Raw genomic sequence first — 57671 nt, forward strand, 5'->3', positions numbered from 1 at the left:
TTCACCTGCGCACGGATGCCATACTGTTTGCCATGCACACTGAAGCACTTACGGCGGCTCATGAAGATAGACCAGCAGAGACGCGACATATCACCCTGCGTCATGCTCACCTCCGGATTGGTGTAGTCGCGGATGTCCTCCTGTCCGACGGTATAGACGGAGTGGGCACGCTTCGGGGCTTTCGTGTAGTAGACGGTGAACTGGGCGATATGGCGCTCGCCGATGACCGTTACCGTTCCTGCGAGTTCATTGTCCATTAGCGTGGACTTGGGCTTCAGACGGACAATGTTGTCGGCGCACTGGTTGCCGACGAGCTTGTCAGTGGAGATGTCCACGAGCTTGATGTTCTCAGGCATGATGAGATGGGTGGTAACCTGGTCATTGACGTAGATGACCGTCTTCTGAAGATTGCGCTCGAAGATACGTGCGTCATCCTCCGTGAGGCGGTGGATGTAGCGGATGCGGACAGTGTCGTTTTTCTCTTTTTTCTCTTTTTTCTCTTTCTTCTCACTGTTAGTGAGGCCGTCAGCTTTAATGGTTGTAACGGTACTTTCTGCGTAGGTGGGCAGGATGGCGACAGCCATCAGTGCCATGATAATAATCTTTTTCATTCGTTCTGTGTGTTTATAAGGTAGACAATGGTGTTGTACTTGATTTTGGCTTTGTTCTTGCGGATGTTCTTCGACACGGCAGAGCTGGCAGACTGGTACATGTTCTGCAGGGCTTGCAGAGCGATAATCTCCGGGGACACGCCGCCGGTGCCGTTCACGTCGAACTGGATGTTCTGAGCGGCGATATTGGAGCCTGCGTCCTTCATCATCTCACGGAACGTGGACTCGGGAACGTAGAAGCCCTCCATGCCGTCGTTGTCAAAGACGCTGAGATTGACCTTAATGAACTTGTTGCCGACGAGAATGCTGGTGATGTTGGCCATGACACGCTGCTGTCCGAAGCCCGTGACGATGCCGTAGAGGTAGGAACCCTTTTTGAGGCGAATGCCCTTGACGGTTACATCATCGAGGAGCTTGAAACGAAGTCTTGTGCCCTCACGTGCCTTGGTGGTCTTGTCAATCATCGCCTTGATAAGCGGCTCGTCGATATTCTCGGTGCTGGCTACGGTATTGAATTTCTCGCTGTTGTCCTCCTTAACCTTCTCGACGACCTCGGTCTTCTCTTCCTTCTTGTTTGATTTCTTTCGGGAGTTTCCGGTGAGTGCTTCGATCATCGCTTGTTGCTGTCGTCTTTCCTCGGCTTCCTCTTCCTTGTCGCGCTGTTCCTGCTCGGCATAGTAGCGGCGCTGGCGGTCCATGCTGCGGTTCTGGATGCGCTCCAGCTCACGGGCATAGTCGTTGAGGTCGTCCTGTTGGGTGCGTCCGCTGCCATAGCTGCTGCCGTAACTGTTGCTGCTATAGCCGTTGATGCGGTTCATGTTGGCCTGCTGACGCTCGCGGAGGTCCTGCTCGGCTTTCATCTGACGGAGACGCTCGGCATTGATGGCATTGATATCTTGCCGCTCCTTGTCGTTGTAGCCGCTGCCGGTGGTGTCCTTCTGCTCATAGTCATCACCGATGCCATCGACGGCGGTAAAGGCTCCACCCTCGGCAAAGTGCTTGTTCATCGCCGTCATCTTGTTGTCCATGCCCTCAGCACGGGCGTCTGGGATGCTCATGTTGATGGAGTCGGTGACTACGTTCCCGGCAGTCTTGCCGTTGCCCTTGAAGGTCTCCATGCCGAAGTAGATGAGCCCCAACAGGGGCAGGAAGATGACCAGAGGGAAAATGTACTTGGGTTGTCTGAGGTTCAGACGCTTGAGTTTCTGTAAGTTCATATCATATGTTTTTTATTGTTTTGTGTTTATTGCTTATTGTCGAGGTACTTTACCACGAGTTCGAGCTGGCGGTACTTCACCATGATGTCCACGGAGTCCTTATGGCTCTTGACGGGCAGACGGACGAGGGAGTCGAGGTCGTGCTTGAGTTGCTGGCCTTTGTTGGTGAGTTCCACGGTCTGGTCCACCTGCATGGACTTCAGACGCTGGATGCGGCGGATGCCGTCGAAGGCGGGCTTCACGTCAGACAGACCGCTCATCATGTCGGACTCGTTGTAGGTGGAGGTAAGGGTGAGCCACGTGCCGACAATCAGTGAGAGCATGAGCATACTGATGGTGATGACGGACACTCTCTTCTTGTGCTTGTCCGCCCATTGGTTGGCTTTGGCTATCTTGTCCTTGAGCTTGAACTTGTCGGTCAGTGACTTGATGCCTTCCGCTATCTTGGCGTCTTTCTTTGCTTTGGTGCGTTTAAAAATCTTCATGGTACAAAAAATTATTTTTTATTTAATTGTACCGATCTACTCCCTTTTAGGTGGTGAGTATCTTCGGTTTAATAATCCAAATCTTTGTTCTCGAGTGTTCTCCAGTTGGTGATGAGCAGTCCGTGGGGATTGTTCTGTGTCCTTGGCACGTTCTCTATCTCGCCCACGGTGATGATGGAGCGCTTGAGGTCACGGCTGCGACGCTTGATGAGCTGTGTGCCGAAGTACTTGAACTTCTTGTCGTGCTCGTTGAACTGGATGGAGTCGCATTTGATGGTGCAGACGGCACTGCTCGATATGATATCAGAGTAGAAGCCGTTTTCTTCCATGGCCTGTTTCTGTTTCATTGCCGTACCGTCTGCCATGTAGAGCGCCTTGCCCAGAGTCCACTTGATGTAGTCGTCATCGGGCGGAAGGTTGAAGAAGTACTGGTGGAAGAGCTGGATATGTGCCTTGGCTTCCATCACGAAGTTGGCTTCCTGCAGACTGCGCTCGGCAAGGAATGGAATATCCCCATCGAGGATGTATATCTGGCTGCGCTCCTCACTGACAAGCTTCGAGCTCTGATAGACAGTGAAGATGCAAATGGCAGTGCAAGCCGTCAATGTGAGGATGACGGTTGCAAGTGCCAGCTTGGTTTTCTGTTCTAAGGATTGTATCAACATAACGCTTGTTTTAATTAGTAATGAGTAATTAGCAATGAGTAATTTAAGGTGAGTAATTAGCAATGAGCAATCGAGTTACAGTATTGCCTTTAGAAAGGTTAGGAGCTGGAGCAGCCCGCTCAGCTGCAAACTGCTAACTGCTCATTGCTAATTGCTCATTAATTAGTTATTGCTTTCCGCCCCTCCGGGTCTGTAGTTGGAGTCGGACTTGCCCACATTGTTTATACTGCGGGCGGAGTCGGCACCACGACTGTAGGATGTTCCCAATCCAGTCTGAACCATGATGGTACGGGCAGTCTGGCTGAAGCCGCTGCCACCGTCACTGTGAGACTGCTGGGCGGCACCGATGATGGAGGCCGTTCCCGTTGCAGCGGCCGCACCTGCGGCTACTGTTGTGCTTGCAGCACCCATAGCATAGCTTGCGCCACCAAAGACAAGGGTCTGTGCCATACTGCCGGAAGCTGTTCCTGCGCTGGAGCTGATACCACCGGGGATGAGCCACGAGGCCACTTCGGGCACGAAGCGGAGGACATAAGCGCCCACGAGCATGCCCATAGCATACATACAGTTAGATCCGATGCCCTGCAACCCCAAGGCTCCTATCTGCTGCCATGAGTTCACTGTTCCTCTCAATAGGGTATCGTAGGCCTTGATGTCTTCCATGAGGTTGTACATCAGTATGAAATCGATGTAGTAGAGGCAGAAGTACACGACAAAGCCCCATAGGGAAAGCGACAGGTACTTGCCTATCCATTGGGCCCAGGCGTTGCTCCATGGCGGTACTATGCTAAGGGCAAACATGATCGGGGCAAAGGTGGCGAGGATGGTCATGAAGATACGCTGGGCAACGAGCATGCCGTAGTAGGACATCTGGAAGATGAGCTCGCCGACGAAGCGTATCACGTCGTTGATCCACTCGCTGACCTTGGTCTCGGCGGCAACAGCGGCACGCTGGGCGTAGTTGTTGATGGTGGTACCGAGGTTCTCCATGTTATAAATGAGCTTATCCCACCAGTGGGCATCCTCACCGATTTCCTGCACCTGCTTAGCGGTCTCGATACTGTCCTGGACCTGACGGAGGCGTTTGAGGTAGTCGTCTTGCTTCTGGGCGACCTTAAGCTCCAGTGCCGCCACTTCCCGGTTCTTGCTCTGTGCCATCTGACGGGTCACATCCTCCAGACCCTTGCCAGGCATCCTGAGTGACGTGCAGATATAGCTGCTGTAGGTGATACACAGGGATAGGCCGATGATACGGGCGAGTTTCATCACGTCCATGCCGCGGCGGCCGAGCATCATCATCCAGCACTCGTAGGAGCCCATGCAGAGGGCAAGCAACAGGCCGAGCATCTTGGCAAAGCTGATGGCACTGCCAAGGACGGCGGACTTGGGAAAGGTCTCCATGGCCGTCAGCAGTCGCATCAGACTGTCGTCGATGGCAGGGAGACCCATCGTCAGCAGCTGGTTGATGAACATTGAGGATAATTGTAAGTCTATCATAGTACTTTACTTGATTAATTCTGCATAATTCCTTGATTTTTACCTTTTTATTTTTTTTCTCTCAGTAGTATTGCTGTGCCATCCCGACAAGGTGTGCCACACGGGAGACAATCTGCTCCATCTGCTTCTTGTACTCTATGTAGGCTTCCTGACGTTTGGAGTTTTCAAGCTCATTGCCAATGCCTTGCTTGTGGGTGTAGGCGATGGACTGGCAGATCATGTCGTTCTGACGCTGGAGCTCGCTGACCTGTGGAGCCATCTTGCCCTTGCTCTTCGTAAGGCAGTAGGTGAGCCCCTCAGTGATGGATTTCTGCATACGTGTAAAGTCGTCCTTGAAGGAGTGATAGACAAGGTCGACGTTGCGGTCGGCGGCACGGAACACTTCCTCGTCGTGCATCTCCTTGACTTTTTCACGTTCTTCCTCGACTTTCTTGATTTTTTCCTTCTGCGTCTCCTCCTGCGCTACACGGCGGGGCATGACGGTCTTGACGTTGGACTTGTGCTCCTTGAAGCGGACACGGTAGCCGGACTTGAAGCCCGACCACTTCCAGTAGGTCTCGGCACCGGAGTATTTCTTGTGGAGGAAGTAGTAGTACCAGTCGGGGGCGAAGTCCCAGGGACCGGTCTCCATGCTCCGCCACTGTTTCTCCTTCTGTGAATCGTGTACTTTCTTTTGCGCATAAGCGCTCCCGCTTCCCACAAAGAGGAAAGCGAGAGCTGTACACATTATAAAGATTATGGAAGAATGACTGTGTTTCATGGTATAGGATGTTTGATGGTTTGTTCGTTTGATATTGGGAATTGGAATCCTGTTCTTTTATGGGTTGGCTCAAGCCCCGTACCACTTGTCTATGACTTTTTTCGCTATCTCGTCCTTGACCTCGCTGTTGAGGATGTCCCAGATGTAGTCGTAGTGGAAGCCTCCCATGACTACAATACTGCACCAGAGGTTGGCCGAGTCGATGATGCCGAGCATATTGGAGATGTAGCCGTGGAGGGTGTTGATAAGCTCCAGTTTCTCGTCCATGCTGGCACGCATGAGGTTCAATCCGCTGGCGGTAAGGGTGGCGTACATGGTCTTGATGTTCTTGATCTCCCTCGCGCAGGCAAAGTTGGCCTCGGTATAGTACCATGCCACAGCCGGTTTCTTGAAGGTGTACTTGACAGTGTTCTTCGTGAACTTGGTGTACTGGTCGATGAGACGGTAGAGGTCGGTGCCGGTGGAGGCGAGTGCCGCACCGAGGATAACGTAGCTGTAGGCGTTGTTGAGCTTGGAGTTCAATGTCATGCGCACGTCGTTGAACTTCGTCGCTCCCTTGGTGACGAGGCTCTGCTCACCATAGCTTACGGCCACCTTCTCCAGTGCCTTCTCCTCTTCTTTCTTGATGAGCATGTGCAGCGAGATCAAGGCCTCGATGGTAGGCTGGTCATTGGGGTAGTCGAAAGCATGGGCTTTCGAGGGGTAGAGGATGGCGACGGCCAGGATGCAGATTATAAAGGTATGGGACTTCATAGCTTTCATGTTCCAAGGTTATTCCAATCGTTGATAATGCCGTCCACCATGTTGCTTGCCTGATAGACGGAGGCCCAGCTCTCAGGGTCGATGGCAAAGAACACCTCGCCCCAGGTGCCGAACTGGCACATCATCACCATCACGTCCATCTTATACTTCATCTCCAACAGTCGGGAGTAGATCTTATTGGCCAGTGTCAGACGGGTGTAGCGGTCCATGAAGTTGTAGCCGTCGCCCTGACCCATGTTGTAGCGTCCGCCGCCGTTGGGTATCTTCTGGCGGATGATGGGATTGTCGGGCAATTTTATCTTGCCGTTGTTCACCACGTCGATGAAGTCATGGATAAGTCCTTCAGTCTCAATGACAATGTCGGCGAGCTCGTTCAGGCAGAGGACGTAGTTCTTCACGGGGTTCGAGGCGATGTACTTCGTCACCGTGGGCACGGACGTGAGGATGTCGGCACTAAGAAGAAAAATTTCCTTGTAGTAGGCTGTCTCCTCGCCGAAGCCGCGGACATTGGTCATCGTCAGGTGGTAGAGTTCCTTGATGCCTTCCATGGTGGCGGTGTACTGCAAGATCTTTTTCTGCTTGTCGGAGATGGTGTCCAGACGCTCGTTATGCTTGTCCTCGATGGCTTTCTGTGCGGCGGCGTTGGCGGAGACCTGCGCGATGGTCTTGGTATCTATGACAAGGCGCCATCCGGCAAAGGCATGACTTGCACTGAAGAGCAGAAAGGCTGCGGTCAGAGCACAGCATTTCTTGTATCTTCTGTCTGTCTTGTTCTTTTGCCTTTTGAACGTCTTGCTCGTTTTCAGTCTGATTTGTCCCATAGTGGCATGATTTTCTGTTGTTTGTTCACTTTGACCGCGAAGTCAAGGTACTTTTTGATTCCGAGTTTCTTGCGGTCTTCCTCGATTTTCGTGATGGCGGTCTGTATGTCACCGTAGTGGCGCTCATAGACTTTCAGGGCTTCTTTCTCGGCGCGCTCGGTGGTGTAGGCCCAGTAGCACTCGGGCGGTTCCTCCACGCCATAGACGTCGGAGTACTGGCCACGGCAGATCCACACTTCCTTAAAGTAGCTGCGGCCGTCGTGGTTGTTGAGGGCGTTGACGGTGAAGATCTGCTGTTTCTGCACCTGCGTCAGTCCGAGGATAGCACTGATGGCATCGTAACGGTCCTTGAACTTGCTCTGGTCGAGGAGGATTTTCACGTCAGAGTTGTTGATGATGGCTTCCTTGACGATGGGACTGTCGATGACATCGTTGAGCTCTTGGGTCACCACTCCGGCGATGCCGTGGAACTTTCTCACGGTCTTGTAGAGATACTTGATGTACTCTGCCATGGTAGGTGAGGAGATGGCTTTCCACGCTTCCTCGATGATGAGGGCCTTGCGGCCTTTCTTGATGCGCATCTTCTGAAGGAACACGTCCATGATGATGAGCACGACGATGGGGAACAGCACAGGGTCGTCCTTGATCTTGTCGATCTCGAAGACGATGAATTTCTCGTCAAAGAGACTGGCATCAACGTCGTTGTTCAGCGTGTGCTCGAGCTCACCGCCTTTGTAGAACTGTTCTAAGATGGCTGCGAAGTTGTCGATGTCGAACGTGATGCTCTTCTCCCTCATGATCTGGGGGATGCGCTCGATGGCAAACTCGTAGTAGCTGTTGAAGCTGAGGTTGTCGACGTGCATCTTTCTGCGCTGTTTCTCCATGCGGTCGATGCGCTGCTCGATGGTGACGAGGTAGTTGCCCTCGATGAGTTGCGGCATGAGGCGCATGAGCTGGCGGTTGGCGGCAACCTTCTCGCCGTCGGTTGCGGCCTTGTCGTTGATGAGGTCGTGGAGTTTGTTCACCTTCCGCTGGATTCGTGCGTAGGCTTCCTTTTCCTCAGCAGTATGTAGATGACCGTCATCGGCCATACGACTGCCATCAGCAGTATGGATAGGACCGTATTCAGTATCCTGTCCGCCAAAGGCAGATGGATCTTCGAATGTTTCGGAGGTGGGCATGTCTGTTTCATAGTCATACTCTGTATGTTTGTATTTTTCTTCGAGTTCCTTGCTGTGCTTCTCGTAGGTGCCGTTCTTCTTGTCCTCAAGGAGCAGACGCTTGCGGAGGTGGTCGCGCTCTGCGTCGGTGAACTCCTTGAACGGGGTGAAGTACGACACGTAGTACTCGACTATGGTCTGGTTGATGATCATGTCCGGTTCATCCGACATTTCGAGTGATACTATGATATAATAAAAAAGGAAACCACCGTTTATTGTATATTTAAATCATCACAAATAAGTATACAATGATAAACAGCAGTTTCCTATATCATGGATTTGGCCTTTACAACCATATCTGCACGAGAGTCAGCTACAAAGGTAATACAATTATTTTTAATGTGGAGTCAAAGGAACGATTAAAATGTTGCCCGAAGTGTGGATGCCGTCACCTTGTCAAGAACGGTTTCCGTTACCGTGACTTTATAGGGCTTCCCATAGGAGGCAAGAAGACCATATTCCGTATGAAGGTTCAGCGCTACAAGTGCAAGGACGAGGACTGTGATTATGACCAGCAGGAGCCAATAACGTTTACAACGGGCAGCCAAACCTACACACACCGCTTTGCCACATATGTAGTCTGCCTGCTGAAGTCAATGACAATCCGTGCGGTATCAGACTTGCTAATGGTAGGTTGGGACACCATAAAGGACATACACATGCGATTTTTGGAGAGGCGCTACCTGCCAATTTCCCTCAAGGGCGTAAAGAACATCGGCATAGACGAGTTCGCCGTCAAGAAGGGGCACGTATACAAGACCATTGTCGTTGACCTCGATACCGGCAGGATAATCTATGTGGCCAACGGCAAGGATGCCGCCTGCCTTGACAAGTTCTGGAAGATGGTCAAGAGGCAACATGTGACCATAGAGCATGTGGCTACCGATCTTTCAGGTGCGTTCATTAAGGCTGTCAGTGAAAATTGTCCTGACGCACAGCATATCTTCGACCATTTCCATGTTCAGAAGCTTATGAACGAGAAAGTTGACGATACAAGACGTACTGTCTGCCGGACGGAAAAGGACGTAAACAAGCGTAAGGTAATAATGGGGGTGAGACTGTTACTGTTGAAAAATGGCAAGGACGTTATGGACAAGTATTACAAAACCAGGCTTGACAATGCCCTTGCCATGAACGAACCTCTATCGAAAGCATACTATTTGAAGGAAGGGCTGAGGGAAATATGGATGCAGATAAGCAAGAAAGCTGCTGAGGCAGTGCTTGAAGACTGGTGCAGACAGGCAAGGGAGAGCAAAGTACCGCAAATGATACAAATGGCAAATACCGTTAGGGGATTCAGAACGGGAATACTCGCCTGGTATGACTGCCATATCTCAACTGCTAAAGTAGAGGGTACGAACAACAAAATCAAAGTATTGAAAAGAACTGCATATGGATTCAGAGATGACAAATATTTTGATTTGAGGCTATATGCACTTCATGATTGCCGTATCACTCGAAATGTCGGATGAACCTCATGTCCTCTATCTTCGTGGGAGCCTCGCTGCCCTTAAAGATGAGGAATATGAGCGACTTGAGGAAGTTCTTCTTCTCTCCGAAGTTCTGGGCGTACTCGGTGTCCGTAATCTTGAACGGGTTCATCGAGATGGGCTTCTCCTTAGAGTAAGAGATGTAAGTACCTTTGAAATATCGACATATACCCTCGTAGCTGTCGCCGGTATCTACCATCACAACGTCGGTATTCTGCTCCAGGAGCTGTCGCACGACGCTGTTCATGTGGAAGTGTTTTCGGGTTTCGTAAATAACTGTAATACAGATAGAAACATAACGCTTCCAAAATTGAACGGTACAAAAAAGTGCAATAGCGAAAATTGGGAAATTGAAGAGTTTTGCAGAGCAAAACCAGCCTTCAAGAGTGGACAAGATTTAATAATTTGTTAAGATTATTTAACCTTTAATTTTGAGGCAATTTTGCCGTTTGCCAAGTCTGGCTGACTACAGTTGCTCATTTTGGGGCTTAGACGATAACTCGAAAATCGACTAAAACCAGAGTTCTTGTACCGTCATTGTATCTCGGATGCACTAAGTAACTGTGTGACAAGGTCGGTTAATGATTCAAAGTCAACTTAGGACACGGAATTTTGATTTTCAATCGTGCCCATGTTTTTGTGCCGCCAGGCAGATAATCTTTGGTACGAGTTGATTCAAAAAGGTAGGGAAAAGAAAGGATGAGGTAACACTTTGAGGCAAAAAGGGGATTTCTTAGGCAGATTTTATTCTTTTTCTTCAAAAAAGTTTGGCTATTTCAAATTAAAGCAGTACCTTTGCACCACCAGAACCCGCCAAGCCTCTCAACGATGCTCAAATGTGCGGGTCGTTTTATTTTTATACAATGAGCAACAGAATCCCATTCCAGAAGCCGTACACTAGTGCGCACGACCTTGTCTGTCTCTTGCAGTCAAGAGGATTGACAGTTACAGATACTGCCAAGGCTGAGAGTTATCTCGAATATATTGGCTATTACCGTCTGTCAGCCTATATGTATCCTTTGCTACAGATGCCGAAGGAGCAACATCGCTATAAACCGAGTGCAACGTTTAGCCAAGTGATGATGCTCTATCGTTTCGACAAGAAACTTCGACTGCTTATCTTCAATGAGATAGAAAAGATTGAGGTTGCAGTGCGAAGCGCAATCGTCAATATCGGCAGTGCCATGACGGGCAATCCGTTCTGGATGACTGATTGCAGCAATTTCATTGATGCAGGGAAGTTCCGCCGTACAATGGACTTGATTGATGCCGAGCTTCATCGCTCACGCGAAGATTTCATTGTTCATTTCAAACAGACCTATTCTGATGCGTACCCTCCAGCCTGGATATTGGCAGAAGTGCTTCCCTTCGGAGTTATCACCAATATCTTCAGCAACATCAAGGTCGCCCGAATCAAGAAAAGCATTGCTCGGAGATTTGGTTTGCAGGTAGCACCTTTTGAGTCGTGGCTTACCATTGTTACTCTAACCCGCAACTCATGTTGCCATCATGCCCGTGTGTGGAACAAGCAAAACACCATACGTCCAATGCTTCCAAATCGAATGGCTGGCAGCTGGATAACTCTGTCCACTGATACACTCCGCATCTACTTTGACCTTTGCATTATCAAGTATTTCCTAAACATCATTTCGCCAAACAACGATATGAAGGCCAAGATTGATGTGCTGCTGTCCGCTTTTCCATCCATTGACACTAATGCAATGGGCTTTCCGCGTGGTTGGGAGAATGAGCCGCTATGGAATTAGTCTTTGTAGTATAAATCTGGATGTGCTGAAAGCAATGGCAAGATATAGAAGATACATATATATAATAGGTATAGCAGTGCTGGCCATTATGGGCTGCACAGGCGATAACAATGACAGTAAGAAATATGCCCGGCAACCTAAAGATACCGTCCACACCGCAGAGAAGGCGATGGCTGTTTTCGAATACGACCCTGTGCGGGCGCTGGAGATTGTGGACTCAGCGGTCATCGTGGGAAACCTGCCCGACTGGTGGGCAGACTTCTACAGGGCGCGAATCTACAGCAGTACGCAGGTACCGGAACTGCTCGATTCGATGCTTCATGGGGTCAAAGGGGCGGCGGGCGACACGGCACGCGTCATTGCCGAGCGACTGCTCTGTCACGACTCCATCAAGGTAAGTCTGGCCCGTCAGCAAGACGTGCTGGAAGTTCTGGCCTATACCGCCCGCCAGCAGAATGACACGTTGGGCTGGCTGCAGCGTTCGCGCGAGTTGGTGGAGGTGTGCCACGGACAGGGGGCCGAGACCGAGGCTCTGCGCAACGAGGCAGAGGTGGGTGCCGCTCTCTGCTTTCTGGGAAAGGAGACCGAGGGCATGGCGCGGATTGACAGTGTGATAGCCCTACTGGACGTGAAGAAGTTCAACGAGCTCGATGCCATGCTCATTGTGCTGAAGCGCAAGGTGATGGTGCTGGCCGAGAGGGGGCATTATGCCGAGATGTTGCCGCCGGCCTGCCAGATGCTGGAGCGACTCAGCGACTACGAGCAGCACTCCGACCGCTATCACGACAGCAGCTACCGTGAGCCTAAGGACTCCACCGACAGGCAGGACTATATTGAGTTCTACCGCTCGAAGGCGCAGAAGTATATCGCCGCTGCCTACGCCGCCATCAGCGAGAGCGGCAGCATGGAAGAGTTCTTCCGCCAGTTGGAGGCCATCGTGCGCGACGCTGCTGCCCGCGAGCACCGCGCCCGCTACCAGGCCATAGAACAGCAGTGTGAGACGGAGCGGCAGCGGGCAGAGGCGCGTCGCAACGCATTGATAGCATGGAGCACGGGCATCATCAGTCTGCTGGCCATTTGCTTAGCCCTGTTCGCCCTCTACAAGCACCGTGAGACGCGGCGCAAGAACCGTGCGCTGGTGCGGCAGATTGACGAGGCGATGGCGTATAAAGAAAGGTATGAGGCTCTTTTATCGCCTCAGATTCTGGACACACCAAAGGGTGGAAACGCAGAAGATACTACTGACACCGACCTCTTCGCCCAGATTCACGACACCATCGTCCGCGAGCAGCTTTACCTCAACCCCACCTGCGACCGCCAGATGCTCATCGACCGTTTCGGGCTTTCGAAGGAGCGCATTGGTGCCGCCTTTGTCAAGGGCAGCAGCCATCCATCGCTGTCGGCCTATATCAACGACCTGCGGTTGGAACATGCCTACAAGTTGCTGCTTGACCAACCTGGTCTTGACCTTGGGCAGGTGGCGCAGCAGAGTGGTTTCAGCAGCCGGAAGTATTTTGGCGACCGCTTCAAGTCGCGCTACGGCATGACTCCTTCCGAGTTCAGGGCTGCCCGGCAATGATGGTCTGACAGCAAGTCATTATATGCCAGAAATTGTCTTCGGACGTCAGAAATGGTCTTTCTGACGTCCGAATTTGTCTGAAACCACGTCCGAATCTGTCTGTGCCCTTGCGGGCGCAGGCATTTTTGTGTACCTTACGCGCCGTAATAACAACAAAAAGGTACGCTTATGCACACATCAACACTCATCCTTCTGCTCACGGGCATCATCGCGATGCTCGTCGCGCTCGTCGGTTTCCTTTGCTGGCGCATGGCCCGTAAGAACGACGAACTGCGCCACAAGAACAACGTCATCGTCAGCGAGGTGGAGCGCAACCAGCGCCTCATCGACCGTGCCGTCAGCCTCGGCCTCAATCGTGCCGCCCTGCTGTAACCGAGGGAATAAGACAGAAAATCTTTAACATATAAACACCATGATGAAAAGAAAATACAACAGACCAACGATGAGAGTTGTCACCTTGCAGCAGCAACAGCATTTGCTCAGTGGCAGCAGTGGGATAAACGGAGAGATTTCCGGGTATCAGAAGTCGAGTGGCGGCTTTAGTCAAGATGATGACTTAACAGAATAATAACTATAACGAATACGACAACGCAATATGAACAAGAGGAAACTATTTCAATGGGCTGTGCTCGGCTACATGATGCTGACTGGGATGACGGCTTGCTCGAGCGACGATGATACTACGGACATACCCGACGACGGTGTGAAGGTGCGCCGCATTACCATTACCCAAACCGACGATGCGGCAGCGCGGCAGATGCTAACCCGATCCACGCTTGTTGAAAGTGATGGTCTTACCGCCTCATGGACAGCAGGCGACGGACTGACGTACTGCAACTTGAGTAGAACGAACCCTATGAATTATGAGATATACACTGGCCCACTAACCGCTGCCTCCACCGCCTCCACCTCGCAGTTCACTGGCAACGTGACGTGTAATGCCGGCGACTACCTCGCTGTGGTCTATCCCGCCGCGACTTTTGTGACGAACGAGAGCTACACCATTTCGCTCTCTGGGCAGGACGGCACATTAGGGACTCTGGCTACGAACTACCACTACGTTTATGGCAAAGCCTACGTCACATCTGTCACCGACAACACAGCCAATGCCACGATGGAGAAGATGAAGAGCCTGCTCACGGTGTGCAAGTTCTCGTTCGTCGATAAGACCACTGGTGCTGCCATTCCCATCAAGACGCTCGCCATCAGTTATGGTGGCAGCGGCTCTGATGCCCGCACTTATCCGCAGACGGCCACGGTGACGCTAAACAGCAACGGCATCTTGGAGCAGTCAGCAGTCCACGCTGCGGGAACAGCATCCACTTCTTCCCTTCTTGTGGACTGTTCCGTGGCTTTCTCCCTTCCTTCGGAGGGGTTGGGGGAGGTTTTTGTCGCCCTACTGCCAACCAGCGGCCAACGCACCTTCAACTTCACCGTCGCCAACAGTAGCGGCACCTATACTGGCACCGCCAAGGCTACGCTCGTCGAGGGCGAATACATCGTGGCCACGGGCCTGAAGCTAACCAAGAATAACTAAAAGACCAACAATATGAAAACAAAACATTTCATTCAGCAGATGGCCGTGACACTCATGATGCTTATGGCCGGTACCTCGCCCACATGGGCGTGGTGGAGCTATGACGAAACCCATGATGACCCAGGAGGCGGCACCTACACCTTCCGTTCCCAGCTATGGGGCTCCAAATTCGACTTCAACGCGGCAAGATATTTCGAGACGCACATGAGTTTCGACATGAATAGCCACTGTTATTATTGGATGTTCGAGTTTATGGCCGTACCTGGGACGAAGCACATTGGCTTTCCTGAGTATCATTACAATGTATCTCTGGTGACAAGCGACAACGTGGTGCATAAGGTGGCCGAATGGAAAAAAGAGGACAACGGAACGAGTATCTCAGACTACAAGGCCACCGACACCACCTGGGGAACTGTCCAGATAGAGAGAATTTCCAAGCTTTCGTTCCCTAATGACGGAAAACTGGTGCTTCAGTTCTTCCCCACAGACCGTTGCTTCGCCGACGGTGTCAAGCGCATTAGGATACAATACAGCTACGCGGCATACGACCCGGCCAACCACATGGACATCGATGAAGGTGACACCCAGTTTGAAAAAGATCTCAACACCCAGCTGGCTGACAACGAGCCGCTGCCCAAGCTGACGATAGACTGGGGCGACGACTACACGCTGACCTATCGGGCAAGCGGCGCCGTGAAATATATGTCTGTCCAACAGAAGTACCTGACAAACAGATATTTTGTTGGTGACCCGGAGAGCGATGCCAAACTTGCCAACGCCACCCTGAATCTCGATGATTTCACGGTTACAAGCAACCATGCCGGGGCGTCAGACATCCTGATTACCACTCCTGTCAGACTCTACGGTTATAATTGCGGTGCCTATTTCTATCCGGTAACGGTTAACTATACCCGAATGGCCGAGATTGACCCTGACGGCAGCTCTAACTACAGCTTCAACCTCACACGACCTGAGGAAGAGGTCATCATCGATCCCTTCACACGTCCCCTCACCGTCAACGTTCAGTTCAACAAGTGGCAAAAGCAAAACAAAGTCACCTGGACACGCAACGAGCAGGCCCGAGGCACTACTCGCAACAGATGGATTTACCGCCCCTGCCGCACCGATGGCAAGTGGTATGTCATCCGCTACGAGGACGGACAGGAGGCCACCGAGTACACTGTTGTCGGCGAAATGAATGGTGATGCAACAGACCTGAAAGTAGTAGATACCAATATCGACTACGACAAACTGTACAATTACCGCGTCATCTTCCTGCCCGACATATTGTCAGCCAAATACAAAGACCAACTGGCCAGCGGCATGCTGGCGGCGCAGGGGCGGCTTATTGCCAACTTCTGGATAGAGCAACAGGTGAACACCAAGCTCGAAATGCCCATCACACTGGATCAAGACCGCAGCTACGACGGAGCCGTGCGCCTCGTCTGGGAATACTGCATACAGCCAACGGGTCAGAACTGGACCATCGAGTATAGTCCTGCGGGCGCGAATGCCTGGCGCGTGCTGGACAACAGCATGATGGTCGACCCGGATAAATCTACGGCGAGCTTCGATGCCGAAGGCTCAGTGTGCGACATGATGGACTACCGCGTGAAGACCACCTATATGGATCGCGACTTCTATAGTAACGTTAAATCCTGCAACCTGCCTGCAGGCAGCTACATCAGCGAGGTGAAGGCCTCGACGGGCACGGAGGAGAAGACCGTCATCGTGAAGTGGAAGGTGGCACGGGCCGACGTGACCAACGACATCTACTTCCGTGTGCTGCGCCGTGCCATCGGCACTGAGGAGTGGACCGTGCTGACCGACGAGGTACACGGCACCGCCTCGGAGTACACCTACACCGACGACCGTCCGCTGGCCGGTTCCTACTATGAATACTCCGTGCAGGCCTACGGTGCGAAGTGCGACGAGCAGTTAGTGCAGACCGACGAGGTCATCACCCCCGGCTTCTCGCAGGCCCGCGGCACCATCACCGGCCACATCAGCTACGGCACGGGTACCGCCGTGGCCGGAGCACGGGTGAACCTCATCAAGTCTTCTGCCGACACCGATGCCGACCAGCCGCAGTACCTCTCGCGCTACATTCAGGGCGTGGGCAAGGGCCTGCAGTGGACGGCTGCCGACAAGGAGAAATACGCCAAGGTGCTCAACGGCGACGGTGCCTTCACCATCCAGTTCTGGGCACGGCCACTTGGCGTAAGCGCTGGCGGCACAGAAAAACAAACCATCCTGCGGCTGGGCAACAGATGGGAATTGGGCGTGAGGAGCGACGATGGCGAGAACTTCTACCTAAACCGTGTTGTTCAAAGCGGCACAACCAACTACTCACACCACTTCAACAAGAGGCTACCCTTCAGCAGCACCGACTTCACCCACGTCACCGCCGTCTATGACCACGGCATGCTAACCTGCTATGTGGGCACCGACACGCTGCTGACCTATACGTTGGATGACACTGGGCGTAAGGACTGGGGCAACAACAACGGCCCCACGCTTGCTGTGGGCGGCATTTCAAGCCTGTATACAGACATGAACCTCCAGCCCTTCACCGGCTACATCGACGACATCCGCCTGTGGAACCGCGCCCTCAGCAAAGACGAGATTGAGGCCAACTACACCCGCATCCTTGGCGGCACGGAGAACGGCCTGATACTCTACTGGCCGCTCGACGAGGGCATCAACGTGAAGAGCTACGCCTTCGACATCAGCCGTCAGGACGGCATCTACCAGCTGAACCACCCCGAGGTGGGCGTCAATGCGCAGCCGTCGGCCAGTGTGCCGCAGCGGCTGGGTCTCTACGGCGTGACCGACAAGGAGGGCGATTATATTATAAAAGGTATACCCTTCCAGCAGGGCGGCACCAACTACAAGCTGGCCCCTGAGCTGGGCATCCATGAGTTCTCGCCCGCCGTGCGCTCCATGTTCGTCAGTCCGACGAGCCTCACGGCCAACAACATCGATTTCGAGGACGTGTCCAGCTTCCCCATGGAGGGCCACATCTACTATGCAGGCACGAACATCCCCGCCGAGGGCATACAAATCTATGTAGACGGCGACTTGCAGTCGGAGGATGGTAAGATTGTGCAGACCGATGCCGACGGCCTTTACCGCGTGTCGGTGCCCATAGGCCAGCACTTCGTTGAAGCCAAGCTCGACGGCCACACGATGGTCAGCGGCGGACGCTTCCCTACTGAGGGCCGCTTCAACTTCGACCGTGCCATGACCTACGACTTTGCCGACTCTACGCTGGTCAACTTCGTGGGCCGTGTGGCTGGCGGCACACGGGCCGACACACTGGCCGTGGGCTTCGGAGCCACGAAGAACAACATCGGCCAGGCCAAGATTACGCTGAAGCTGAGCAACGAGTCGTTCTTGTTCAATACCGATGCCACGCAAAGCCGCACCTGGGCCAGCGACACCACGGCCATACAGAGCACGGCACAGACGGAAACAGGGGACGATGCGAAGTACATCGTCATCGAGACCGACCCGCAGACGGGTGAGTTCTCGGCCCTGCTGCCCCCACTGAAGTACATCGTGAAGAGCATTGAGATTCCCAAGAATGAGGATCTTGAGTTCACCTCCCTGCCGCAGATAGACCTGACCAACGTGCGCAAGGAGATGACCGACTCGCTGAAAGTGCTGACCGAACAGGGCGACAGCGTGTGGAACTACTATAAGTATAACACCAAGATGGTGCAGACCTACTTTGCCAAGCCTGAGGTGGCCCTGTGGCAAGTGAAGGGCGACGGAGCCTTCGGCGAACAGGAACTGAAGGACTATGCCGTGAGCACCACCGAGACCATCGACATCACCGACATCTGGACCCGCGAGGCCGACGGCACGGTGAAGTACACCTACGACTTCCCCGTCTTTGCCCGCAAGAAGCAGTACACGTTCGGGCTCTTCGGCTATGAGGCCTATACCAACAAGGACAGCGGCACAGCCGTCACCGACACCATTCCGCTGAACGGACAGGTGCTGACCATCGCCAACGAGATGAGCGACGAGCAGAGCGTGGTGGCTCGTGTGATAGACCCCACCATGACCGACCTGAAGGCTGGCGACATCTACCAGCTGAAGCGCAATCAGGTGCGCTTGGACAGTCTGGGCCGCAATGAAATCACCTTCACCACCGGCGCGCCCAACGTGACGGCACCCTACACTCGCCAGTTCAGCCTGTCGTTCGAGCGCAACAACCGCACCTACGTAGGCCCCTCGCTGAACGGCATTGTGCTGGGCGAGCTGACCAACGGCAACAACTTCGTGACCGACGGCCCCGAACAGGTGCAGATGGTGCTGCGCGACCCGCCAGGCTCAAAGAGTAAGGCCACCTGGAAGACAGGCACCGTTTATACAAAGACAGACAGTGAGACCAAAGGAGTATATGCCGATGAGACCTTGTCGTTCGACCTCATCTGGGGCGCTGACCTTGACGTTGCTGTCGGTTTGGGTGTTGCCATCATCTCAGGCAGCAAAGCAAAGACAACAGCCGTCGTAGGCGAAAAGGGTTCTGTGGCCTGGCAGTGGAAAGACGAAACGACATGGGCCTATACCACAGCTGAGAACATCGCCACGAGTACGGGTGACAAATATGTGGGGGCCGACGGCGACGTGTTCATCGGCACGTCACACAACTACATCATTGGCACCTGCCGCAAGTTGGGCTTCCACCGCGAGGCCGACGGCATCGTGCTGGGACTGAAGGAGGCCGTGACCATCAATGACAGCATCAGAACCAATTTCGTATATTCTGCACTTGAGATTGAGGAGACCATGATACCCAAGATTCTGGACACCCGTAATGCCCTGCTGGAATACATGGACGAAACCGCTGCCAAAAGCTATGAGAACAAGTCCGACCAGGATGTCTATCTGACATGGCTCACGCCCGACGACCCGAACTATGGTGCGGAGGACACCTACGTCTGGAAATCGGGCATCAATGGCCGCTCACAGAACATGGTGCTGCACTACAACGAGTCGGTACGCCTCTGGCGGGAGCGGCTCGCCGAGAACGAGAAAGACAAAATCGAGGCGTTCAACGGTGGGGACTACTACAAGGAAAACCGCTCTTTTGACGGTGGCACAAGTTATTCCTTTAGTGAACGCCGCGACACGACACATGTTTCCACCACTGTCTTCAACGGCAAAGTAGGCATCATTGGCGAGGTGAAAACCATGTTCAGTATCAACTCTTCTGCAAGTTTCGGCACTAACATCAACTTCAAAACAGAGGTGGGCTACAACAACACCCAGATGTGGGCAGACTCACTCGACAACGTGAAGACCTACGCAGAGTTCGACTACGACCTGGTGGACGGCAACCCTGGCACCGACTTCACCGTCGACATCTACCGCTCACCGCGTGGCTGGGGCGACATCTTCCTGCTGCGCGGCGGACAGAGCTACAACCCCTACGAGGGGCTGGAGCACGCCAAGTACTATGAGCCGGAGAAACAGCACGTCATCTCCTACGGAACGGAGCAGATGGAACAGCCGGTCATACAGGTCAGCACCGACGGCAGCATATCGGCCAAGCAGGCCACGCTGACCGACATACCGGCTGGCGGCACGGGGCAGTTCACACTGCACCTCACCAACCAGACCACCACCAACCAGAGTTTCGACTTTGTGTATAAGCTCATGGTGCAGGAAAAGGCTAATCCCCACGGACTGGAGGTATTCATGGACGGTGTGGCTGCCGACGGTCGCAGCGTGTTTGTACCTGCCGGCGAGACGGTGAAGAAGACCATCACCGTGCGCCAGACCGACCAGAGCGTGCTCGACTATGAGGGCATCGAGATATGGTTCCTCTCGCAGTACCAGCCCATCAAGATCAACGACAAGTGCGTGCTGAACGTGCACTTCAAGCCCTCGTCATCGGCTGTCGACCTGGCTATCACCGAGCCGGTGCTCAACACCGACAATAAGACGGGCGAGCTACAACTGAAACTGACCAACTTCGACCGCCAGTTCAAGAACCTGAAGAACGTGGGCGTGCAGTATCGCTTCGCTGGTAACACGCAGTGGACCGACCTGCACACCTGGGTCACTGACAAGGCCGACTCGCTCAACACATCCTACGACATGCTGCCCGCCACGGGCGACCTGCGCCTGGCCGTCGACATGTCGAGCGACCTCTCCTACCCCGAGGGTAACTACGAGTTCCGCGGCTTTACTACTACGCCCTACGGCACCGACCTTGTCCATGTTTACAGCGATATCATCGCTGTCATCAAGGACATGACGAAGCCCCGCGCCCTCTTTACGCCCTCGCCGTCGAACGGCATCCTGGGCTTTGGCGACGAGCTGGCCGTGGAGTTCAATGAGGACATCGTGCCCGGCTACGTGGGCGACAAGGACATCATCGTCACGGCGAAGCTGAACCAGCAGCCCGTCAGCCATGAGGTGGCGGCCCACCTGAGCCGTCGTGGAGGGGGTGCACACACGGAGAACTCCATTTTCCTCAGTGGCGACTTCAGCACCGACTTTTGGCTCAATCGCGAAACGATGGGCACCGTCCTGCAGCTGGGCGTAGGCACCAACGTGTTCGCCTTGAGCTTCGACGACGAAGGCCATGCCCATGTGCATATTGCCGGTGCGGAACTGGTGAGCCATGCCACCGTGCCTACGGGCGTGTGGACCTACTGCGTACTGAGCTACAAGGCTTCCAACCATACGCTGAACATGCTCGCCCAATGGGACACCAGCAGCGAGCGTCTCTTCGAGAATGAGCCTGTTTCGCAGACCAACACAGAGGCTATTCATTACAGCGACGACAACCGCCTCCACTTAGGTCCTATCACGGCAAAGATCCATGACCTGAGCCTCTTTAACATCTACCGCGACGTGGCCGAGGCAGCTGCCACGAAGTATCAGTCGAAAGACAACTATGTCTATGGACTGGTGAACTACTGGCCCATGAACGAGGGACACGGCAACATCATCGCCGACCAACGCCATACGCATGACATCACACTGCAAGACACTTGGTCCATTGAGAATACCAACTACATGCTCCACATCGAAGCCGACGAGACGGCCGAGGCCGACATCACGCGCATCAACACCAGTCGTGGCGACAGCTATGCCATCGAGCTGTGGGCGCAGATGAACACCCAACCAGAAAGGGAGGCCACAATCTTCGAGACAGGCAGTGTGCCGCAGAACCGCCTGCGCCTCTACTACGATGCCACCAACAACCTGCATCTGGACTACGGTGAGAAGAGCACCACGGTGGCCAGCATCGAGGACTTCCCCAACTTGGAGCGCGCCAATCACTTGGCCCTGAATGTCGTTCGCGGTCAGGCTGCCTCGTTCTACATCAACGGTCAGCGCACTGCTGTCATTGCCGAGGCCGACATGCCCGCCATGGAGGGTGCCGTGATGCGACTGGGCGAAGGCTTCGACGGCTACATCGACGAGCTGCGCATCTGGAAGGCCACGCTCTCCGAGAGCCGCCTGCTCAGCAATATCTACAACACCCTCGACACGGCCGATGTCTATAGCCGTGGTCTCTTGGCCTACTATCCCTTTGAGAAGACCGGCACCGTAAACGGTGTGACCACCAAAGTAGGAACCCTCGAAGACCAGACCCCCGGCAGTGTGCTCAGCGGTTTTGCCGCTGAGATAGCCACCGGCACAACCTCCTCCATCATAGGCTCCAACTTCCCCTTGAAGAACGCCCCTGACGAGACGCGCCTCATCGCCTCGCCCGTAGCCTCGGAGCGCAAGGTGGTCATCAACCTCACTGGCGCCGGCATCTCGCCCCGCGACATCGAGGGCACCACGCTCAACATCACGCTGGCCGACATCCACGACCTGCACGGCAATACGTCGAACCCCATCAAGTGGACGGCCTACGTGCAGCAGAACACGCTGAAGTGGACCCGCGACTCGGTGAACGTCATCAAGAAGTATGGCGCAGACTATACCTTCGACATCGATATTGAGAACAAGGGCGGACAGACAGAATACTACACCTTATATAATATGCCACAGTGGCTGACGCTGGTGGATAGCGAGCGCAGCGACGATGTGCAGGCATTGAAGACCAAGACGCTGCGCTTCCAAGTGAACCCATTGGTGGCTGTGGGCAACTATGACGTGACCATCGGCCTGCAGGGTAACAACGAGATACTGGAGCCTCTGCGCATCGTGATGAAAGTGAGCGGCGAGAAGCCCCAATGGGCGGTCGACCCGACGAAGTATGACCACCAAATGACCATCATTGGGCAGGTGTATATCGACGGCATCCTCATGGAGAACGAGGAGAGCATGGTGGCTGCCTTCATTGGCAACGAGTGCCGAGGCGTGGCAAACGCCGAGAAGGTGCGTGGTGCGGCATACGTGACACTGAACATCTACGGCAACGACACCAAGGCAAAGGACAAAGACAAAGCCGTAACCTTCCGCATCTGGGATGCCTCGAAGGGGGTAGCCTATACCGATGCCAACATCACGCTACCCGATGCAGCCACCGTTCCCGACGGTTCACCGTCGGGTACCACCATCACCTTCGCCCAAGACCGGCTAATCGGCAACTTCGACACCCCGGCCGTCTGGACGAAGAGCGACAACGTGGAGCAACTCATCCCCATCCACCAGAACTGGAACTGGATAGCCTTCGGCGTGGATCCGCAGTCGCACTACCTCGACCACGTGTTTGCCGACTATGCCGAATGGATGATGATCATCAAGAGCCGCACGGCCTACAACGACTACAACGGTGCGCAGTGGTGGGACGGCACACTCACGGCAGCGAAGGCCAACGAGATGTACAAGCTGAAGATAGACCGCCTGCCCACCACGCAGCAGTCAGAGCCCAACAGTCTGCTCGCCGTATCGGGCCGACAGTTGAAGGATGACGCCGAGCGTGCCGTCACGCTGACGGAGGGCTGGAACTGGATAGCCTACACACCGCTCACGACGATGACCGTAGGCGAGGCGCTGGCCGCTGCCAACCCGCAGCAGGGCGACATCGTGAAGTCGCAGACCGCCGTGGCCATCTACGGCAGTTACGGCTGGGAAGGCAGTCTGAAAGCCCTGGAGGGCGGACGCGGCTATCTGTACTACAGCACTGACGGCCAGACGAAGTCGTTTGTCTATCCGATGGTATCAGCGGCATCAGCTAAGGCACGCATGGCAGCACCACGACGTGCTCCTGAAGGTCTGCGCATTTTCAAGCCTGTCGACTTAGGCCTCTATCCGAACAACATGACAATGGTCATCCAGTTGAAAGATGGCGATGCCGTCGTTGATACCTGTGAAGTGGCCGCATTCATCGGCGACGAGTGCCGCGGTGCCACCCGTGCCAGCGAGAACGGTTTGTACTATCTCGTCATCAGTGGCGAGGGAGCCGGTCAGCCCATAACGCTGCGCACCTGCCTGAACGGTGCCATCATCGACATCGACAACACGCAGCTGTTTGTCAGCGATGACAACATCGGCACGTCGTGGAATCCCTACGTCATCGACCTGCAGAACCTGTCGAACGGAATCACAGTGGTCGATGGTTCTGCCATCGACTCCAACACCGACTGGTGGACGCTTCAAGGCTTCAAGATAGGTCGCAAACCTACGCAGCCCGGTGTGTATATACATAAAGGTGAAAAGGTTACGATTAAGCGAGCGAAGTAAACAACAATCATGCTGAGGGAGCGGACACTGGTCCGTTTCCTCTTTAAAGAAGTGACAATGAAAAAGAAACTATGGATGCTCGCCGCCATCCTTGTAATCATTTGCGGCGTATGCGTTTCTTCTTGCTTCCGTAAAAGCGAGACAAAAACTGTTGTCAACCCGACCGAAAGGCTACGGGTAGGCGACGGAACGTCGGGAATCGACAGCAGCCAGTTCGTAACCATCACCGACGTGGTGCCCGATGTCATCTTGGAGATTCGCTACTTCGGCACGTACAACTTTGTGGGCCAGCGCATCGACGGCTACGAGGAGCCGACGGCATTGCTGACCAAGCAAGCCGCCGACAGTCTGAAGAAGGTGAGCGACGACGTAATGGCTCAGGGCTACCGCCTGAAGATCTACGATGCCTACCGTCCGCAGAAGGGCGTTGACCACTTCGTGCGCTGGGCGCAGGACTTGGAGGACACCCGGATGAAGCCCTACTTCTATCCCGACCTCGACAAGAGTGTGCTCTTCCCCCAGGAATATATCTGCCTGAAGAGCGGTCATACGCGCGGCTCCACCCTCGACCTGACACTGTTCGACATGGCGACAGAGAAGGAACTCGACATGGGCGGCACCTTCGACTGGTTCGGTCCTGAGAGTCACCCCGACTTCTGCGGCAATCCAGAGACGGGCGAATACACGGGCGACAATAGCAAAAGCCCTGCCGAGCCGAAGCGCAGCATCACCGCCGAGCAGTTCGCCCACCGCATGATTCTGCGCCGCGCCATGCTCGCCCACGGCTTCAAGCCCTTCGACACCGAGTGGTGGCACTTCACCCTGAAGGACGAACCGTTCCCCGATACCTACTTCACTTTCCCCGTCAAGCAATTGAGCAAGTAATATGAAACAGATAAGACTATGGATGCTGGCCGCCATCCTCATTACCAGCGGCTCTACAATTCTCACCTCGTGCTCCAGCGAGGACGACCCGGTGACACCTCCGACCGACGAGGTGGAGGCGCAGTTGCAGCGGATGACGCTGCGCGAGAAGGTGGGGCAACTGTTCTATGTGCGCCCCGAGTGTCTCGACACCACCATCCACTTCAACCAGCCCAGCAGCGTCGACGGCAGTACGGACGACATCAGGGCCATCAAGTTGCAGGCCGTCAACGAGACCATGCGCGGCGTGAACGAGAAATACCCCGTGGGCGGCGTCATCCTCTATGCCCACAACATCGAGGACGAGGCACAACTCAAGGCTTTCATCGCCCAGATACGCACCCTTGGCGGCTCGCCGCTGCTCTGCATCGACGAGGAGGGAGGCCGCGTGGCCCGCATCGCCAACAACGGGAACTTCGCAGTGGAGAAGTTTGAGTCGATGGCGGCCATCGGTGCCACGGGCGATGCGCAGAATGCCTACCACTGCGGCAACACCATCGGCACCTATCTGCGCCGCTACGGCTTCGACATCGACTTCGCCCCCGTGGCCGACGTGAACACCAACCCTGAGAACATCGTCATCGGTGCCCGTGCCTTCAGCGACAATCCCGAGGTGGCCGCGCCGATGGTCGTCAGCTATCTGCAGGGGCTGAAGGATGCCGGCGTGACGGGCTGCATCAAGCACTTCCCCGGCCACGGCGACACCAAGGCCGACACGCACTTCGGCTATGCGCAGAGCCTGAAGACGTGGGACGAGATGCTCTCCTGTGAGATGACGACCTTCAAGGCCAGCATCTCGTGGGGCGCGCAGTTGATTATGACGGCCCATATCGCCACGCCCAACGTGACAGGCTCCGACATCCCCGCCACCATGTCGAGCATCATCCTGCAAGACAAACTACGCGGCGAACTGGGCTACCGGAACATCATCATCACCGATGCCATGGAGATGGGAGCCATCACCCAGCAATACACCAATGCCGAGGCCGCCGTGGGTACGCTGCTGGCCGGTGCCGACATCGTGCTTGGCCCGCAGAACTTCGTTGATGCCTTCGATGCCGTCATCAAGGCCGTGGAGGACGGCACGCTCACCGAGGAGCGCATCAACCAGAGCGTGCGCCGCATCTTGCGGCTGAAGAAGCAGATAGGACACCAGACTCTACTCTGACAGTCAGAAATAATTAATATACATATAATAAAAGAAATGAGAAAGACAAAGAAACTTTGGATGCTCGCCGCCATCCGACCATTGGTACTCACCATAGTCTTCTGCGGCGCAACAGTTGGCTTGACAGCCTGCGACAAGGCTAACGCCCAGAACGACAATCCCGCATCAGCGGTGAAGAGTGAGGAACTGATTCGCACCTCGCAGAGCTGGGACGGCGTGGAACTGCCCGACTATCTGCAGGGACGGCCCGAGCTGGTGGCTGTGAAGTATGAGTTCCCCGCCGGACAGAAACTGGGCTGGCACCACCACCCCGTGATGAACTACGGCATACTGGTGCAGGGCGAGCTGACCATCATCGGACAGGACGGCCGGGAGAATACGGTACACGAGGGCGAGGTGGTCGTGGAGATGGTGAACACCATCCACCACGGCGAGAACCGCGGCACGAAGCCCGTCATCCTCTACATGTTCTATCTCTCGCAGGAGGGTCTGCCCCTTGCCGTGCAGCATCCGGAGATTCCGCTGGAGTAACCAGCACCCTAACGTCCAATGATTATGATACATATTCATGAAGAGGCGGCACACTGCCTACTGTGCGAGGATGCTCCCTGCACGAAAGCGTGCGAGACTGGCGATGTGGCGCGGGCCATCCGTTCTATCAGGTTTGGCAACGATAAGTATGCCCTACGTTTTGTGGCGAACCCTACCGATGCCGACCTCCAGAGGGCAGAGGATGCCTGTATTCATTACGACCGGCCTATCCGTATCCGTGAGATGCTGAACGCGGTCACCAGGCCATCACCTTCGACCACGACACCCGCCAGCCCTGTATCGTCGGCACGAAATGCGTAGGCTGTCACCTCTGCCGACTTGTCTGCCCGATGGGCGCCATCAGCCTGACCAAACGAATCAACAAAAAGAAATAACAATGAACAAAACAAAGAAACTATGGATGCTCGCCACCATCCTCATCCTCTGCGGCACCACGGCGACGTTGGCATCGTGCTCGAAGGACGATGACAGCCCCGTCGTCACTCCGGCGGCGAAGGAATACTTCACGCAGTGGAACCAGTGCGAGGCGCTGACTGCCCTGCAGGACTATGTACAGGACGTTACCAATGCCAACTCCCCCAATTATATCCAGGAGGAAGACCGCATCGCCACGTTCGACATGGACGGTACGTTTGTGGGCGAACTCTATCCCTCGTACTTCGAGTACAACCTGCTGGAATACCGCGCGCTGGACGACCCCGACTACGAGGCTCCGAAGGACGTGATGGAGACGGCACAGGAGATACGCGACTTCGTGCGCAACGGCAAGCCGCTGCCCGACCACTTCGACATGAAGCATGCCCTGGCCGCTGCCAAAGCTTACAGCGGCATGACGCTGGCCGAGTTTGATGCCTACGTGAAGGCCTACGCCCAGCAGCCTGCCAACGGTTTTTCGGGCATGACCTACGGACAGAGTTTCTTTAAACCCATGCTTCAGGTATTCGACTACCTTCGCGACAACGGTTTTACGTATTACGTTGTCTCTGGCTCCGACCGCTTCATCTGCCGCGCTTTGACAGAGTCCATCGGCGTCCCGTCGAACCGCGTCATAGGCATGGACGTGAAACTGCATTCCACCAGTCAGGGCACCGAGGAGGGCGTCAACTACACGATGGGACGCGAGGAGGACCTTGTGCGCACCGACGAACTCATCATCAAGAACCTGAAGACGAACAAGGTGCTGCAGATCTCGCAGGAGATTGGCAAGGTGCCCGTCCTGTCGTTCGGCAACAGTGGTGGCGATGCCGCCATGCACAACTACGCATTAGGCAACCAGAAGTACAAGTCCGCCGCCTTCATGCTTATCGCCGACGATGATGCGCGCGACCACGCCAACCGCGAAAAGGCGCTCTCCTTAGGCGAGCAGTGGCGCACGGCCGGCTACCACGTCATCTCCATGCACGACGACTTCAAGACCATCTACGGCGATGGTGTCGTGAAGACAGATTTCACCTTTCCCGTTGACACTCGGGCCCTCACCGAGTGGCAGGCCGGGCGCACCGTCAGTCAGGCGGATGTCGATGCTTTTGGCGGCATAGACAAGTGCTTTGCCGCTGAGCCCATTCCCGATGGTGTATGGGCACGGATGCAGGGCAAGACCTACAAGGAGAACCCCTACATCGGCCGCGACGACCTGCGCCACATCCGCGCCCTGCACTGGGATTACGACAATCAGATGCACGTCGGCGAGATGGTCTGCAACGCTCAGATTGCCGACCGCGTCGTCAGCATCTTGCGTCAGCTCTTCGACGCCCAGTATCCCATCCAGCGGATGCTCCTGCCCGACGTATATGATGCAGATGACGAGACTCAGATGCGCGACAACAACTCGTCGTGCTTCTGCTACCGCGCTGTCGCTGGAACCACCGTCCTGTCGAAGCATGCCCGCGGTCTGGCCGTCGACATTAACACGCTCTACAATCCCTATTACAAAGACCGCACCGACGGCACCCGTTACATCCAGCCCGCCACGGCTACCGACTACTGCGACCGCACGTGGGACTTCCCCTACAAGATAGACCACGACGACCTCTGCTTCCGCCTCTTCACCGCCGCCGGCTTCGAGTGGGGCGGCGACTGGACATCGTGCAAGGACTACCAACATTTTGAGTTAATTGAATAAACTTTGAATAACTATGAAACAAATGAAACTATGGATGCACGCCGCCATCCTGATCATCTGCGGCACTGTAAGCATGCAGGCTGAGACCCTGCGCGGCACCGTGAAAGACGCTATCACTGGCGAACCGCTGATTGGCGCTACGGTGAGGGTTGTAGAGCTTCAGGGAGCAGCTGCTGTGACCGATATCGATGGTAACTATCTGATTAATATCAGTCAGGGTGGACGTTACACCATCGAATCGACCTACATCGGCTACGAACCGAGTATGATGAAGGAAATACTGATTTCCGGCGTCAAGGAGGTGGTCTTGGACATCGCTTTGCGTGAGAACAGTACCGAACTGAAGGAAGTGGTGGTGCGCCCCCGTGTGAACAAGGAGTCAACAGTCAATCCTGCCGTACTGACTGGTGGAGTGATGCTCTCTATGGAGGAAGCCAGCCGTTTTGCGGGTGGTGCCAACGACCCTGCCCGATTGGTGATGGCCTTCGCTGGTGTGTCGGGTGAAGCTGATGGTAGTGGTCTCTCCATTCATGGCAATGCTCCGGAGCGTATGCAGTATCGCATAGAGGGTGTGGAGGTGTTTACACCTAACCACTACAATGACATGTGGAATGCCGGCTACGGACTGATTAGCGGACTGAACTCTAACGTTATAGGCAACTCCGACTTCTTCACCTCCACCTTCAATGCCAACTACTCAAATGCGCTGAGTGGTGTGTTCGACGTAAAGATGCGACCGGGTAACAACTCCAAACACGAAAACATCCTACAGCTGGGTTCGGCATTCGAGGAACTGACATTAGAAGGTCCGCTCTCGAAGAAGAGCAATGCCAGCTATATCGTGAACTACCGCTATGGCTTCACTGCGCTCATCAGTCAGCTGGGGCTCGTTGATACCGAAGGCGACCAACTCAACTTCCAGGACTTCTCATGGAAACTGAACCTGCCCACTAAGAAAGCTGGAACATTCTCTATCTTTGGACTGGCACTATTGGACAAGACACATACCGACCGTATCGATTTGAAGGATGTGCACTCGGCTTACGATGCCTCTAATTTCAATGGTGATATGACACAGTTGCTGGCTGGTATCTCACACAAGATTCACCTGGGTAACAAGTGGTCGTGGAACACCACAGCGGCTTACAATATGCAACATATCGGTGTAGATAATCTATACTATGGTTTGGAACGCGATGCCAATGGAGTACTGAAGACCCCGCTGGCTTTTGAGGAGCCTGAGACGCAATACCTCTTCAGCAAGCAGAAGCAAAATGAAGACCGTCTGCTCTTCAATACAGAACTGTCGAAGCAGATAACAGGAAAATGGCTCACACAGTTCGGTGCCGAATACTCCCACCGTTTCTTCGACTTGAAATACAGCAGCGTGGATTATCTCTATGCCGACCCCTCAACGATGAAGACCTACACCGATATGAAGGACGACACGGGTCTCGCCAGCGCTTTCTGGCAGAACCTCCTCACACTGAGCGATAAGTTCAGTATGTCGCTGGGTGTAGCAGCCAACTACTTCGTACTCTCAGATGATGTTTCTGTTGAGCCACGCGCCAGCATGAAGTGGCAGCCCTACAACGGTGGCAGCTTCTCACTGGGCTACGGTCTGCACTCAATGGTTGAGAAACTCGACACCTATTTCTATCGCGATGAAACTGGCCGACTGGTGAACAAAGACCTCGGTCTGAGCAAGGCCCACCACCTGCAGTTTTCCTACTCCCATAAGTTCACAGACAACCTCAACCTGCGTCTGAACATGTTCTACCAGTATGGTTTCGACACGCCTGTGGGTATCAATGGTAGCACCTACTGCGTCACCAACCGCTTCTATGCTTACACCGATGAACCGCTTGTGAATAAGGGCAACACCCGTAACTACGGTGGAGACATCACGCTGGAGCACTATATGAGTCACGGCTTCTTTGGCCAAACCAACTTCTCGCTCTATAAATCACAGTACAGAGGCGTTGACAAGGTATGGCGCAACCAGCTCTACGACCGTGGCTTCATGTTCAAGATCCTGGGTGGTAAGGAGTGGATGATTGGTAAGAACGTGCTTAATGTCAGCGCTAAGTACTCTATTCAGGGCGGTTTGCGCTACACACCTATCGATGTGGAGGCCATGCGTGCCAACGTAGCAGCCGGTATCATCAATGATGATCCTATCTATAAGGAGAATGAGGCATTCTCTAAGCGCTTCAAGCCGACGAGCGTTGTCGACCTGACTGTGAGCTACAAAATCAACCGCCGCAAGGTGAGCCACACCATCGCCTTCGAGGGTCTGAACATCCTCGATGCTGAGGCTCCGCAATGGCAGCGCTACGACCTCGCCACTGGTGAGATCCGTACCGACAAGGCAGGTATCTCACTGCCTAACATCTTCTATCGTCTCGACTTCTAATAAATGAGAAAAACATTATGGCTTGCTGGTGCAGGGCGAACTGACCATCATCGGGCAGGACGGCAAGGAAAAAGTAGTGCATGAGGGCGAGGCCGTCGTCGAGATGGTGAACACCATCCACCACGGCGAGAACCGCGGCACGAAGCCCGTCATCCTCTACATGTTCTACCTCTCGCAGAAGGACATGCCGCTGGCTGTGCAGCATCCGGAGATACCGCTTGAGTAACGAATGCAGACCAAAGGACTGAGCGGCAATGCGCTGAAGGTTATCGCCATCATTGCCATGACGATAGACCATCTGGCCTGGGTGGGCATTGAGACCTACCAGCAGGCAGAGACGCCCATGCAGATTGGGCTGCACTGCATCGGACGGCTGACGGCTCCGATGATGATATTCTTCGTGGCCGAGGGCTACTACCACACGCACGACTTCCGGTGCTACCTGCGCCGTCTGCTGATGCTGGCCGTGGTGAGCCACTTCGCCTTCTGCTATTTCAACATGTCGGGCTTCAATCCGCTGGACAACCTGCTCTTCAATGCTACGAGCATCGCCTGGCCGCTCTTGTGGGGACTGATACTGCTGAAGGTGTGGGACATGCCGCAGTTGGTACACTGGCATAAGGTAGCCATCACGCTACTGGCCTGTGCGCTCACCTTTACGTCCGACTGGAGTTGCGCCGCCCCGCTGGCCATCCTTATGATTGGGCGTAGCCGTGGCAACTTCTGCAAGCAGATGCTGTGGATGATGGTCATCATCACGGGCTATGCCGTCGCCTTCTTTGTCGTCCACAGCCAGACCTACGGCATGGTGCACATGGCCTGCTGGCTGGCGGTGCCGTTGCTGTCGCTCTACAACGGACAGCGAGGCCGCTGCCGCTGGCTCGGCAAGTTCTTCTACTATTACTACCCCGCCCACATGGCCCTCATCGGCCTGCTGGCAAGAATCATTTAGGATATTAAACAAACAAAACTATGGATGCTGGCCGCGATCCGAGCATCGGACGGACCAAAAAGAATCGCTTCGGCAGTCAGTCGGGCTGCCCGACGGAGCAAAAGGTAAGCAATCGGGGATTTCGGGCGAGCCGACGCGCCACCGACATCCATTCTGGTCATCGGCGGCAGACGGAATTCTTTCCAGTGCGCCAGCAGCATCAGGTTCGACGTGAACGATTTACCGCCCGAAGCATCCAAGAAATGAGACAAAGGAATTTATTCCATGTTTTAGTTCATAATGGAAAGAAAAATGAGAAAGATTTTAATGATGGTTGCAGTCGCCATGATGACTGCAATGAGCGCCGTGGCGCAGAAGATTGAGGTGGTGGATGCCGACGGTCACGGCATCCCGCTGGTGAGCGTGTTGACCGAGGACGGAACCCTTATCGGCACCACCGACCTGAGCGGTGCGCTCAGCGACGTGAAGGGCAATGCGAAGGTGGCCCTGACCCACGTGGCCTACAAGCCGCAGATGGTCACCGTGGCCTCGCTCGTCGATGGAAAGGTGACGATGGAAGACTTGGACTACAGCCTCACCGAGGTGGTGGTCAAGCCCAAGCCCTACATCTACGTTGAGGCCCTCTATCGCGTTTATGTCTATCGCAACGACTCGCTCTGCTACTTCATGAGCGGCATCATGCCCAATGCCTACAACGTGCAGAAGAAGAAACTGGAGCACGGCAGTTACTATCAGGCCCGTGCCGAATACTGCGCCAACTGGGGTGCCTCTACCACATGGGGTGCCAGGGCACAGGTGTATCATGCAGGAATGATTACAACCTTTCCTCTTGACGTGGTGGAACAGAAGATGAAAGACAGATATTTCATGTCGACCACGGTGAACAGTCCATCACGCTCCACCTACAGCAACGCAAAGGGTGTCATCGGCTACCTCACCCGCAACAATGGACAGGTGCGCATGACCCTCGATGCAGGCAAGGAGCAGATGTATGCTAACGAGGTGAAGGGCGAGACAAAACTACTGGAAAAACGCCAGGAAATGGGCTATGAGTACCAGTTCGTCATAGCCTGGAAAGAGAACGAAGAGCGGACTACTGGCGTTGAGAACTTCCTGATGGACTCCAACCACTGGGAGTACAACGACAAGAAGGGTCACGTGAAATTCTTCGTCGAGACCTACGCCACCGACCACTACTATATGGACAAGGAGGAGTGGAACGCTCGCAAGAAGGCCATCAAGAAGGAGTACGGCGAGTCGATGACCCTCGACCAACTGGCCGAGTACGAGCGCCAGCACCACATCCCCTCCCTCTCGCCCGCCACGCTCCAAGCCATCGGCAAACTGAAGAGCCAGTGGGGAAAGTAAGGTTAATTGATTCAAGTAAAACGCAGAATAATGAGAAAGATTTTTGTATTGGCCGCAGTCGCCATGATGACTGCAATGAGTGCAATCGTGCTGACATCGTGCGGCAGCGACGATGACGATAACCAACTGAACAAGTGGCCTGCGGGCCAGTGGCTTTACGAAGGCCAGTGGCTCGACTACAAGAACATCGATGCCGTGGCACTCGATGTGACCACCTATTCCGACGGCAGCGAGAAGGGCATCGACATCTACGCCCGCTCCGTGGCCGACGGCCTTTGGTACTTGTATCCATCGACCGACACCTACCTCATCGATGGCACCACCGGCACCGTGCACTTCGGCGGCAAGAAGTTCACCTATAAACTGACCGACACGACGCTCACCCTGACCATCGACGGCCAGCAGTACCCCTTCCGGCGCACCAGCGGCATCAAACCCGACGTCAACAACTTCCCGCCCTCAGCGCCTCGCAGCTAACGGCCATCCAAGCATTGAAGAAGCATTACTAATCATATCATGTATAAGATGAGAAAGGAATTAGCATTTTTAATGATGATGCTGGCAGTCGTGCTGCCTGCTAGTTTCGTGAGCTGTTCCGATGCCGAGGACGGCGAAGACTGGGACGCATGGGTCATGCGCAACATGCTCGATAGCAAGTGGTCGCTCGACCGCGTGAAAGTGAATGGCGAATACGTGGATAAGTACGAGACCGACTGGGACCTGTGGTTCGACATGAACCTCAAAGCCTCTGGCCGCACATTTACCGCCCATCGCTCAGTTGGACGAGATGGTGATGCGACAGAGGTGAACAAGAGCGGCACTTACACCGTTGACGGGAAGAACAAGGCCATAGAGGCCACCGACAGCGATGGCAACAAGTTCTTCCGTCTGTCGAACATCGAGTTCGGAACAGGAAGCATGACGTGTACTCTCTTCTTCTACGACTTGAACAGGACCTGCGAGGTGATGTTCGCGCGTTCATATTAGCATCATTAAAAATTCCCCATAGTCGCCTGAGTATGGGGAATTTTTAGTAATTTTGCAGCCAGAATTAAAGATAACGGATTATGAACTTCTTGGAAGAAAAGATTATGGCAGACGGTGTGGTCAAGGCGGGCGACATCCTGAAAGTTGACAATTTTCTGAACCATCAGATAGACATCAACGTGATACGCCAGATAGCCCACGAACTGAAACGGCGCTTCGAGGGTGAGCGCATTGACAAGGTGGTCACCATCGAGGCCAGTGGCATCACCATCGCCACCCTGCTGGGCGACCTCTGCGGCGTGCCCGTGGTGTTTGCCAAGAAAGGCGAGACGGCCAACAGCACCGACGACAAGTATGTGTCTGAGGCTTACTCGTTCACCCACAAGCGGATGAATCAGGTGTTCATCTCGCGGCCCTACCTGCACGCTGGGGAGCGCATCCTCATCGTCGATGATTTCCTGGCCGACGGTCAGGCCGTCCACGCCCTCATCGACATCGTGCATCAGGCCGCCGCTGAGGTGGTTGGCATCGGCATCGCCATCGAAAAAGGCCAACAGCAGGGCGGGCGCATACTGCGCAGCGAGGGTTACCATCTGGAGTCCATCGCTATCGTAGAATCCATGGATCCCGAAACGCAAGCCATCCGTTTCCGTCAACAATAAAAACAGATATGAATCAAATGAAATTATGGATGCTCGCCGCCATCCTCGTAATTATTTGCGGCGTATGTGTGATCACCTGCTGCGGCAGCGAGGACGATAACCCTGTGGTCAGTCCGACGGATGACAGCAGCCAGTTTGTAACCCTGACCGACGTGGTGCCCGATGCTATCTTAGAAATACGCTACTACGGCACGTACAACTTCGTGGGCCAGCGCATCGACGGCTACGAGGAGCCCACGGCCCTGCTTACCAAGCAGGCCGCAGCAGCACTGAAGGAGGTGAGCGACGACGTGCGACAGCAGGGCTACCGCCTGAAAATCTACGATGCCTACCGTCCGCAGAAGGGCGTGGACCACTTCGTGCGCTGGGCCGCTGACCTCACAGCTACGGAGATGAAGCCCTACTTCTACCCCAACCTCGACAAGAGCGTGCTCTTCGAGCAGGAGTACATCATGGAGAAGAGCGGCCACACGCGGGGCTCCACTGTTGACTTGACGCTTTTCGACATGGCAACTGAGAAGGAACTCGACATGGGCGGCACCTTCGACTGGTTCGGCCCCGAGAGCCACCCAGACTTCTGCGGCAATCCCGAGACGGGCGAATACACAGGCGAAAACTCGAAATCGTCCGCCACGCCGAAGAGCAGCATCACCGAGCAGCAGTTCAAGAACCGCATGATTCTGCGCCGCGCCATGCTCGCCCACGGCTTCAAGCCCCTCGACACCGAGTGGTGGCACTTCACGCTGAAGGACGAGCCCTTCCCCGACACCTATTTCACATTCCCAGTTAAGCAACTGAACAAATGAAGTTAAAGAAACTATGGATGCTCGCCGCCATCCTCATCCTCTGCGGCGAAAGTGTATTCACATCGTGTTCGAAGGACGAAAGCGACAATCCTGTTGTGCCGACAGACGAGGTGGAGGCGCAACTGCAAAAGATGACGCTGCGCGAGAAGGTGGGGCAACTGTTCTATGTGCGCCCCGAGTGTCTCGACACCACCATCCACTTCAACCAGCCCAGCAGCGTCGACGGCAGTACGGACGACATCAGGGCCATCAAGTTGCAGGCCGTCAACGAGACCATGCGCGGCGTAAACGAGAAATACCCCGTGGGCGGCGTAATCCTCTATGCCCACAACATCGAGGACGAGGCACAACTCACGGCTTTCGTCTCCCAGATACGCACCCTCAGCGGCTCGCCGCTGCTCTGCATCGACGAGGAGGGAGGCCGCGTGGCCCGCATCGCCAACAACGGGAACTTCGCAGTGGAGAAGTTTGAGTCGATGGCGGCCATCGGTGCCACGGGCGATGCGCAGAATGCCTACCACTGCGGCAACACCATCGGCACCTATCTGCGTCGCTACGGCTTCGACATCGACTTCGCCCCCGTGGCCGACGTGAACACCAACCCTGAGAACATCGTCATCGGCGCCCGTGCCTTCAGCGACAATCCCGAGGTGGCCGCGCCGATGGTCGTCAGCTATCTGCAGGGGCTGAAGGATGCCGGCGTGACGGGCTGCATCAAGCATTTCCCCGGCCACGGCGACACCAAGGCCGACACGCACTTCGGCTATGCGCAGAGCCTGAAGACGTGGGACGAGATGCTCTCGTGCGAGATGACGACCTTCAAGGCCGGCATCCAGTGGGGCTGCCAGCTCATCATGACGGCCCACATTGCTGCGCCTCGCGTGATAGGCTCTGACATTCCCTCAACGATGTCGTCGGTCATCCTGCAGGACAAGTTACGTGGCGAACTGGGCTATCGGAACATCATCATCACCGACGCGATGGAGATGGGAGCCATTACCCAGCAGTACACCAATGCCGAGGCTGCCGTGGGTACGCTGCTGGCCGGTGCCGACATCGTGCTTGGCCCGCAGAACTTCGTTGGTGCCTTCGATGCCGTCATCAAGGCCGTGGAGGACGGCACGCTCACCGAGGAGCGCATCAACCAGAGCGTGCGCCGCATACTGAAAATGAAAAAGCAAATAAAAGATAATAGATGAGCCAGAAGAAACTATGGATGCTCGCCGCCATCCGACCATTGGTACTCACCATAGTCTTCTGCGGCGCAACAGTTGGCTTGACAGCCTGCGACAAGGCTAACGCCCAGAACGACAATCCCGCATCAGCGGTGAAGAGTGAGGAACTGATTCGCACCTCACAGAGCTGGGACGGCGTGGAACTGCCCGACTATCTGCAGGGACGGCCCGAGCTGGTGGCTGTGAAGTATGAGTTCCCCGCCGGACAGAAACTGGGCTGGCACCACCACCCCGTGATGAACTACGGCATACTGGTGCAGGGCGAGCTGACCATCATCGGACAGGACGGCCGGGAGAATACGGTACACGAGGGCGAGGTGGTCGTGGAGATGGTGAACACCATCCACCACGGCGAGAACCGCGGCACGAAGCCCGTCATCCTCTACATGTTCTATCTCTCGCAGGAGGGTCTGCCCCTTGCCGTGCAGCATCCGGAGATTCCGCTGGAGTAACCAGCACCCTAACGTCCAATGATTATGAGACAGAAAAGACCAATGATTATGATACATATTCATGAAGAGGCGGCACACTGCCTACTGTGCGAGGATGCTCCCTGCACGAAAGCGTGCGAGACTGGCGATGTGGCGCGGGCCATCCGTTCTATCAGGTTTGGCAACGATAAGTATGCCCTACGTTTTGTGGCGAACTCTACCGATGCCGACCTCCAGAGGGCAGAGGATGCCTGTATTCATTACGACCGGCCTATCCGTATCCGTGAGATGCTGAACGCGGTCGGCACGGAGGCCGTCACCACAAACGATGCCAACCTCTCGCTTGCAATTAGCTTCTGCGGCATTGCGTGCGAAAATCCCTTCTTCCTCGCCTCTTCAGCCGTGTGTACCAACTACGATATGGTGGCACGGGCCTTCGATGCCGGTTGGGCGGGTGTCTTTTACAAGACTATCTGCAAGCAGGAAATCCGCGAGGTGTCGCCACGCTTCGATGCCGTGAAGAGTGATGCGCGCTTTGCCGGGTTCCGCAATATGGAGCAATTGTCGGAGAATCCTTACGAGATGGACTTCGACATTCTGCGACGACTGAAGCGCGACTATCCCACGAAGGTGGTCGTGGCCTCCATCATGGGGCAGTTCGAGGATGAGTGGGCCGAGCTTGCACAGATGGCCGAGGCCGCAGGTTGCGATGCCGTAGAGATGAACTTCTCGTGCCCGCAGATGCGTCTTGCGGGCATGGGCAGCGATGTGGGGCAGAACCCAGAACTGGTAACCTTCTATACCGCCTACGTGAAGCGCAGCGTGAAGATACCTGTCATCGCCAAGATGACACCCAACATCACGCAGATTAGCCAACCTGCCGTGGGGGCCTACTTTGCCGGTGCAAATGCTATTTCTGCCATCAACACCATCAAGAGCGTGACGATGAGCCACGAGGCGGAGGTCAGCGGCAAGCAGACACTTTCGGGCTACTCTGGTCGTGCAGTGAAACCAATCGCCCTGCGCCACATCCTCGAGATGGCGAAAAATCCGATTATGAAGAATGTGCAACTGAGCGGCATTGGCGGCATCGAGACATGGCGCGACGCTCTGGAGTTTATCCAGCTGGGCTGTCGCAACGTGCAGGTGTGTACTGCCGTAATGGAGTACGGCTATCGCATCATCGACGACCTCACGCTAGGACTGCAGACCTATATGCATAAGCATGGCATCGAACGGCTCGATGACCTCGTGGGTTCGGAGCTGAAGAATTTCGTGCTACCCTCCGACCTCGACCGCGACACTATCGTATATCCTAAGATAGACCGTGAGCGTTGCATCGGCTGCGGTCGCTGCTATGTGTCGTGCATGGATGGCGGTCACCAGGCCATCACCTTCGACCACGACACCCGCCAGCCCTGTATCGTCGGCACGAAATGCGTAGGCTGTCACCTCTGCCGACTTGTCTGCCCGATGGGCGCCATCAGCCTGACCAAACGAATCAACAAAAAGAAATAACAATGAACAAAACAAAGAAACTATGGATGCTCGCCGCCATCCTCATCCTCTGCGGCACCACGGCGACGTTGGCATCGTGCTCGAAGGACGATGACAGCCCCGTCGTCACTCCGGCGGCGAAGGAATACTTCACGCAGTGGAACCAGTGCGAGGCACTCACTGCCCTGCAGGACTATGTACAGGACGTTACCAATGCCAACTCACCCAATTATATCAAAGAGGAAGACCGCATCGCAACGTTCGACATGGATGGCACGTTTGTGGGCGAACTCTATCCCACATATTTCGAGTACAACCTGCTGGAATACCGTGCGCTGGATGACCCCGACTATGAGGCCCCAAAAGACGTGATGGAGACGGCACAGGAGATACGCGACTTCGTACGCACAGGCAAGAAACTGCCCGACCACTTCGACATGAGGCACGCCCTGGCCGCAGCCAAGGCATACGCCGGCATGACGCTGGCCGAGTTTGATGCCTACGTGAAGGCATACGCCGCCCAGCCCGCCAACGGCTTTTCAGGCATGACCTATGGTGAGAGTTTCTATAAGCCGATGCTCGAAGTCTTCGACTACCTGAAGGACAACGGCTTTACCTGCTACGTGGTCTCGGGCTCCGACCGCTTCATCTGCCGTGCACTGACGAAAGGTATCGGCATCCCCTCCAACCGCGTCATCGGTATGGACGTCAGGCTCGTGTCCTCCGCCCAGGGTACGGAAGAGGGTGTCAACTACACGATGGGCCGTGAGGAGAGCATCCTGCGCTCCGACGAACTCATCATCAAGAACCTGAAGACGAACAAGGTGAAGCAGATTGCCCAGGAGATTGGCAAGGTGCCAGTGCTGTCGTTCGGCAACAGCGGCGGCGACGCAGCCATGCACAACTATGCGCTCAGCAACCCGAAGTATAAGTCGGCAGCCTTCATGCTCATTGCCGACGACGACCAGCGCGACCATGCCAACCGCGAGAAGGCTCTCAAGTTGGGCCAGCAGTGGCGTGAGGCCGGCTACCACGTCATCTCCATGCGCGATGACTTCAAGACCATCTACGGCGAGGGCGTCACGAAGACCGACTTTTCGTTTCCCATCGATACGAAGCCTCTCACCGAGTGGCAGGCAGGGCGCACCGTTAGTCAGGAGGCCGTCGAAGCCTTTGGCGGAATTGACAAATGCTTCGCCGCCGAGCCTATCCCCGATGGCGTGTGGGCACAGATGCAGGGTAAGACCTATAAGGAGAATCCCTACATCGGACGCGACGACCTGCGCCACGTCCGTGCCCTGCACTGGGACTACGACAACCAGATGCACGTAGGCGAGATGATAGTAAACAAGGAGATTGCCGACCGCGTGGTCACCATCTTCCGCCAACTCTTCGATGCCAAGTACCCCATCCAGCGGATGCTCCTGCCCGATGTCTATGATGCCGACGACGAGACCCAGATGCGCGACAACAACTCGTCGTCGTTCTGCTATCGTGCCATAGCAGGCAGCAGCAAGTTGTCGAAACATGCCCGGGGACTGGCCATCGACATCAACACCCTCTACAATCCTTATTATAAAGACCGCGACGACGGCACGCGCTTCATTCAGCCCGCCACTGCCGCCGACTATTGCGACCGCTCGTGGGACTTCCTCTACAAGATAGACCACGACGACCTCTGTTTCCGCCTCTTCACCGAAGCTGGCTTCGAGTGGGGCGGCGACTGGACCTCGTGCAAGGACTTCCAGCATTTTGAGTTAATAGAAGAATAAGTCACAGTAATGAACTATAACAAAGGGAAAAAGCTGCTTTCTGAAAGATTCTACTTGACTTGGGCTGGAGAACAGATGTCCTGGACAGTCAGAATGACACTGAAGATGAGGGATCCTGTTGACGGCGATTTATTGCGTCAGGCAGTAGAATCAACGCGCCAGCGTTATCCATATTATCAAGTGAAACTCGGCATTAGAAAAGATACTGAAGGCACGGAATATTTCGTGTACGAAGACAAGGAATACTTCGACTCTTCGGTTGCCTTTGAGTCCTTCTTCGTAGAATAGTTGGCCTTCAGATTTGCCTCAAGAGAGAACAGACCAAGATTGAGTTTTGCCTTCGCATCCACTTCGCCACAATACTCGGTGTGCGAGGAGTTCTCGCTGACACTTGACGAAGAGGCGTTGATGTTGGCCTTGAAGTTGATGTCAACGCTGTTGATTGCGATGTAGGGGATAGGTACGATGGTGAGCAGAGGTACATTGAGTTGGGTCATGCGGCCTCCCTTGTTGAAGGAGAAAGCCACCATGACGGCACTCTTCTGTCCTTTCTCGTCAGTGTTCAGTCCCACTTCCTTGATAAATTCCCATGATGTCTTGGCTGCCATAGCCTGTGCCTCGATGCACGCCTTCAGCGGGCCGCCAATCATACTGCTGAAAGGAATTGCCTGCATGGCACTGGTTGCCACATTTGCAGGAACATTACTTATTGCCATAAAAGTTTTTTTGTTTTTTTAAATTGTTATGCTTACTCTGTTTCAAGGTTTAGGAGTCCTAGCCACAATGCCATACCGACGCGTCTTAATATAATGGTATGCGTGAGGTCATTGTCCTTCATCCGACGGCTTTTCAGCTTCTGCCGTTTGCAATCTTACAGTTGCACCCCTTTTCGGAAATGCACGGCAAAAGTAAGCAGAATTTGGCAATGGCGAAGAATGGTTTACATGAGTGCCGGGTGTGGTTACATGAAGGGGATAGGATGCATGTCGCAGGTTGTCGCACCTGTCGCCATCATCAGAACCAGTGATTAATAGGGAGCAAGAGATGTTGTATCAATCATATCTACCCATAATTACAGCTACAATAGAGCTACAGAACGATATGTCTGGGCTTATAGTGCGACAGCATGCGAGGGCGATGCTACAAGCGGTACGGTTGCTAAGTGCCTGTAAATCAGTTGTGCGCAAGTTGCGACAAGTGCGACATGAGGATTGCTTAAAACGGCAGTTCTTCTTGTTTTGTTTCGGTGGGTTCGTCATCAAGTGAGTCACTGAGGAATGTACTCAGGTTGATGCCGTAATGCTCGCAAACATCGGTATAGCAAAAGCAGAGAGGGCGGTCCTGCTCGGTGATGATCTTGCACTTGGGCTTTCCACCCTCCAACACATAGTTCTGCACAGGCTGGCCGTTGGAGTTGATGCGTTTGAACCGCTCAGCAGAGGTTGCCACGCCCAGATACTCCGGAGAAATCTGGAGATAATACTCAATGGACTCATTGGACAGGGTACTGATGTTCATTTCACGACCTATCTTCTGATAGACATTGAATGCCGTATTCTTCCTGAGCATCAGAATCTGACGAGGCTCACCAAACTCATAGCCGTCCCTCATTTTGTTGGTCTTCAGTCGGCTCTTTGACTTAATGAGATAATCCTTCTCGTTAATGAGTTCGCCCTTCTGCTGCGCACAGCTAATAAGGCTCCAGAAGTTCGAGACTTCGTCAGAGCGGTTGCACAGCTTGTTCTGCCGGATCAGTCCGTCCATACAGAGGTCGAGCAGATGGTTATAGGTGAACGGGAATTCGATGCTTCCTTGTAGGGCAAGGTATGCCGATAGGGGAACAAGCCAGTTGTTCTCAATACGGTCTTTCAGTTCTGGATTCCACTTGGGATGTAAGGTGACATCAGTCTTTGCCTTTTCCCAGGCGAGTTCGAATCGCTCCGTGAACTTGTCGCGCAGACTCACGAGTTGGATGGTGATGTGCGTAGCACCATACATTCGCAGCTGCGTCAACTCAGCAAAGCGTTCACGCTCCTGCTGGTTGTGGTGGTCGCGGTCGTAGGCCAGGAAGATGAGTCGTGTAAACAAGGCTATGTCGGCAGTCGGCATCTCCTGACCTGTGAGGATGATGCCAGAGTCCACCCTGGCCTGTTCGCGTTTCTTATCCTTGTCCATGTTCATACGACTGCGCCCGATGCATGCCCAGAGGTCTTTGAGCCATTCAATCTTCTTGGTGTCGATACCGTTCTTGTATTCGTCGATATGGACAAGGGCATTGCTGACGCTGGCTACGGCATCAGCCAGTGCGGGAATGGTGGCCGTCTCAATATTCTGAGGCTCGTTACCCACGACGAAGAAAGCCATCATTGTCTCAGCCAGTTCGGTCTTACCAGAACCCTTTGGGCCAAAGATGTTGAGGATAGGGAAAGAAGGGGACTTCTGCTTATAGACATCCTTGAAGAGCGTAGCCATATAGAAGCAGAGGCTGATAACCGCATTATCGCCAAACACATCGACTATCTTGGAGAAATAGTCGTGTAAGGAAATATTGGAATAGGTCTGGTGGCGGAATTTGCGTTCATTGGAATACAGTTCCGTAGAGTCCTTGTAAATCTGCGACATGGCGGGAAGATAATAGTTGCGTTTCTCCAGCCTGACGATGCCTTTGTCATCTACAGGATGCCAGACACCATCTTCCAAGGCACCATTGCAGAAACAGTAAAAGCCCTGCTGTTGCCAACCAAGTTGTTTGATTTCCACGGCGGTTTCAGACACCTTGGCCAGATAGCGCATCAGTTGGATTTGTGAAGAGTCATCTGCCAGCCATGTATAGTTGCCGATACCGACAAGTTTCTGACGCAGTTTCTTGGAAGAGGTGAATTCCTCCATATTCAGCTCGATAATCTCTTTTTGTCCGTCGGAGTTGCATATCTCGAACAAGCGGATGGGATGAATATCATCCTTGACATGGAACAGGGGCTTCAGAGTGAAGTTAGACCATTGCTTCTCCTCTCCCTTCTGGTTATAGCCATAATAACAGCCATGCTGGACGGTAAAGCCAAAAGAACGGAGCATGTCAATGTCGCCCTCGTTGTTCTTCTCGGAGAGTTGCTTCTGTCGTTTCTTCATGGCGGTATTGAGAGCCTGACGCCAGATGGTCTTGTTACCGTCAATCCTCGCAAGAGCAGTGATGTACCGCTCCTGAATGGTTTCATCCTTGATACAGAGAAGCAATTTACAAGTTTCGTCAATGGCTTTCTGCTTCTCCTCCGTCGTACCGTTCTTGTTGAACCGTTTCTCAAATGCCCATAATAGGAACTCGCGTTCCTCCAACTTGGCAAGATCGGCTTTGTCAGTGAAGAACTCATCAGGGTCTATCTTCTTAGGCTGTTCTACGCTGAGGTCATTGGGAATCTCCTTGACGCTGACGGTGAAGCCTTGGCGCATGGCGAGGGCTCCATTATGGATAACGTTACAAAAGCCTGCACCGAGTTCTTCCTTGTCTTTCGGAATATCTGAGTCTGGGATAAAGCAGAGCGTGCAATCCTGTAAACGATAGTCTTTCAGTTTCTGGAACTGATTGACTGTCCATGAGCCACCAAGGGAGGCTATGGCATTGAAGATACCAACTGACTGTAGCTTCATCACATCAGGTGCCCCCTCTACTAAGTAAAGCTTTCTGTCTCCCCGTGCTTTCTTGATGGCAGTGTCGATTCCAAAGATGGAACGGGACTTGCAATACAAATCGCTGTCGGCAGAATTGAGATACTTACAATCCGACTTGTCGTCTATCGCCCTTGCCGTGAATCCCTCGATATGGGAATATCTGTCACGGATGGGAATCATGATGCGGTTACGATAGACGCAGTAGACGGAGTGTGTATTCTCACTCAGTTTCAGAATGCCCATTTCCTGCATCAGTTCCAAACTAAGGCCTTCTTTCTTTGCATAGTCGATAACGGATGTCCAATTGTCAGGAGCATAGCCGATATGCTTCTCCTTGCAATACTCTTCGTTCCATCTGCTGAGCATATATGCATTTGCTGACTTGGCATCTGGTGTTTCCTTCCCTATTTCCTGGCAGAAGAATGCGCAAAGCCTTTCATTGATAATGCGCATGGACTCCAGTTTCTTGTATCGCTCTTCCTCTTCGGGTGTGGACTGGAGATCTGAGTCAGACAAGTCAATATGCAATTTCTCCTTCAGCAGTTTCTTGACAGCAAGGGGAAAAGTGAGACCGTCCTGTTCCATCACAAAGTTGATGACGTTGCCACCCTTGCCACATCCGAAACAGTGGTATAGGTTCTTGGCCGTGTCAATGTGGAACGAGGGTATGTCCTCCTGATGGAAAGGGCAGCATCCTTTTGCGGTATGGCCTCTGAGCTGAAGCTTGACACCATAGTCAGACACCACTTCTGCCAGATCAACCTCGTCAAGAACCTTGTCTATGTATTTCTTATCAATCATAATAGAAAATCACTTTTGTATTACCTAAAATCCGCAGATAATTTTTCGATTGTCTGATTTAGTCCTTGCTTATGACGATTCTGTCTGACTCTGGGCTTAGAAACGCTTGAACTTGACTTGTATGCAGACACCTTCCCCTTACCCCGTAAGGTCGAGAGGCTTTGACCTAAGCATCAATGAAGAATGTTAATCTATCCGTGCTCCCAAATCAAGTCGTATGGCTTTTCTGAGTAGATGTTGAGTTTGTATTGTCTTGCCGTTTTAATCCACTTGGCAGGCACAGCGATGAATCTGAACAGGAAACTTTTGACTCTGTCTGTGGCCTTGATTCCAAAGAGAACAGCCATGAGGGGCAATGCCACGATGTATCGGTAGAAGTTTGCAGCCATGGCGGTGATAAGCAGGAACACGGTGTTCTGGTTCATGAATGACTTCGGCAGGTGTGCCCATCCGAAGTCGTTGTTCTGGCGGTCAAATACCTGTTCTGCTGAGCCCCGCTTGTTGTAGTGTTGTATGATCTCCTCGTCTGTCATATCCCAGTCGTTGGTCAGTATGCAGCGGTATGTGTACTCACCGTCGAAGAGGTCAAGTTGCTCGCCATTCTGCTTACGCTGCCGCTGCACGACGAGGCGGCAATGCTTTGCGTCCTCGAAACTCTCGAAGGGGAACGACTGCACGTCGTACTGCTGGAATCCTATCTCCACCGTAGTCCAGCCTGTCTGCCGCTTCACCTTCTCGTACAGACCTGCATACCGCTCGGCACGGATGTAGAACTTGTCAGTATGCTCCATGACCATCTTCACAATGTCTTCGCTATAGGAGCCGCAGTCAGCACGGAAGCTCCTGACATGAATGCCGAACGACCTCATCATCTCGAAGAAACGCCGGTGAGTCTCTGCCTGCATGAAGCGCACGTTCGCGTTGCCGTCACGGTTCTCAAGATAGGCAATCAGCCCGCCGATGGTGAACACGCCGGGGCTGTAGCCGTTAAAGCCCTTGTAGGTCCGCTTGCTGTCATACTTGTCCGCCTCAAGGAACTGGTGGTCGAAGTCCACGTCGTACTCGCCTCCCTCCGCGAGCTGACCTGTGGCCAGCAACAGCTTGATGAGCAGTTGGTTCAGTTTCTCAGCCGTGTTGAAATCATAGACGTTGCCCGTCTTTTCTACCGTGTATGATATGTCCTCCGTTGCCAGTTCTTCTATGCCGCGCAGCACCGTGTCTGCACTTGGAACACGCGTATGCGGACGCTCGGTAAGCACGTCCTTCAGATATAGGTTGAGGTCTTCCATGCAGTCGCCGCCACAGCAGAACACGGAAAAGATCGCACGTATAATCTCGCTGTACTGATAGCCAATCAGAGTGCTGCGAAGTCCTAAGTGTGAGTCTATCACAGAGGACAGAATAGAGTCAAATTTGTCCAAAACGAAAAATATTCCGCCAAAAGCAGTGATTTTCTCAGATCTTTGTTGTACTTTTGCCATGTCATTGATGATTTTGCTTGTCTTGATTTGCAGCACTAAGGTAAGTGAAAAATTTGACATAGCCAAATCCTGAGCAACTTTTTGTTGCTCAAGAACTTATAAAGAAATTTAAACTAAAGTGCTGCGGAATTTAGGTTCTATTTCATTTTTTGAGGGTGGTTGCGGATTTGAGGAAAAATAGTTTTAGCACGCTATCATATCAAGTTCTTTGGTTAGGCAGCGGCATCCGTCCGCCACGGACAATCCCCCTTGGGCCGTCATATAATAGAAAATCATCGTTTTTTATACGCTCAAGGTTGAATTATATCAAAGCGTAAAAAATATTGTATAAATATCCACTTAGTCCAATACTACCATCTTTTTCCACAGTTATAGAATGTGTTTCTGAAAAAAGGATTATTATAATATTCTCAAATAAACAATGCAACATTTATTTTAATTTGTAGTATTATTTACCTCGTTTGTTAGTATTTAAATTCGTCAAATTAGCATTGTTAACTACGATAATTCTTTACATTAAAAACTTCAATAATATATTTAATTTGTTTTAACAGGTTATTTAACTTGCTGATTCAATGATTAATACATAGCGTGAATAAAAATGCAAAGTATTTTATTACTTTCACAAAGTATTATGTTGCATTGCTCTACAAACATTTTTTCCCAAATTTGCAACATGAAATCAATAGATTATAATACACTGAAAGACAGAAAGACCACTAAAGGTGCCATCTTTTTGGTATACGAGAAGTCCGCATTTTCCGGCGAACCTACTATTGTTAGTAAGGTCGGAGAAATATCAGACATTCATGTTTCCAATGTCCGGAAGATATTGGCAGGTAGTACTAACTCAAATTTGGACACTTTTGAAAAATGTGTAGAAGCTTTAGGTAAGCGGATCATAATTATTGAGGTTCCAGATACCACGGAACTTAACTTGTTCCTTTCTAAATACGGCTACAAGAAAAATAAATTTTGGAAACTCCCTTCTAATAAAAATAATAATAACTTATCAGACTTCTTATTGAAGTTCCTGGGAATAGAAGGAAAACCACAGCCATATTCCGAAGAGGCATTCCAGTTAATATCTGTATTGGACGCTGCTGCTGCAAAAAAAGGAGAGGACAACAAAGAATTACTTGACAAAATGAAAAGATTCAGGAAGGAAATAGCTCTATGGGCAACTAAATAACACTGGATATTCATTGTAAGAGAAAGACTGAAAAAATTGAGAGATCTAAAAATAAATATCTAAAATTAATTTTATCAATTCAAATCAAAAAAAGAACGTGTTATGAAACTTTTGCTGGCTGCGATTGTGCAGCACCTGTATCAGAACGATGCGTACATTAGAGAGTTGACTAAAGAGATCAACAACCTTGATGAGAGTATGGAGATAGATGGGGTAGAGCCACCTCATGCACCTCCTGGTGTTCTGGATTTCAACAGCTTTCTTAAAAGCGCCAACATTGAAATGGGATCCAAGGACGTGATGACCATACTCGGCATTTCTTCCTCTACACTAACCCGTTGGCGGTCTGACAAAAAGGTCAAATTTCGCTATCTCTCTTCTAATCATGTGGTCTATCCATATTCGGATTTATACGAGGCCATCAGATCCGGCAAAGCCACTTGCAAGGGTTTCAGCAACATCGATGCTTTGGAAAGAATGGAAGACTACTTGCTCAAAGTAAGCAATTTCAAGAATATCTCGTTACCATCTTATCTTCATAAGCCATGATGAACATACGGGATATGATTCTTGAAAAGACTCGTCAGGGACTGGATGTATTCCATCACTACATCAACACTCCCTTTGCGCCTAAACGCCGCTTTAAGAACCCCTTGTATACGGATACCAAGGCGTCATGCTATGTATATTTCAACTCGCAGAAAGGCTGCTACCTGCTCAAGGACTTCGGCTCTACAGAGTACTCCGGAGACTGTTTTTGGTTCGTTGCCTTGTTGAATGGCTGGGACACCAGACGGGACTTCATGAAGGTTCTTCGGAAAATCAATGAGGACATGAACCTCTACATACCATTTGGCGATCAGGGGAACGATACAAGATGGCTACAGAACAAGCAATCTGTAGCACAACCACAGTTAACATCACTTCATGCCAATGCAGCTACGATAAAGAATGAAAAGACTGAGAAAGCAGACAAGCCCAGCTCCACCTTCAAGGCAAAAATAGCTTATAAGGATTTCAGCACACAGGAACTTGAATACTGGCAGAAATATGGAATAACGCAATCTGTATTGGAGCGTTTTCATGTAAGAAGCGGTAAAAGCTACAGTGGTACAAATGCGGAAGGCAAGGGATATACAATCTGTTCAACGCTTACAGAACCAATGTTTGTCTACAAGACCGTTGATGATGCGGTCAAGGTTTATCGCCCGTCCAGCAAGCTGCGCTTTCTCTATGCACGGTCTGCTGACTCTTGCTACGTGTTTGGTTTGGGACAGCTTCCGTCAAGAGCGCATGTCATCTTCATTACCGGAGGTGAGAAGGACGTGATGACACTTGCTGCGCACGGCTTCCATGCACTGTGCTTCAACAGCGAGACAGCGGATATCCCTGACAATATAATGAAGAATCTTTCACGTCGGTTCAAGCATATCATTCTGCTCTATGACATGGATGCAACAGGTATAGAGAGTTCGAAGAAACGAATGGAAGAACTTGCCGCATACAAGGTCAAAAGGCTTGAGCTTCCACTGTCAGGTAGTAAGACAGATAAGGACATATCCGACTTTTATGCCAATGGCCACAAAACGGAAGAACTCAATAAACTGCTATTCAATCTTCTGAAGCAGTCTTGCAAGAAAGACGCAGCTCTCTATAGATCGTGCGAGCTTGACTTTACCAATCCGCCTTCAGAATCACATGCTGTCGTGATGGTGAATGAAGTCCCCATAGGCTCATGTGACAACCTCTTTTGTCTGACCGGTGGAGAAGGGGTTGGTAAAAGTAATTTCATATCTGCTATAATATCCGGATCTTTGGTAAGTAAGCCGCTTGACTGTGAACGGACACTCGGAATGACCATTACTGGAAATCCGAAGAAGAAGGCTGTGCTGCTTTTTGATACAGAACAGTCGGAACAGCAGCTGTATAAGAATGTAAAGAAGACTATTCGTAGGGCTTACATTGAGACGAAGCCGGATTTTTTCCATGCCTATCATATGACGGCAATGTCGCGAAAGGAGAGGCTGGAGGCTATCCGTTCTTGTCTTGAATTGAACTTCAACGAGCATGAGGGCATACAACTCGTGGTCATTGATGGCGTGGCTGATTTGGTCCGCTCGGCCAACGATGAGCTGGAAAGTATTGAAGTGGTGGACGAACTGTACCGCCTTGCCGGATTCTACCGCACTTGTATCATCTGTGTGCTGCACTTCGTGCCGAACGGGGTAAAGCTCAGAGGTCATATAGGCTCGGAGCTGCAGCGTAAAGCCGCGGGCATTCTCTCTATTGAGAAGGACACCAATCCTGCGTACTCAGTGGTCAAGTGCATCAAGGTTCGCGACGGCAGTCCACTGGACATCCCGATGATGTCTTTCGGGTGGGACAAGAAAGAGGATATGTTTGTCTATATGGGGACTAAGTCCAAGGAAGACAAGGAGAAGCAGAAGACGGCTGACCTCAGAAATCTTGCTATCAGTATCTATGAGAAGGCGGACAAGCTGGCCTATAGAGATATGGTGAAGGCTATTGTAGACGCTATGGAGGTGCAGCCCAGGACTGCCAAGGAATATATCCGTTACATGAGGGAAAAAGCAATCATAGAGCAACTGGCTGACCAATCCTACCAGCTCAAGATGTCTTGAGCCAGGACAAAGGGCACAGGCAGTGCGGTTACTTGCGCTGCCTGGCTACCTTCTTCTTTCTGCCAATAGCGTCAGAAATGGTGAAGTAAGTCCACAGAATGGGAATCAACAGAATCCATAAGATAAGCTTCAAGACAAAGACAGCGACGGCGATGATGAGTACGTAAAGGAAGAAGAGTGCGAACATGATGACATCTTTTTGAGGGTGAATAATTATGTTGTTTAACTCTTTAATACTATGCAAATATACGAATATTTTTCGATATACGCAACTTTTTAAGCCGTTATTTTCAATAAATATGCAATAAATTTCTATCTGTCCGAGCGACAAAAACACTATTATTATGAGTACAAAAACCGCTCCAAACAGTCAGAAGGCTATTCTGACATTCAATGTGTTCTTCAGAGAGGACACGACTACTCAGTCGTTCCTCCCGAGTATCGTATCCAAGGATCCCTGCCACTGGGCTGTCTTCCGCAGTGTCTTCGCCGGACGGAAGGACTGTAAGCTGACCATCGTGGACAAGTCGGTAGAGACGCCTTTCCACTGCTTGCTTGTATCACTCTTCTGCAAACAGTTGGAGACGGAGCTACAGGCTACGATGGAAGGCATTACGCTGATTCTGTCACCGCTGCACAAGGAGCATCCTGGTGGTACCAACATGACCAACACGCCGTTCGACACGACAACGCATCGAAATGAGTTTCTGCAACAGTGCTTCGACAGGGTTATGGGGCGGCAAATGAAGATTGCGACGAAACGCAACCCGATACTCTGTAGGGACATCAAGATCTCTTCGGGCGAGTATGTGCTCTACCTTCGTTTTGAGGGAGGAGTGGCAAACGGATGGCAGGCGGATGACAATTATGTTTCTCGGCTGTCACCCCAAGAGCTGCTTTCATTTGCTGACAACAACGTGAAATGCAAGAACATTTTTACGCATGGATATAGTCAGAACGGCGTCTTTCTTAATGTAGATTTCTTGACAAAATATCAGTCAACTATCCGATAACATGCATTGATTAGACATCAGAATTCTCACTGATGAATTCAAACTCACGAACGCATAGAAAAGATAGAATCTATCTGAACAATCTGATCTATCTGAGCAATCTTTGGATTGATTCTATCTTATCTATCTAAGCAATCTTCAGATTGATTCTATCCAAGCAATCAGAGCAATCTTCAGATTGATTCTATCTATGCTATCTGAGCAATCTTCAGATTGATTCTATCTATGCTATCTGAGCAATCTTCAGATTGATTCTATCCAAGCAATCTAAAGATAGAATCTATCTTTCGCATAGTTTGAGCCAGTAAAATACTGAGTCTGCGAGAAACTGATGAATACACGCTTACGCAAGTTTTATAGATGAAATGACATATCCGCTTGAAAACCAGCATACGAACCTAATCATTTTGCATTGCCACCGCCACGGCAGTCCATTGGGAGTAGCAAGTTGTGACTTTGTGTCCACAACACCGGCTAAGGCCGATGTCGCGCCAAAAGTCTCACTTGCCTGCTGGTGCAGGAGGAAAATGAGGTCGCAACTCCCAATTTTATCATTTGAAATTCAATCATCATGAAAGAAGGAAGAACCATCATCTTTAAGGTTAGACTGACACGGGAGGAGCTGCAGCTCTTCCAAAAGAAGGCTGAAAGCTATGGCGGCAACACCAGTGCCATGGTACGGGATGCCGTCCGGCTCTTGGACGACAAGGGAGTGAGAGGGCAAGTAAAGTCAATGAACACGCTGATTTCTTTTTACAAAACTTTTCAACAGCAACTATCCTGGTTGGGTGGAAACTTCAACCAAAGTATGCACCGGGCCAATGAGCTGACCATCGCCGGTGAGCTGTCGCCCAGCTATTTCTCTAATGTCCTATTGCCTAAGACGAAGGAGGCTATATCTATTATCAGACAGCTGAAGAGTGAGCTTGACAAAGTCCATTCCCAAATTGAGAACAAACAATGATCATCACCATTCTCCCGTCATCCACTACTTTCCACGCCATCGCCTACAATGAGAAGAAAGTCGAGAAAGGACAAGCTTCGCTGACAGAGGCAGCGAACATTGGACTCCGGCAGGAAGCTTATACTGCTGACAATCTTCGTGAGTATTTCAAGTTGTACTCAGCCCGTAACACGCGGATACAGAATACCCAATTCCATGTAGCTGTCAGCTGCAAGGGGAATGAATACTCGTATGAGCAGCTTCTCGACATCGCTCACCGCTACCTCAAGGAGATGGGCTATGCGGAAGAAGGACAGCCGCTTTTGGTCTATGCTCATCGTGACACGCCGAACAATCATATCCATATCATCACCAGCCGCGTCGCACCGGATGGTCATCGCATATCCGACAAGTTTGAAAAAAGGCGTAGCCGTGAAGCGTGCGAGCGCATCATGCAGGAATATCATTCACAGCAAGCAGGACAGAACTTAGATGGTCAGCAGTCAACGTCCGAAACCGCCAACACCGAAGTCTGGAACGAGGCTCTTTCTTACCGTTATACTTCCAAGGCTCAGTTCTACGCCATCCTTGAAAGCATGGGCTATGACTGTAAGGAAGATGAGCAGGATTATTCCGTCAGCTTCTATAAGAACAGCACGTGTCAAGGAAAGCTGTCACTCCAAGAGATTCTTCGTCATGCTAATAAAGAGAACCGCCCCGACAACAGACGACGCCAACAGCTGCGTGCCATCCTGCAAAAGTATCGCAACCTGTCTGCCAACAAGGAAGAACTTGCAGCTCACATGAAACGCAAGTTCGGCATCAGTCTGGTATTCGTCGGCAAGGCGGATAATCCCTACGGCTACATCCTTGTTGACCATAAGAACAAGACGGTCTATAAGGGCGGTGAGTTTCTCAGCATCAGAGAACTGCTTCAGTTCGAGGATGCTGCCACACGTTTTGCCAAGATTGAGAAGACAATCGACGAGCTGTTGGTCGATAATCCGAAGCTGACGACAATGGACATAAACCGCATTCTTTATCGGCAGTTCGGCACACGAATACATCGCGGCACGGTATCATGGAACGGCGAGACGATCAACCTGCGCGGGTCGGTCGTCTGCCAGCTTCATGACAACTATCTGGAGTCAAAGGGCATTGCCAAGAAGGTCCATGTCATGCATCCTCAGACGGAACAGAAGCCACATCAGTCTGATACTGCCAACGCAAGACCCCCAATGGACTCACAGACGGGTTCCAAGGATGCCAACCGTGAGTATGAGGTCGGCAACGGCATGAACGTGAATGATATTGACGATGAGCAGAACCAGCAGAGCAAATGGAGAAGATAGAAGAAGTGGCTTGATTCGAACCATAACCTCTGGTTATTTTTGCAAAATCTCCTTTATGGTATCATCACAATAATGAAGGACGCTATTGATGATGATTATGATTGTAGAGAATACATTTATTTAATTTCTTTATTTTCATCTAAAAACCTAATATTTTTATTTTCTGGCTTATAATTCGGATATTTTATGTAAATTTGCATGTAAAGTCAGAATCTTCAGATTCAGATTGATTCATAAATTAAAATTAATTATGGCAGATCAAAACTTTAAAGAATTTACGATTGAAAAAATAGGTCCTTTCCGCAAAGGGATAGCTGTAGCAGAAGGTTACGTGCCTAGAACATTTTCTGATGCCACATTTGAAGCAGAACCTTGGTCTGATGCTGCCAAAGCTTACGCTTTAATAACCGAGGACAATAAAATTATCACTATAACACCGTTGAATCCTATTCAACGGACAATATACGGTGATTATATTTGTAAATATCCATATGTTGTCCATCACGCTCACAGAGACTACAATACAATTAGCTGTATTTTCAGATTTTTTTCTGAATCTGGAAAACTACTAGATAAAGAAGAATTGGCAAAATACGGAAATCCTATAGTCTATAACGATTCGTATCTTTCAGATTATATACTTGATGGAAACACAAAGAATTGGGAACATTTGGTGGTAGTACCCAAAGGAGAAGGAGTACTTTATAATGAGTATAACAGAACATTGTATGATTTTAATACAATGAAATCCTTGTTCACTCTTCCAGATGGGGTGCAGTTAGATGGGAATTTCAAAAATGGAAAGTGTAAAATCAATGTTATTAAGGATAATCGAGATTGCATACTAGAGATTAAAAGGAATCAAATTGTTAGACTACTTGATGTTCACGACAAGGAAGCCTTGCAAATATGCATTCGAATAGATGAAGAAAATGGCGATGTCGAAAGTATTAAGAAATTATCAGAGCTTCTACCAAAGGATGAAAACATGAACATGAAGGTAATTGCAGCAGCATTAGACTCTAATTTTTCTTATATTTTTAGATATTTTTCAGAGAGTTGGAATAACAATAAGACTTTCTGTGACTTCTATTTTAATTACATATCGGACAGAGTAATTACAGAAGAAAATTTCCAAGAAGGATTTTCCGTAAAAGGGGAAGAAGTGAAAATAATTAGACTGCTCGCAGAATATACATTTCGTCACCCATCCTACAAAGCCAAATATTGTCTACATTTTGCTAGGAACGAAAAAGATAAGCTTAGAACTGAGTTCGGAACAAATTGTCACATATTTGATAGATTCTTCATTTTGACGTATTGTAAATCAATCATCACTGGAGGCCTTGAGCAATTTAGTGATGTCACGAGAATGGATCTTTCAGAAAATCACAGAATGTTTCGAATATTTAATTATAAGGGAGAAGAACTATCAAATGGCTATTATGATTCTTTAATTGTGAATCCAAGATATCCTAATCAGTTATTTAGATTGCCTTTACATTGCAATAAATTCTTATTCAAGCGCGGGAACGACAGTGGATTGTTGATAGTTACTAACATTTTAAAAGAATATCTGTTCCCATCAAATTTCGAAGACGTTTATTTTTACAATGATAATTTGATTGTTTTAATCAATAATAAAGGCTCAAAGAAAGTTATAAAATGTGATTTAAGTAAATTACAGGATGGAACAGACTTTCAAGACTTTTTTGCAGAATCTGCCAATCAAGCGCAGGATAGCCCAGACAATTGTACCGAAACTGAAATGCCAGAAGACGCAGATGTTCCTGAAGAATTCCAAGATATTCAATATTTAGGTGAAATCCATGATGACGTTGATGAGCATGACTTCGAGCTTGAGTCTTTTCATGGATATATCGATTACGGCAGAAAGACAACAGATTATTTTTTGTTTAAATATAGACCTTTTGGAAACATATATCTAAATGGGGAAACAGATTATAATATGTCCGCAGATTTGGATTTTATTCAAAGTAGAGTTCTATCTTTCCTAGAATAAGCAAATATAACACCCAGTAAAAAAAGCCTCAATTATCCCAATTTCGTTGAACGGGAATGTTCGGCCTTTGACCGCCCCTTTTGCGGATGCGGATGTTTTTAGTTACATATGTAAACGACAGGGATGCAACGCTGCCGAATTTCCATTAATGTTTGGCCTATTACTTGCAGAATAACCTAACTCCCGTGGAATACGATCCCGAACATTGGCGGCGTGGCCGGCATTAGCTGACCATGCCACCTTTTGAAAAATTCTAGAACTGATTCGCCCACGCTAACACCCCTTCTATTTAACAAGAGTTCTTCGTGTTGCGAGGTACGTGCAATACGAAGACATCTTTAATTTTCGAATGGGTATTGATGGAATCAACGTATAACGAGAGAGGAATACATTAATGCGGTTGTCAAGTATCTCGACTTCTGCGAACCATTCATAGTCAACCGCAGTCAAAAGATCATCCAGAGACTGAAGGTCTACCTATATTGAATCCAGGCTTGCATCCACCCATTAGACGTTCTTCCTTAGATAACTATCCTGTATTATAACAAGCCACATACAGGGTCTTCCCTGATTATCTGTGGTTCAGCCTTGCCTTTCAGTATCAGCACTTTCTTTCCGTTGCGGTAGATATGCAGCTGTCTTGAACGCACCACGGCCGTTAGCTCTGGATTGTCTTGTATAGCCTGCCATATTTGGTGGTAGACGCCATCATCATCCATCAGCTTATGCTGTAGGTGTGAGCACATGTTTGTAATATCAATGTTAGTTTTCATCATGTCTATTAGTTCTCCTACTTGTTTTGCATTTGAGTCCGACCCAATCGTTCTGCCTTAGCACGTCTTGCACGCTTGGAAATGATAATGCCAGCGATGACAGCCCCGGCCAAAGTTAGAAAGGATGAGATGGTGATTGTAAGCACGATTGCATAAAAAGAACAATCTTCCCAAAACAGCAAAACAAGCAATGCTATAAGCAAGACGAAAAATGATATAGTGAAGATGGTTAATAATTTAGGCTCCGCCTCCTTGTCCCTTCTTTCTTCTGGCGATAGATTCTCTAGGCCCTTCATCCTATTGGCCCATGCATCATCATGGACAGCCTTTTCCATGGTGCCCAAGAACTCGTCAATGCTCTCTGCCTTCAATGGTATTCCGAAATCATAATCCTCACAATATAGCTTTCCACAGTATTTACAAGAATCTGGGCTCCATAAATCCCTCACTTTATATTTGCCGTGATAGCTCTCAAGTGATTCTTTCACCTGTTTTCTCAATGTTCGTGTTCTCTCAACCTCGCCATCGTCTTCCGGTTTAGATTTCCATAGAGCTTTAGCACCCTCGAAAAGTCCAAGGAAGATGAAGAAGACCAAGCAGACAGTGCTAAATGTTATAACAAATGACATTGAAATAAGATTTTGAAGTTAGTCTATTCTTGCTATTATCCCTTTTGTGCCACTTTGGAAGACTGGGTTGAATCGTTTGGAGAATCATTGTCTGACGGCTATACATCCAAGGCTGAAAAGATACTTGAATCCTATAACATAGACAAAGATGGCCTTATAGCAAAAGATTCACACCTTCCCCTATCAAT

47 protein-coding genes and 2 pseudogenes (2 of these 49 only partly in view) are annotated in these 57671 nt (G+C 51.8%); 33 read left to right on the plus strand and 16 right to left on the minus strand.

Features of this window, described 5'->3' with window-relative positions; translation table 11 throughout:
• The 9 genes and pseudogenes from traN to LDN30_RS11435 all read right to left on the minus strand — a co-directional run.
• Nucleotides 1-584, minus strand: partial view of a conjugative transposon protein TraN gene (traN, locus tag LDN30_RS11395; RefSeq protein WP_498043769.1) — the 5' portion only. It extends 361 nt beyond the left edge of the window; only the first 584 of its 945 coding nucleotides appear in the window; it begins with the start codon at nucleotides 582-584; its stop codon lies off the left edge, out of view.
• 23 nt (nucleotides 585-607) lie between these two features.
• Complete coding sequence (traM, locus tag LDN30_RS11400; protein ID WP_223929574.1) at nucleotides 608-1828, minus strand: conjugative transposon protein TraM; 1221 nt, start codon at nucleotides 1826-1828, stop codon at nucleotides 608-610.
• A 26-nt stretch (nucleotides 1829-1854) separates the two neighbouring features.
• Entirely contained in the window at nucleotides 1855-2313 is a 459-nt protein-coding gene (locus tag LDN30_RS11405) for a hypothetical protein (protein WP_223929575.1), read from the minus strand.
• 68 nt (nucleotides 2314-2381) lie between these two features.
• Nucleotides 2382-2978, minus strand: a complete 597-nt coding sequence (traK, locus tag LDN30_RS11410) for a conjugative transposon protein TraK (RefSeq protein WP_223929576.1) — start codon at nucleotides 2976-2978, stop codon at nucleotides 2382-2384.
• A gap of 162 nt (nucleotides 2979-3140) precedes the next feature.
• On the minus strand, nucleotides 3141-4451 hold the full coding sequence (locus LDN30_RS11415; RefSeq protein WP_373316568.1) for a TraJ family protein: 1311 nt from the start codon (nucleotides 4449-4451) through the stop codon (nucleotides 3141-3143).
• Nucleotides 4452-4536: 85 nt separating this feature from the next.
• Nucleotides 4537-5202, minus strand: a complete 666-nt coding sequence (locus LDN30_RS11420; protein ID WP_223929578.1) for a DUF5045 domain-containing protein — start codon at nucleotides 5200-5202, stop codon at nucleotides 4537-4539.
• A 102-nt stretch (nucleotides 5203-5304) separates the two neighbouring features.
• The gene (locus LDN30_RS11425; RefSeq protein WP_223929579.1) at nucleotides 5305-5988 is read right to left on the minus strand and encodes a hypothetical protein; all 684 of its coding nucleotides are present in this window, start codon (nucleotides 5986-5988) and stop codon (nucleotides 5305-5307) included.
• Nucleotides 5989-5993: 5 nt separating this feature from the next.
• Nucleotides 5994-6818, minus strand: a complete 825-nt coding sequence (locus LDN30_RS11430; protein ID WP_223929580.1) for a hypothetical protein — start codon at nucleotides 6816-6818, stop codon at nucleotides 5994-5996.
• Nucleotides 6800-7849: pseudogene (locus LDN30_RS11435) on the minus strand (TraG family conjugative transposon ATPase); the annotation flags it as partial. The gene LDN30_RS11430 and the pseudogene LDN30_RS11435, both read right to left, overlap by 19 nt.
• Nucleotides 7850-8286: 437 nt before the next feature.
• Between LDN30_RS11435 and LDN30_RS11440 the strand changes: the two are divergent.
• Complete coding sequence (locus LDN30_RS11440) at nucleotides 8287-9510, plus strand: ISL3 family transposase (RefSeq protein WP_223927821.1); 1224 nt, start codon at nucleotides 8287-8289, stop codon at nucleotides 9508-9510.
• A 4-nt stretch (nucleotides 9511-9514) separates the two neighbouring features.
• Here the strand turns inward: LDN30_RS11440 and LDN30_RS11445 are convergent.
• Nucleotides 9515-9787: pseudogene (locus tag LDN30_RS11445) on the minus strand (TraG/VirB4 family ATPase); the annotation flags it as partial.
• A 604-nt stretch (nucleotides 9788-10391) separates the two neighbouring features.
• Here LDN30_RS11445 and LDN30_RS11450 point away from each other — a divergent pair.
• The 24 genes from LDN30_RS11450 (at nucleotide 10392) to LDN30_RS11565 (ending at nucleotide 40968) form a co-directional block, all read left to right on the plus strand.
• The gene (locus LDN30_RS11450) at nucleotides 10392-11294 is read left to right on the plus strand and encodes an Abi family protein (RefSeq protein ID WP_223927817.1); all 903 of its coding nucleotides are present in this window, start codon (nucleotides 10392-10394) and stop codon (nucleotides 11292-11294) included.
• A 34-nt stretch (nucleotides 11295-11328) separates the two neighbouring features.
• Nucleotides 11329-12873, plus strand: a complete 1545-nt coding sequence (locus tag LDN30_RS11455) for a helix-turn-helix domain-containing protein (protein WP_223927815.1) — start codon at nucleotides 11329-11331, stop codon at nucleotides 12871-12873.
• Between the two features lie 168 nt (nucleotides 12874-13041).
• A complete protein-coding gene (locus LDN30_RS11460) occupies nucleotides 13042-13245 on the plus strand; it encodes a hypothetical protein (protein WP_223927813.1) in 204 nt (67 codons plus the stop codon).
• A 40-nt stretch (nucleotides 13246-13285) separates the two neighbouring features.
• Nucleotides 13286-13441, plus strand: a complete 156-nt coding sequence (locus tag LDN30_RS11465; RefSeq protein ID WP_223927811.1) for a hypothetical protein — start codon at nucleotides 13286-13288, stop codon at nucleotides 13439-13441.
• A gap of 27 nt (nucleotides 13442-13468) precedes the next feature.
• Nucleotides 13469-14410: a hypothetical protein gene (locus LDN30_RS11470; protein WP_223927809.1), complete on the plus strand. Its 942-nt coding sequence runs from the start codon at nucleotides 13469-13471 to the stop codon at nucleotides 14408-14410.
• A 12-nt stretch (nucleotides 14411-14422) separates the two neighbouring features.
• Nucleotides 14423-24076, plus strand: coding sequence for a LamG domain-containing protein (locus LDN30_RS11475; protein WP_223929581.1), 9654 nt, complete (start codon nucleotides 14423-14425; stop codon nucleotides 24074-24076).
• Nucleotides 24077-24133: 57 nt separating this feature from the next.
• Nucleotides 24134-24961, plus strand: coding sequence for a M15 family metallopeptidase (locus LDN30_RS11480; protein ID WP_223927806.1), 828 nt, complete (start codon nucleotides 24134-24136; stop codon nucleotides 24959-24961).
• 1 nt (nucleotide 24962) lies between these two features.
• Nucleotides 24963-26168 (plus strand): glycoside hydrolase family 3 protein, encoded by a 1206-nt coding sequence (locus LDN30_RS11485; RefSeq protein ID WP_223927805.1) that lies wholly within the window; start codon nucleotides 24963-24965, stop codon nucleotides 26166-26168.
• A 36-nt stretch (nucleotides 26169-26204) separates the two neighbouring features.
• The gene (locus tag LDN30_RS11490) at nucleotides 26205-26699 is read left to right on the plus strand and encodes a cupin domain-containing protein (RefSeq protein WP_223929582.1); all 495 of its coding nucleotides are present in this window, start codon (nucleotides 26205-26207) and stop codon (nucleotides 26697-26699) included.
• Nucleotides 26700-26723: 24 nt separating this feature from the next.
• Nucleotides 26724-27020, plus strand: coding sequence for a hypothetical protein (locus LDN30_RS11495; RefSeq protein ID WP_223927801.1), 297 nt, complete (start codon nucleotides 26724-26726; stop codon nucleotides 27018-27020).
• Nucleotides 26999-27094 carry a 4Fe-4S binding protein gene (locus LDN30_RS11500; protein ID WP_241865336.1) on the plus strand — a complete coding sequence of 32 codons (96 nt, stop codon included), beginning with the start codon at nucleotides 26999-27001 and terminating at the stop codon, nucleotides 27092-27094. Before LDN30_RS11495 ends, LDN30_RS11500 begins: the two co-directional genes overlap by 22 nt.
• Before the next feature lie 2 nt (nucleotides 27095-27096).
• A complete protein-coding gene (locus tag LDN30_RS11505) occupies nucleotides 27097-28842 on the plus strand; it encodes a M15 family metallopeptidase (RefSeq protein WP_223927799.1) in 1746 nt (581 codons plus the stop codon).
• A gap of 13 nt (nucleotides 28843-28855) precedes the next feature.
• Nucleotides 28856-31258 (plus strand): TonB-dependent receptor, encoded by a 2403-nt coding sequence (locus LDN30_RS11510; protein ID WP_223927797.1) that lies wholly within the window; start codon nucleotides 28856-28858, stop codon nucleotides 31256-31258.
• 22 nt (nucleotides 31259-31280) lie between these two features.
• The gene (locus LDN30_RS11515) at nucleotides 31281-31484 is read left to right on the plus strand and encodes a cupin domain-containing protein (RefSeq protein ID WP_306421521.1); all 204 of its coding nucleotides are present in this window, start codon (nucleotides 31281-31283) and stop codon (nucleotides 31482-31484) included.
• Between the two features lie 3 nt (nucleotides 31485-31487).
• Nucleotides 31488-32210: a TraX family protein gene (locus tag LDN30_RS11520; RefSeq protein WP_223927793.1), complete on the plus strand. Its 723-nt coding sequence runs from the start codon at nucleotides 31488-31490 to the stop codon at nucleotides 32208-32210.
• 291 nt (nucleotides 32211-32501) lie between these two features.
• The gene (locus LDN30_RS11525; protein WP_223927791.1) at nucleotides 32502-33578 is read left to right on the plus strand and encodes a peptidase associated/transthyretin-like domain-containing protein; all 1077 of its coding nucleotides are present in this window, start codon (nucleotides 32502-32504) and stop codon (nucleotides 33576-33578) included.
• 30 nt (nucleotides 33579-33608) lie between these two features.
• A complete protein-coding gene (locus LDN30_RS11530) occupies nucleotides 33609-34055 on the plus strand; it encodes a hypothetical protein (protein WP_223927790.1) in 447 nt (148 codons plus the stop codon).
• Between the two features lie 48 nt (nucleotides 34056-34103).
• Nucleotides 34104-34565: a hypothetical protein gene (locus tag LDN30_RS11535; RefSeq protein WP_223927788.1), complete on the plus strand. Its 462-nt coding sequence runs from the start codon at nucleotides 34104-34106 to the stop codon at nucleotides 34563-34565.
• A gap of 80 nt (nucleotides 34566-34645) precedes the next feature.
• On the plus strand, nucleotides 34646-35227 hold the full coding sequence (locus LDN30_RS11540; RefSeq protein ID WP_223927786.1) for a xanthine phosphoribosyltransferase: 582 nt from the start codon (nucleotides 34646-34648) through the stop codon (nucleotides 35225-35227).
• A gap of 8 nt (nucleotides 35228-35235) precedes the next feature.
• Nucleotides 35236-36033: a M15 family metallopeptidase gene (locus LDN30_RS11545; RefSeq protein WP_223927784.1), complete on the plus strand. Its 798-nt coding sequence runs from the start codon at nucleotides 35236-35238 to the stop codon at nucleotides 36031-36033.
• The gene (locus LDN30_RS11550; RefSeq protein ID WP_223927782.1) at nucleotides 36030-37232 is read left to right on the plus strand and encodes a glycoside hydrolase family 3 protein; all 1203 of its coding nucleotides are present in this window, start codon (nucleotides 36030-36032) and stop codon (nucleotides 37230-37232) included. Before LDN30_RS11545 ends, LDN30_RS11550 begins: the two co-directional genes overlap by 4 nt.
• The gene (locus LDN30_RS11555) at nucleotides 37229-37720 is read left to right on the plus strand and encodes a cupin domain-containing protein (protein ID WP_223929583.1); all 492 of its coding nucleotides are present in this window, start codon (nucleotides 37229-37231) and stop codon (nucleotides 37718-37720) included. The genes LDN30_RS11550 and LDN30_RS11555 overlap by 4 nt, the downstream gene beginning before the upstream one ends.
• A 24-nt stretch (nucleotides 37721-37744) precedes the next feature.
• On the plus strand, nucleotides 37745-39217 hold the full coding sequence (gene preA, locus LDN30_RS11560) for an NAD-dependent dihydropyrimidine dehydrogenase subunit PreA (RefSeq protein ID WP_223929584.1): 1473 nt from the start codon (nucleotides 37745-37747) through the stop codon (nucleotides 39215-39217).
• 2 nt (nucleotides 39218-39219) lie between these two features.
• Entirely contained in the window at nucleotides 39220-40968 is a 1749-nt protein-coding gene (locus LDN30_RS11565; RefSeq protein WP_223929585.1) for a M15 family metallopeptidase, read from the plus strand.
• Nucleotides 40969-41144: 176 nt separating this feature from the next.
• On the opposite strand, the gene LDN30_RS11570 is transcribed toward LDN30_RS11565, so the two are convergent.
• The 3 genes from LDN30_RS11570 to LDN30_RS11580 form a co-directional block, all read right to left on the minus strand.
• The gene (locus tag LDN30_RS11570) at nucleotides 41145-41684 is read right to left on the minus strand and encodes a DUF2589 domain-containing protein (protein WP_223927775.1); all 540 of its coding nucleotides are present in this window, start codon (nucleotides 41682-41684) and stop codon (nucleotides 41145-41147) included.
• A 499-nt stretch (nucleotides 41685-42183) separates the two neighbouring features.
• Nucleotides 42184-45435, minus strand: a complete 3252-nt coding sequence (locus tag LDN30_RS11575; protein WP_223927774.1) for a DNA primase — start codon at nucleotides 45433-45435, stop codon at nucleotides 42184-42186.
• A gap of 191 nt (nucleotides 45436-45626) precedes the next feature.
• A complete protein-coding gene (locus LDN30_RS11580) occupies nucleotides 45627-46916 on the minus strand; it encodes an IS1380 family transposase (protein WP_223927772.1) in 1290 nt (429 codons plus the stop codon).
• 676 nt (nucleotides 46917-47592) lie between these two features.
• On the opposite strand from LDN30_RS11580, the gene LDN30_RS11585 reads away from it, so the two are divergent.
• From LDN30_RS11585 to LDN30_RS11595, 3 genes are all read left to right on the plus strand, one after another.
• Nucleotides 47593-48108: a hypothetical protein gene (locus LDN30_RS11585; RefSeq protein ID WP_223927770.1), complete on the plus strand. Its 516-nt coding sequence runs from the start codon at nucleotides 47593-47595 to the stop codon at nucleotides 48106-48108.
• A gap of 102 nt (nucleotides 48109-48210) precedes the next feature.
• A complete protein-coding gene (locus LDN30_RS11590) occupies nucleotides 48211-48657 on the plus strand; it encodes a helix-turn-helix transcriptional regulator (protein ID WP_223927768.1) in 447 nt (148 codons plus the stop codon).
• A complete protein-coding gene (locus LDN30_RS11595) occupies nucleotides 48657-50750 on the plus strand; it encodes a bifunctional DNA primase/helicase (protein ID WP_223929910.1) in 2094 nt (697 codons plus the stop codon). Before LDN30_RS11590 ends, LDN30_RS11595 begins: the two co-directional genes overlap by 1 nt.
• A gap of 28 nt (nucleotides 50751-50778) precedes the next feature.
• Here LDN30_RS11595 and LDN30_RS11600 read toward each other — a convergent pair whose 3' ends face one another.
• On the minus strand, nucleotides 50779-50937 hold the full coding sequence (locus tag LDN30_RS11600; RefSeq protein ID WP_223927766.1) for a hypothetical protein: 159 nt from the start codon (nucleotides 50935-50937) through the stop codon (nucleotides 50779-50781).
• 157 nt (nucleotides 50938-51094) lie between these two features.
• Between LDN30_RS11600 and LDN30_RS11605 the strand changes: the two genes are divergently transcribed.
• The 4 genes from LDN30_RS11605 to LDN30_RS11620 all read left to right on the plus strand — a co-directional run bounded on the left by LDN30_RS11605 (nucleotide 51095) and on the right by LDN30_RS11620 (nucleotide 56081).
• Nucleotides 51095-51763 (plus strand): hypothetical protein, encoded by a 669-nt coding sequence (locus LDN30_RS11605; protein WP_223927764.1) that lies wholly within the window; start codon nucleotides 51095-51097, stop codon nucleotides 51761-51763.
• Between the two features lie 571 nt (nucleotides 51764-52334).
• Nucleotides 52335-52727: a hypothetical protein gene (locus LDN30_RS11610; RefSeq protein ID WP_223927762.1), complete on the plus strand. Its 393-nt coding sequence runs from the start codon at nucleotides 52335-52337 to the stop codon at nucleotides 52725-52727.
• Nucleotides 52724-54058 carry a relaxase/mobilization nuclease domain-containing protein gene (locus LDN30_RS11615; protein WP_223927760.1) on the plus strand — a complete coding sequence of 445 codons (1335 nt, stop codon included), beginning with the start codon at nucleotides 52724-52726 and terminating at the stop codon, nucleotides 54056-54058. The genes LDN30_RS11610 and LDN30_RS11615 overlap by 4 nt, the downstream gene beginning before the upstream one ends.
• A 250-nt stretch (nucleotides 54059-54308) precedes the next feature.
• Nucleotides 54309-56081: a hypothetical protein gene (locus LDN30_RS11620; RefSeq protein ID WP_223927758.1), complete on the plus strand. Its 1773-nt coding sequence runs from the start codon at nucleotides 54309-54311 to the stop codon at nucleotides 56079-56081.
• A gap of 539 nt (nucleotides 56082-56620) precedes the next feature.
• Here LDN30_RS11620 and LDN30_RS11625 read toward each other — a convergent pair.
• Both LDN30_RS11625 and LDN30_RS11630 read right to left on the minus strand, forming a co-directional pair.
• The gene (locus LDN30_RS11625) at nucleotides 56621-56854 is read right to left on the minus strand and encodes a hypothetical protein (protein ID WP_223928320.1); all 234 of its coding nucleotides are present in this window, start codon (nucleotides 56852-56854) and stop codon (nucleotides 56621-56623) included.
• 17 nt (nucleotides 56855-56871) lie between these two features.
• Nucleotides 56872-57483 (minus strand): hypothetical protein, encoded by a 612-nt coding sequence (locus LDN30_RS11630; RefSeq protein WP_223927756.1) that lies wholly within the window; start codon nucleotides 57481-57483, stop codon nucleotides 56872-56874.
• A 54-nt stretch (nucleotides 57484-57537) separates the two neighbouring features.
• Here LDN30_RS11630 and LDN30_RS11635 point away from each other — a divergent pair, with 54 nt between their 5' ends.
• On the plus strand, nucleotides 57538-57671 hold the 5' portion of the coding sequence (locus LDN30_RS11635) for a hypothetical protein (RefSeq protein ID WP_223927754.1). It continues 880 nt past the right edge of the window; 134 of the gene's 1014 nt are visible here — the first part of the coding sequence; it begins with the start codon at nucleotides 57538-57540; its stop codon lies beyond the right edge, outside the window.

The sequence above is a fragment of the Prevotella lacticifex genome, assembly GCF_019973375.1.
GTDB classification, from domain to species: domain Bacteria; phylum Bacteroidota; class Bacteroidia; order Bacteroidales; family Bacteroidaceae; genus Prevotella; species Prevotella lacticifex.

Excerpts from the sequence above, each read along its gene's own strand:
- LDN30_RS11555 (WP_223929583.1), top strand. The coding sequence starts at position 37,229 with ATGAGCCAGAAGAAACTATGGATGCTCGCCGCCATCCGACCATTGGTA.
- LDN30_RS11525 (WP_223927791.1), top strand. The coding sequence starts at position 32,502 with ATGAGAAAGATTTTAATGATGGTTGCAGTCGCCATGATGACTGCAATG.
- LDN30_RS11590 (WP_223927768.1), top strand. The coding sequence starts at position 48,211 with ATGAAACTTTTGCTGGCTGCGATTGTGCAGCACCTGTATCAGAACGAT.
- LDN30_RS11580 (WP_223927772.1), bottom strand. The coding sequence starts at position 46,916 with ATGGCAAAAGTACAACAAAGATCTGAGAAAATCACTGCTTTTGGCGGA.
- LDN30_RS11470 (WP_223927809.1), top strand. The coding sequence starts at position 13,469 with ATGAACAAGAGGAAACTATTTCAATGGGCTGTGCTCGGCTACATGATG.
- LDN30_RS11510 (WP_223927797.1), top strand. The coding sequence starts at position 28,856 with ATGAAACAAATGAAACTATGGATGCACGCCGCCATCCTGATCATCTGC.
- LDN30_RS11485 (WP_223927805.1), top strand. The coding sequence starts at position 24,963 with ATGAAACAGATAAGACTATGGATGCTGGCCGCCATCCTCATTACCAGC.
- LDN30_RS11420 (WP_223929578.1), bottom strand. The coding sequence starts at position 5,202 with ATGTGTACAGCTCTCGCTTTCCTCTTTGTGGGAAGCGGGAGCGCTTAT.
- traK (WP_223929576.1), bottom strand. The coding sequence starts at position 2,978 with ATGTTGATACAATCCTTAGAACAGAAAACCAAGCTGGCACTTGCAACC.
- LDN30_RS11475 (WP_223929581.1), top strand. The coding sequence starts at position 14,423 with ATGAAAACAAAACATTTCATTCAGCAGATGGCCGTGACACTCATGATG.
- preA (WP_223929584.1), top strand. The coding sequence starts at position 37,745 with ATGAGACAGAAAAGACCAATGATTATGATACATATTCATGAAGAGGCG.
- LDN30_RS11570 (WP_223927775.1), bottom strand. The coding sequence starts at position 41,684 with ATGGCAATAAGTAATGTTCCTGCAAATGTGGCAACCAGTGCCATGCAG.
- LDN30_RS11620 (WP_223927758.1), top strand. The coding sequence starts at position 54,309 with ATGGCAGATCAAAACTTTAAAGAATTTACGATTGAAAAAATAGGTCCT.
- traM (WP_223929574.1), bottom strand. The coding sequence starts at position 1,828 with ATGAACTTACAGAAACTCAAGCGTCTGAACCTCAGACAACCCAAGTAC.
- LDN30_RS11490 (WP_223929582.1), top strand. The coding sequence starts at position 26,205 with ATGAGAAAGACAAAGAAACTTTGGATGCTCGCCGCCATCCGACCATTG.
- LDN30_RS11450 (WP_223927817.1), top strand. The coding sequence starts at position 10,392 with ATGAGCAACAGAATCCCATTCCAGAAGCCGTACACTAGTGCGCACGAC.
- LDN30_RS11460 (WP_223927813.1), top strand. The coding sequence starts at position 13,042 with ATGCACACATCAACACTCATCCTTCTGCTCACGGGCATCATCGCGATG.
- LDN30_RS11505 (WP_223927799.1), top strand. The coding sequence starts at position 27,097 with ATGAACAAAACAAAGAAACTATGGATGCTCGCCACCATCCTCATCCTC.
- LDN30_RS11425 (WP_223929579.1), bottom strand. The coding sequence starts at position 5,988 with ATGAAGTCCCATACCTTTATAATCTGCATCCTGGCCGTCGCCATCCTC.
- LDN30_RS11575 (WP_223927774.1), bottom strand. The coding sequence starts at position 45,435 with ATGATTGATAAGAAATACATAGACAAGGTTCTTGACGAGGTTGATCTG.
- LDN30_RS11585 (WP_223927770.1), top strand. The coding sequence starts at position 47,593 with ATGAAATCAATAGATTATAATACACTGAAAGACAGAAAGACCACTAAA.
- LDN30_RS11440 (WP_223927821.1), top strand. The coding sequence starts at position 8,287 with ATGATAAACAGCAGTTTCCTATATCATGGATTTGGCCTTTACAACCAT.
- LDN30_RS11495 (WP_223927801.1), top strand. The coding sequence starts at position 26,724 with ATGATACATATTCATGAAGAGGCGGCACACTGCCTACTGTGCGAGGAT.
- LDN30_RS11465 (WP_223927811.1), top strand. The coding sequence starts at position 13,286 with ATGATGAAAAGAAAATACAACAGACCAACGATGAGAGTTGTCACCTTG.
- LDN30_RS11405 (WP_223929575.1), bottom strand. The coding sequence starts at position 2,313 with ATGAAGATTTTTAAACGCACCAAAGCAAAGAAAGACGCCAAGATAGCG.
- LDN30_RS11605 (WP_223927764.1), top strand. The coding sequence starts at position 51,095 with ATGAGTACAAAAACCGCTCCAAACAGTCAGAAGGCTATTCTGACATTC.
- LDN30_RS11540 (WP_223927786.1), top strand. The coding sequence starts at position 34,646 with ATGAACTTCTTGGAAGAAAAGATTATGGCAGACGGTGTGGTCAAGGCG.
- LDN30_RS11545 (WP_223927784.1), top strand. The coding sequence starts at position 35,236 with ATGAATCAAATGAAATTATGGATGCTCGCCGCCATCCTCGTAATTATT.
- LDN30_RS11600 (WP_223927766.1), bottom strand. The coding sequence starts at position 50,937 with ATGTTCGCACTCTTCTTCCTTTACGTACTCATCATCGCCGTCGCTGTC.
- LDN30_RS11430 (WP_223929580.1), bottom strand. The coding sequence starts at position 6,818 with ATGGGACAAATCAGACTGAAAACGAGCAAGACGTTCAAAAGGCAAAAG.
- LDN30_RS11625 (WP_223928320.1), bottom strand. The coding sequence starts at position 56,854 with ATGAAAACTAACATTGATATTACAAACATGTGCTCACACCTACAGCAT.
- LDN30_RS11530 (WP_223927790.1), top strand. The coding sequence starts at position 33,609 with ATGAGAAAGATTTTTGTATTGGCCGCAGTCGCCATGATGACTGCAATG.
- LDN30_RS11520 (WP_223927793.1), top strand. The coding sequence starts at position 31,488 with ATGCAGACCAAAGGACTGAGCGGCAATGCGCTGAAGGTTATCGCCATC.
- LDN30_RS11415 (WP_373316568.1), bottom strand. The coding sequence starts at position 4,451 with ATGTTCATCAACCAGCTGCTGACGATGGGTCTCCCTGCCATCGACGAC.
- LDN30_RS11630 (WP_223927756.1), bottom strand. The coding sequence starts at position 57,483 with ATGTCATTTGTTATAACATTTAGCACTGTCTGCTTGGTCTTCTTCATC.
- LDN30_RS11565 (WP_223929585.1), top strand. The coding sequence starts at position 39,220 with ATGAACAAAACAAAGAAACTATGGATGCTCGCCGCCATCCTCATCCTC.
- LDN30_RS11480 (WP_223927806.1), top strand. The coding sequence starts at position 24,134 with ATGAAAAAGAAACTATGGATGCTCGCCGCCATCCTTGTAATCATTTGC.
- LDN30_RS11610 (WP_223927762.1), top strand. The coding sequence starts at position 52,335 with ATGAAAGAAGGAAGAACCATCATCTTTAAGGTTAGACTGACACGGGAG.
- LDN30_RS11595 (WP_223929910.1), top strand. The coding sequence starts at position 48,657 with ATGAACATACGGGATATGATTCTTGAAAAGACTCGTCAGGGACTGGAT.
- LDN30_RS11535 (WP_223927788.1), top strand. The coding sequence starts at position 34,104 with ATGAGAAAGGAATTAGCATTTTTAATGATGATGCTGGCAGTCGTGCTG.
- LDN30_RS11615 (WP_223927760.1), top strand. The coding sequence starts at position 52,724 with ATGATCATCACCATTCTCCCGTCATCCACTACTTTCCACGCCATCGCC.
- LDN30_RS11455 (WP_223927815.1), top strand. The coding sequence starts at position 11,329 with ATGGCAAGATATAGAAGATACATATATATAATAGGTATAGCAGTGCTG.
- LDN30_RS11550 (WP_223927782.1), top strand. The coding sequence starts at position 36,030 with ATGAAGTTAAAGAAACTATGGATGCTCGCCGCCATCCTCATCCTCTGC.